The organism is Streptomyces anthophorae (genome assembly GCF_049310305.1).
In the GTDB taxonomy this organism is placed as follows: Bacteria; Actinomycetota; Actinomycetes; order Streptomycetales; family Streptomycetaceae; genus Streptomyces.
The window spans coordinates 8,003,125-8,058,096 of the sequence record NZ_JBLWQQ010000001.1 but is presented as its reverse complement, the minus strand read 5'-3'; the positions used below and the strand labels follow the sequence as shown (position 1 = coordinate 8,058,096).

At 72.3% G+C, this 54,972-nt stretch carries 56 protein-coding genes (2 of these 56 cut by a window edge); 25 read left to right on the top strand and 31 right to left on the bottom strand.

The window, feature by feature from the left end; genetic code table 11:
• Both ACNYS0_RS36600 and ACNYS0_RS36595 read right to left on the bottom strand, forming a co-directional pair.
• Positions 1-545 carry the 5' portion of a hypothetical protein gene (locus tag ACNYS0_RS36600; protein ID WP_422480087.1) on the bottom strand. It extends 19 nt beyond the left edge of the window, so 545 of the gene's 564 nt are visible here — the first part of the coding sequence; the start codon lies at positions 543-545; its stop codon lies off the left edge, out of view.
• Between the two features lie 79 nt (positions 546-624).
• Positions 625-1,410: a glutamate racemase gene (locus ACNYS0_RS36595; protein WP_422480085.1), complete on the bottom strand. Its 786-nt coding sequence runs from the start codon at positions 1,408-1,410 to the stop codon at positions 625-627.
• Between the two features lie 69 nt (positions 1,411-1,479).
• Between ACNYS0_RS36595 and ACNYS0_RS36590 the strand changes: the two genes are divergently transcribed.
• Complete coding sequence (locus tag ACNYS0_RS36590) at positions 1,480-2,643, top strand: glycosyltransferase (RefSeq protein ID WP_422480083.1); 1,164 nt, start codon at positions 1,480-1,482, stop codon at positions 2,641-2,643.
• An 18-nt stretch (positions 2,644-2,661) separates the two neighbouring features.
• On the opposite strand, the gene ACNYS0_RS36585 is transcribed toward ACNYS0_RS36590, so the two are convergent.
• A complete protein-coding gene (locus tag ACNYS0_RS36585) occupies positions 2,662-3,828 on the bottom strand; it encodes a TerD family protein (protein ID WP_422480081.1) in 1,167 nt (388 codons plus the stop codon).
• A gap of 266 nt (positions 3,829-4,094) precedes the next feature.
• On the opposite strand from ACNYS0_RS36585, the gene ACNYS0_RS36580 reads away from it, so the two are divergent.
• The 4 genes from ACNYS0_RS36580 to ACNYS0_RS36565 all read left to right on the top strand — a co-directional run bounded on the left by ACNYS0_RS36580 (position 4,095) and on the right by ACNYS0_RS36565 (position 8,783).
• Complete coding sequence (locus ACNYS0_RS36580) at positions 4,095-4,535, top strand: DUF6643 family protein (protein WP_422480079.1); 441 nt, start codon at positions 4,095-4,097, stop codon at positions 4,533-4,535.
• 76 nt (positions 4,536-4,611) lie between these two features.
• Entirely contained in the window at positions 4,612-5,436 is an 825-nt protein-coding gene (locus ACNYS0_RS36575) for an MOSC domain-containing protein (protein ID WP_422480077.1), read from the top strand.
• Between the two features lie 176 nt (positions 5,437-5,612).
• The gene (locus tag ACNYS0_RS36570) at positions 5,613-6,218 is read left to right on the top strand and encodes an Rv1733c family protein (protein WP_422480075.1); all 606 of its coding nucleotides are present in this window, start codon (positions 5,613-5,615) and stop codon (positions 6,216-6,218) included.
• Positions 6,219-6,377: 159 nt separating this feature from the next.
• Positions 6,378-8,783: a right-handed parallel beta-helix repeat-containing protein gene (locus ACNYS0_RS36565; protein ID WP_422480073.1), complete on the top strand. Its 2,406-nt coding sequence runs from the start codon at positions 6,378-6,380 to the stop codon at positions 8,781-8,783.
• Here the strand turns inward: ACNYS0_RS36565 and ACNYS0_RS36560 are convergent.
• A complete protein-coding gene (locus ACNYS0_RS36560; RefSeq protein WP_422480071.1) occupies positions 8,753-11,176 on the bottom strand; it encodes a hypothetical protein in 2,424 nt (807 codons plus the stop codon). The two genes, ACNYS0_RS36565 and ACNYS0_RS36560, sit on opposite strands and share 31 nt — an antisense overlap.
• A 237-nt stretch (positions 11,177-11,413) precedes the next feature.
• Between ACNYS0_RS36560 and ACNYS0_RS36555 the strand changes: the two genes are divergently transcribed.
• Both ACNYS0_RS36555 and ACNYS0_RS36550 read left to right on the top strand, forming a co-directional pair.
• Entirely contained in the window at positions 11,414-12,241 is an 828-nt protein-coding gene (locus ACNYS0_RS36555) for a DeoR/GlpR family DNA-binding transcription regulator (RefSeq protein WP_422480069.1), read from the top strand.
• Positions 12,242-12,371: 130 nt separating this feature from the next.
• The gene (locus tag ACNYS0_RS36550) at positions 12,372-12,854 is read left to right on the top strand and encodes an SRPBCC family protein (RefSeq protein ID WP_422480067.1); all 483 of its coding nucleotides are present in this window, start codon (positions 12,372-12,374) and stop codon (positions 12,852-12,854) included.
• Between the two features lie 139 nt (positions 12,855-12,993).
• Here the strand turns inward: ACNYS0_RS36550 and cds1 are convergent, their stop codons facing one another.
• Positions 12,994-14,163, bottom strand: coding sequence for an L-cysteine desulfhydrase Cds1 (gene cds1 / locus ACNYS0_RS36545; RefSeq protein ID WP_422480065.1), 1,170 nt, complete (start codon positions 14,161-14,163; stop codon positions 12,994-12,996).
• 322 nt (positions 14,164-14,485) lie between these two features.
• Between cds1 and ACNYS0_RS36540 the strand changes: the two genes are divergently transcribed.
• Both ACNYS0_RS36540 and ACNYS0_RS36535 read left to right on the top strand, forming a co-directional pair.
• Positions 14,486-14,800 (top strand): transcriptional repressor LexA, encoded by a 315-nt coding sequence (locus ACNYS0_RS36540; RefSeq protein WP_422480063.1) that lies wholly within the window; start codon positions 14,486-14,488, stop codon positions 14,798-14,800.
• Positions 14,801-15,006: 206 nt separating this feature from the next.
• Positions 15,007-15,519: an ATP-binding protein gene (locus ACNYS0_RS36535; protein ID WP_422480061.1), complete on the top strand. Its 513-nt coding sequence runs from the start codon at positions 15,007-15,009 to the stop codon at positions 15,517-15,519.
• A 29-nt stretch (positions 15,520-15,548) separates the two neighbouring features.
• On the opposite strand, the gene ACNYS0_RS36530 is transcribed toward ACNYS0_RS36535, so the two are convergent.
• Genes ACNYS0_RS36530 through ACNYS0_RS36520 form a run of 3 tightly spaced genes read right to left on the bottom strand, consistent with a single transcriptional unit; the run spans position 15,549 to position 19,221 of the window.
• The gene (locus ACNYS0_RS36530) at positions 15,549-18,119 is read right to left on the bottom strand and encodes an ABC transporter permease (protein ID WP_422480059.1); all 2,571 of its coding nucleotides are present in this window, start codon (positions 18,117-18,119) and stop codon (positions 15,549-15,551) included.
• Positions 18,116-18,898, bottom strand: a complete 783-nt coding sequence (locus ACNYS0_RS36525) for an ABC transporter ATP-binding protein (protein WP_422480057.1) — start codon at positions 18,896-18,898, stop codon at positions 18,116-18,118. The genes ACNYS0_RS36530 and ACNYS0_RS36525 overlap by 4 nt, the downstream gene beginning before the upstream one ends.
• Positions 18,895-19,221 carry an SHOCT domain-containing protein gene (locus ACNYS0_RS36520; protein ID WP_422480055.1) on the bottom strand — a complete coding sequence of 109 codons (327 nt, stop codon included), beginning with the start codon at positions 19,219-19,221 and terminating at the stop codon, positions 18,895-18,897. Before ACNYS0_RS36520 ends, ACNYS0_RS36525 begins: the two co-directional genes overlap by 4 nt.
• A 279-nt stretch (positions 19,222-19,500) precedes the next feature.
• Between ACNYS0_RS36520 and ACNYS0_RS36515 the strand changes: the two genes are divergently transcribed.
• Genes ACNYS0_RS36515 through ACNYS0_RS36500 form a run of 4 tightly spaced genes read left to right on the top strand, consistent with a single transcriptional unit; the run spans position 19,501 to position 22,281 of the window.
• The gene (locus ACNYS0_RS36515; protein ID WP_422480053.1) at positions 19,501-20,172 is read left to right on the top strand and encodes a DUF998 domain-containing protein; all 672 of its coding nucleotides are present in this window, start codon (positions 19,501-19,503) and stop codon (positions 20,170-20,172) included.
• A gap of 8 nt (positions 20,173-20,180) precedes the next feature.
• Positions 20,181-20,777 (top strand): TetR family transcriptional regulator, encoded by a 597-nt coding sequence (locus tag ACNYS0_RS36510; protein WP_422480051.1) that lies wholly within the window; start codon positions 20,181-20,183, stop codon positions 20,775-20,777.
• Between the two features lie 11 nt (positions 20,778-20,788).
• On the top strand, positions 20,789-21,373 hold the full coding sequence (locus ACNYS0_RS36505) for a DUF4865 family protein (RefSeq protein WP_422480049.1): 585 nt from the start codon (positions 20,789-20,791) through the stop codon (positions 21,371-21,373).
• Complete coding sequence (locus ACNYS0_RS36500) at positions 21,367-22,281, top strand: phosphotriesterase family protein (protein ID WP_422480047.1); 915 nt, start codon at positions 21,367-21,369, stop codon at positions 22,279-22,281. Before ACNYS0_RS36505 ends, ACNYS0_RS36500 begins: the two co-directional genes overlap by 7 nt.
• Positions 22,282-22,341: 60 nt before the next feature.
• Here ACNYS0_RS36500 and ACNYS0_RS36495 read toward each other — a convergent pair whose 3' ends face one another.
• From ACNYS0_RS36495 to ACNYS0_RS36480, 4 genes are all read right to left on the bottom strand, one after another.
• Positions 22,342-23,601, bottom strand: a complete 1,260-nt coding sequence (locus ACNYS0_RS36495) for an ROK family protein (protein ID WP_422480045.1) — start codon at positions 23,599-23,601, stop codon at positions 22,342-22,344.
• Between the two features lie 77 nt (positions 23,602-23,678).
• The gene (locus ACNYS0_RS36490; RefSeq protein WP_422480043.1) at positions 23,679-24,323 is read right to left on the bottom strand and encodes an alpha-ketoglutarate-dependent dioxygenase AlkB family protein; all 645 of its coding nucleotides are present in this window, start codon (positions 24,321-24,323) and stop codon (positions 23,679-23,681) included.
• 49 nt (positions 24,324-24,372) lie between these two features.
• Entirely contained in the window at positions 24,373-25,248 is an 876-nt protein-coding gene (locus tag ACNYS0_RS36485) for a polysaccharide deacetylase family protein (RefSeq protein ID WP_422480041.1), read from the bottom strand.
• Between the two features lie 173 nt (positions 25,249-25,421).
• The gene (locus ACNYS0_RS36480) at positions 25,422-25,547 is read right to left on the bottom strand and encodes a hypothetical protein (protein ID WP_422480039.1); all 126 of its coding nucleotides are present in this window, start codon (positions 25,545-25,547) and stop codon (positions 25,422-25,424) included.
• A 30-nt stretch (positions 25,548-25,577) separates the two neighbouring features.
• On the opposite strand from ACNYS0_RS36480, the gene ACNYS0_RS36475 reads away from it, so the two are divergent.
• The gene (locus ACNYS0_RS36475; protein WP_422480037.1) at positions 25,578-27,248 is read left to right on the top strand and encodes a putative glycoside hydrolase; all 1,671 of its coding nucleotides are present in this window, start codon (positions 25,578-25,580) and stop codon (positions 27,246-27,248) included.
• Positions 27,249-27,278: 30 nt separating this feature from the next.
• On the opposite strand, the gene ACNYS0_RS36470 is transcribed toward ACNYS0_RS36475, so the two are convergent.
• A complete protein-coding gene (locus ACNYS0_RS36470; RefSeq protein WP_422480035.1) occupies positions 27,279-28,130 on the bottom strand; it encodes a class II fructose-bisphosphate aldolase in 852 nt (283 codons plus the stop codon).
• Positions 28,131-28,164: 34 nt separating this feature from the next.
• Positions 28,165-29,067 carry an SIS domain-containing protein gene (locus ACNYS0_RS36465; RefSeq protein ID WP_422480033.1) on the bottom strand — a complete coding sequence of 301 codons (903 nt, stop codon included), beginning with the start codon at positions 29,065-29,067 and terminating at the stop codon, positions 28,165-28,167.
• Positions 29,068-29,224: 157 nt separating this feature from the next.
• Between ACNYS0_RS36465 and ACNYS0_RS36460 the strand changes: the two genes are divergently transcribed.
• The 3 genes from ACNYS0_RS36460 to ACNYS0_RS36450 all read left to right on the top strand — a co-directional run bounded on the left by ACNYS0_RS36460 (position 29,225) and on the right by ACNYS0_RS36450 (position 32,110).
• A complete protein-coding gene (locus ACNYS0_RS36460) occupies positions 29,225-30,004 on the top strand; it encodes a DeoR/GlpR family DNA-binding transcription regulator (RefSeq protein ID WP_422480031.1) in 780 nt (259 codons plus the stop codon).
• Between the two features lie 61 nt (positions 30,005-30,065).
• A complete protein-coding gene (locus tag ACNYS0_RS36455; RefSeq protein ID WP_422480029.1) occupies positions 30,066-31,301 on the top strand; it encodes an MFS transporter in 1,236 nt (411 codons plus the stop codon).
• A gap of 62 nt (positions 31,302-31,363) precedes the next feature.
• Positions 31,364-32,110, top strand: coding sequence for a maleylpyruvate isomerase family mycothiol-dependent enzyme (locus tag ACNYS0_RS36450; RefSeq protein WP_422480027.1), 747 nt, complete (start codon positions 31,364-31,366; stop codon positions 32,108-32,110).
• 2 nt (positions 32,111-32,112) lie between these two features.
• Here the strand turns inward: ACNYS0_RS36450 and ACNYS0_RS36445 are convergent, their stop codons facing one another.
• Positions 32,113-32,463 (bottom strand): DUF6223 family protein, encoded by a 351-nt coding sequence (locus ACNYS0_RS36445; RefSeq protein ID WP_422480025.1) that lies wholly within the window; start codon positions 32,461-32,463, stop codon positions 32,113-32,115.
• 245 nt (positions 32,464-32,708) lie between these two features.
• On the opposite strand from ACNYS0_RS36445, the gene ACNYS0_RS36440 reads away from it, so the two are divergent.
• Positions 32,709-33,839 (top strand): sensor histidine kinase, encoded by a 1,131-nt coding sequence (locus tag ACNYS0_RS36440; protein WP_422480023.1) that lies wholly within the window; start codon positions 32,709-32,711, stop codon positions 33,837-33,839.
• 49 nt (positions 33,840-33,888) lie between these two features.
• Entirely contained in the window at positions 33,889-34,572 is a 684-nt protein-coding gene (locus ACNYS0_RS36435) for a response regulator (RefSeq protein WP_422480021.1), read from the top strand.
• A gap of 10 nt (positions 34,573-34,582) precedes the next feature.
• Here the strand turns inward: ACNYS0_RS36435 and ACNYS0_RS36430 are convergent, their stop codons facing one another.
• The 3 genes from ACNYS0_RS36430 to ACNYS0_RS36420 form a co-directional block, all read right to left on the bottom strand.
• On the bottom strand, positions 34,583-35,248 hold the full coding sequence (locus ACNYS0_RS36430) for a response regulator transcription factor (protein WP_422429597.1): 666 nt from the start codon (positions 35,246-35,248) through the stop codon (positions 34,583-34,585).
• Positions 35,245-36,492: a sensor histidine kinase gene (locus ACNYS0_RS36425; RefSeq protein ID WP_422480019.1), complete on the bottom strand. Its 1,248-nt coding sequence runs from the start codon at positions 36,490-36,492 to the stop codon at positions 35,245-35,247. Before ACNYS0_RS36425 ends, ACNYS0_RS36430 begins: the two co-directional genes overlap by 4 nt.
• Before the next feature lie 95 nt (positions 36,493-36,587).
• On the bottom strand, positions 36,588-37,313 hold the full coding sequence (locus ACNYS0_RS36420; protein ID WP_422480017.1) for a TetR/AcrR family transcriptional regulator: 726 nt from the start codon (positions 37,311-37,313) through the stop codon (positions 36,588-36,590).
• A 149-nt stretch (positions 37,314-37,462) separates the two neighbouring features.
• Here ACNYS0_RS36420 and ACNYS0_RS36415 point away from each other — a divergent pair, with 149 nt between their 5' ends.
• Complete coding sequence (locus tag ACNYS0_RS36415; RefSeq protein ID WP_422480015.1) at positions 37,463-37,921, top strand: nitroreductase family deazaflavin-dependent oxidoreductase; 459 nt, start codon at positions 37,463-37,465, stop codon at positions 37,919-37,921.
• Positions 37,922-37,924: 3 nt separating this feature from the next.
• On the opposite strand, the gene ACNYS0_RS36410 is transcribed toward ACNYS0_RS36415, so the two are convergent.
• A complete protein-coding gene (locus ACNYS0_RS36410) occupies positions 37,925-39,163 on the bottom strand; it encodes a geranylgeranyl reductase family protein (RefSeq protein WP_422480013.1) in 1,239 nt (412 codons plus the stop codon).
• Positions 39,164-39,306: 143 nt separating this feature from the next.
• Here ACNYS0_RS36410 and ACNYS0_RS36405 point away from each other — a divergent pair, with 143 nt between their 5' ends.
• Complete coding sequence (locus tag ACNYS0_RS36405; RefSeq protein ID WP_422480011.1) at positions 39,307-40,668, top strand: dipeptidase; 1,362 nt, start codon at positions 39,307-39,309, stop codon at positions 40,666-40,668.
• 74 nt (positions 40,669-40,742) lie between these two features.
• On the top strand, positions 40,743-41,498 hold the full coding sequence (locus ACNYS0_RS36400) for an MBL fold metallo-hydrolase (protein WP_422480009.1): 756 nt from the start codon (positions 40,743-40,745) through the stop codon (positions 41,496-41,498).
• On the opposite strand, the gene ACNYS0_RS36395 is transcribed toward ACNYS0_RS36400, so the two are convergent.
• On the bottom strand, positions 41,468-42,463 hold the full coding sequence (locus tag ACNYS0_RS36395) for an NUDIX domain-containing protein (RefSeq protein ID WP_422480007.1): 996 nt from the start codon (positions 42,461-42,463) through the stop codon (positions 41,468-41,470). The two genes, ACNYS0_RS36400 and ACNYS0_RS36395, sit on opposite strands and share 31 nt — an antisense overlap.
• Positions 42,464-43,093: 630 nt before the next feature.
• On the opposite strand from ACNYS0_RS36395, the gene ACNYS0_RS36390 reads away from it, so the two are divergent.
• Positions 43,094-43,522, top strand: coding sequence for an STAS domain-containing protein (locus ACNYS0_RS36390; RefSeq protein ID WP_422480005.1), 429 nt, complete (start codon positions 43,094-43,096; stop codon positions 43,520-43,522).
• Between the two features lie 19 nt (positions 43,523-43,541).
• On the opposite strand, the gene ACNYS0_RS36385 is transcribed toward ACNYS0_RS36390, so the two are convergent.
• On the bottom strand, positions 43,542-44,504 hold the full coding sequence (locus ACNYS0_RS36385; protein ID WP_422480003.1) for an ROK family protein: 963 nt from the start codon (positions 44,502-44,504) through the stop codon (positions 43,542-43,544).
• Positions 44,505-44,654: 150 nt separating this feature from the next.
• Here ACNYS0_RS36385 and ACNYS0_RS36380 point away from each other — a divergent pair, with 150 nt between their 5' ends.
• Positions 44,655-45,692 carry a LacI family DNA-binding transcriptional regulator gene (locus ACNYS0_RS36380; protein ID WP_422480001.1) on the top strand — a complete coding sequence of 346 codons (1,038 nt, stop codon included), beginning with the start codon at positions 44,655-44,657 and terminating at the stop codon, positions 45,690-45,692.
• 37 nt (positions 45,693-45,729) lie between these two features.
• Here ACNYS0_RS36380 and ACNYS0_RS36375 read toward each other — a convergent pair whose 3' ends face one another.
• From ACNYS0_RS36375 to ACNYS0_RS36350, 6 genes are all read right to left on the bottom strand, one after another.
• A complete protein-coding gene (locus tag ACNYS0_RS36375) occupies positions 45,730-46,209 on the bottom strand; it encodes a hypothetical protein (protein WP_422479999.1) in 480 nt (159 codons plus the stop codon).
• A gap of 122 nt (positions 46,210-46,331) precedes the next feature.
• Positions 46,332-47,630 carry a DUF6986 family protein gene (locus tag ACNYS0_RS36370; RefSeq protein ID WP_422479997.1) on the bottom strand — a complete coding sequence of 433 codons (1,299 nt, stop codon included), beginning with the start codon at positions 47,628-47,630 and terminating at the stop codon, positions 46,332-46,334.
• A gap of 169 nt (positions 47,631-47,799) precedes the next feature.
• Positions 47,800-48,762: an electron transfer flavoprotein subunit alpha/FixB family protein gene (locus ACNYS0_RS36365; RefSeq protein WP_422479995.1), complete on the bottom strand. Its 963-nt coding sequence runs from the start codon at positions 48,760-48,762 to the stop codon at positions 47,800-47,802.
• Between the two features lie 60 nt (positions 48,763-48,822).
• The gene (locus ACNYS0_RS36360; protein ID WP_422479993.1) at positions 48,823-49,611 is read right to left on the bottom strand and encodes an electron transfer flavoprotein subunit beta/FixA family protein; all 789 of its coding nucleotides are present in this window, start codon (positions 49,609-49,611) and stop codon (positions 48,823-48,825) included.
• 260 nt (positions 49,612-49,871) lie between these two features.
• Positions 49,872-50,378: a flavin reductase family protein gene (locus ACNYS0_RS36355; protein ID WP_422479991.1), complete on the bottom strand. Its 507-nt coding sequence runs from the start codon at positions 50,376-50,378 to the stop codon at positions 49,872-49,874.
• Positions 50,379-50,630: 252 nt separating this feature from the next.
• A complete protein-coding gene (locus ACNYS0_RS36350; protein ID WP_422479989.1) occupies positions 50,631-50,951 on the bottom strand; it encodes a TlpA family protein disulfide reductase in 321 nt (106 codons plus the stop codon).
• 186 nt (positions 50,952-51,137) lie between these two features.
• Here ACNYS0_RS36350 and ACNYS0_RS36345 point away from each other — a divergent pair, with 186 nt between their 5' ends.
• Positions 51,138-51,866 carry a lysophospholipid acyltransferase family protein gene (locus ACNYS0_RS36345; protein WP_422479987.1) on the top strand — a complete coding sequence of 243 codons (729 nt, stop codon included), beginning with the start codon at positions 51,138-51,140 and terminating at the stop codon, positions 51,864-51,866.
• A 2-nt stretch (positions 51,867-51,868) separates the two neighbouring features.
• Here ACNYS0_RS36345 and ACNYS0_RS36340 read toward each other — a convergent pair whose 3' ends face one another.
• The 4 genes from ACNYS0_RS36340 to ACNYS0_RS36325 form a co-directional block, all read right to left on the bottom strand.
• Entirely contained in the window at positions 51,869-52,468 is a 600-nt protein-coding gene (locus ACNYS0_RS36340) for a transglutaminase domain-containing protein (protein WP_422479985.1), read from the bottom strand.
• A 78-nt stretch (positions 52,469-52,546) separates the two neighbouring features.
• The gene (locus ACNYS0_RS36335; protein WP_422479983.1) at positions 52,547-53,617 is read right to left on the bottom strand and encodes a threonine aldolase family protein; all 1,071 of its coding nucleotides are present in this window, start codon (positions 53,615-53,617) and stop codon (positions 52,547-52,549) included.
• Positions 53,614-54,375 carry an SDR family NAD(P)-dependent oxidoreductase gene (locus ACNYS0_RS36330; RefSeq protein ID WP_422482869.1) on the bottom strand — a complete coding sequence of 254 codons (762 nt, stop codon included), beginning with the start codon at positions 54,373-54,375 and terminating at the stop codon, positions 53,614-53,616. The genes ACNYS0_RS36335 and ACNYS0_RS36330 overlap by 4 nt, the downstream gene beginning before the upstream one ends.
• A 32-nt stretch (positions 54,376-54,407) precedes the next feature.
• Positions 54,408-54,972: the 3' portion of a DUF6421 family protein gene (locus ACNYS0_RS36325; protein WP_422479981.1), read on the bottom strand. 845 nt of this gene lie beyond the right edge of the window; 565 of the gene's 1,410 nt are visible here — the last part of the coding sequence; its start codon lies beyond the right edge, outside the window; the stop codon is at positions 54,408-54,410.

Sequence of the window (54,972 nt, the reverse complement as noted above, 5' to 3'; positions counted from 1 at the left end):
GCGGTGGGCTTCAGGCGGTCGCGGATGTGCCGCACCGCGCTCTCCGCGTCGTCCACGGTCACCGTGAACCTGCGGCCGTCGCCGAGGCGGAGCACCACGCCCTCGCCGCGCCGCACCACGACGGCCGTGCCGATCTCCGGGCGCCAGCGGTAGCCCCAGCCGCCCCACTGCCGGGGCGTGACGCGGGGCGCGAAGTCGGCCTCGACCACATGGGCGAGCGGGATGCGGCGGCGCGGCAGACCGACGTGGCCGCAGCGCACTTCGAGGTGGTCCTTGTCGACCTTCACCGCGACGTGCAGGAAGGCGAGGGTGCCGAACAGGATGAGCAGGCCCACGGCGATCAGGCCGACCACGGACATGGCCAGGGCGAGTATGCCGGTGGCCCAGGAGTTGTCCACGGCCAGCTCGATGCCCAGGGCCAGGCAGGCGAGCCCGCCACAGGCAAGGAACCACTGCACGCGGTTGTGCGCGCGGCCGGTCCAGATGTCGGTCGCGGGGGCGGAAGAGCGTCGCCCTGAGTGCTCGTCGGGGGCGTGTTCCCTCATGGAATCGAGCCTACTCATGTTCCGCGGGTCCGGCACCGCCTTGCGCGGCCCCGTGGGCCGGGACGGGCCGATAGAGGGCTCAGCCCGCGTGGCTCAGCGCCTCCAGGTCGCGGCCCTCCGCGTAGGCCAGCGCCTCCTTGGGCAGCGCGTCCTCCCGGCCGCCCAGCAGCACCGTGAGCCGCCCGCGCGCATCGGACGCGGCCTGCGGGCCCTCGCCGATCCGGCGCAGCGCCTGTGCGGCGACGGCGCCCGCGCTGCTGTGCAGGACCAGCCCGTCGGCGTCCGGCTGCTGCACCGCGGCACGGATACGCTCCGCGACCAGCTCGTAATGGGTGCAGCCCAAGACGACGGCCCTTACATCACGCGGAGTGAGGGCGGCCGCGGCCTCGATGGCCCGGTCGATGCCCTCCTCATCGGCCCACTGCACCGCGTCGGCGAGGCCGGGGCAGGGCACCTCGGTGACCCGGGCGCCGCCGCCGAAGTCCCGGATCAGCGTCTGCTGGTAGGGGCTTCCGGTGGTCGCCGGAGTGGCCCAGATGGCGACGGGACCGCCGCCCGCGGCGGCCGGCTTGATCGCGGGGACGGTGCCGATGACGGGGATCTGCGGTTCCAGCCGCGCGCGCACCGCGGGCAGTGCGTGCACGGAGGCGGTGTTGCAGGCGATGATCAGCGCGTCCGGGCCCTGCGCGGCGGCGGCCTCGGCGACGGCGAGCGCCCGCTCGGTGACGTCCTCGGGGGTGCGTGGCCCCCACGGCATGGTCTCCGGGGCTGAGGAGAGCACGAGGTCCGCGTCGGGGCGCAGGCGCCGTACCGCGGCGGCGGCCGCGAGCAGTCCGATTCCGGAGTCCATCAGCGCGATCTTCACCCGGAAACCATAGACGATCGGTCCGACAATGCCCCTGCCGGTGGGGTCCGGTGGGGCAGACTGCGGCGGATGGACGTCGTTGTGTGGATCACCGCGGCTTCGCTCGCCGCATGGCTGTGGCTGCTGCTGTGCCTGGGCTTCTTCTGGCGTACGGACCTGCGTCTGCCGCCGCGTACCGAGCCCGGTGACTGGCCGGACGTGTGCGTGGTGGTGCCGGCCCGCGACGAGGCGGAGGTGCTGCCGGACAGCCTGCCGTCCCTGCTGGCCCAGGACTATCCGGGCCGGGCGGAGATCTTCCTGGTGGACGACGGCAGTTCGGACGGCACGGGCGAGGTCGCACGGACGCTGTCGGAGCGGCTGGGCGGGCTTCCCCTCACCGTCGACTCGCCCGGTGAGCCGCCCGCGGGCTGGACCGGGAAGCTGTGGGCGGTGCGGCACGGCATCGGCCTGGCACGCGCGCGTGACCCCGAGTTCCTGCTGTTGACCGACGCCGACATCGCGCACGAGCCGGACAGTCTGCGGGAGTTGGTGGCGGCGGCGCGCACGGGCGGCTTCGACCTGGTGTCGCAGATGGCGCGGCTGCGGGTGCAGAGCGTGTGGGAGCGGCTGGTCGTGCCCGCGTTCGTGTACTTCTTCGCGCAGCTCTACCCGTTCCGCCGGATCGCCCGGCAGGGCGCGCGCACGGCCGCGGCGGCGGGCGGCTGCGTACTGCTGCGCACCGAGGCGGCGGAGCGGGCGCGGATCCCGGACGCGATCCGGCAGGCGGTGATCGACGACGTGTCGCTCGCACGGGCCGTGAAGCGGTCGGGCGGGCGCATCTGGCTGGGCCTGGCCGAGCGTGTCGACAGCGTGCGGCCGTATCCGCGTCTGGCCGATCTGTGGCGCATGGTGTCGCGCAGCGCCTACGCACAGCTGCGGCACAGCCCTCTGGTGCTGCTCGCCACCGTCCTGGGACTCGCCCTGGTCTACCTGGTGCCGCCGGTGGCGCTGGTCGTCGGCCCGGCCCTGGGCAGCGCGCCGACCGCGTGGCTCGGCGCGCTCGCCTGGGCGGTGATGGCGGGAACGTACATTCCGATGCTGCGCTACTACCGACAGACGCTGTGGCTGGCGCCGACGCTCCCGTTCACCGCGCTGCTGTACCTGCTGATGACGGTGGATTCCGCCGTGCAGCACTACAGGGGGCGGGGCGCGGCCTGGAAGGGGCGCACGTACGCGGCGCCCGATCGGGGGTGAACGGCTCGCCGCGGCACGCTACTTGCGGCCCCGTGTCCAGTTCATGTTCCAGCCGTAGGCGCGGTCCACGGTGCGCTGCGGGCTGACGCCCCGGTCCGGGACGAGATAGCGGGCCTCGCGCCGCACGGTGAGGTCCCCGCCGCCGTCGTTCGTGAGCAGGGCGAGCGCGCACACCGTGGAGGGCACCGTGCACTCGTCCAGGGAGAAGTCGATCGGCGCGCCGTGCGCCGGTCGCAGTGTGACCGTCGCATGGAGGTCCGCGAAGCTGCGGGCGCCTTCGTAGATGGTCACGAAGACGAGGATGCGGCGGAACGCGTCGGTGCGGTCGAGGTTGACGGTGAGGTTCTCACCGGCGGCGAGGCTTCCGCTGCGGTCGTCGCCGTCGAGGTGGATGTACGGGGCCCGGTCCAGCGCCCCGAAGGCATTGCCGAGCGCCTGCACCACTCCCTTGCTGCCGTCGGCCAGTTCGTACAGGGCGCACAGGTCGAGGTCGAGGTCCCGGGCGCGCCTGCTCCCCCGGCCGCCGAACTGTTTGCGCACCTGCCAGTTGAGATTCACGCGCAGGGCACCGGACGTGCCGCCCTGCTTCGCGAGGGAGACGGTGGGAGAGGCCTTCGTCAGCGTGACCTTGGACGGCCGCACCGGCGGAGCCGACGGCGCCGGCCGCGGTTCGTCCACGGTGATGCCGTAGTCCCTCGCGAGGCCCGCAAGGCCGCTGTCGTAGCCCTGGCCAACGGCCCGGAACTTCCAGGCTCCCTGACGGCGGTACAGTTCTCCCAGGACGAAGGCTGTCTCCACCGTCGCGTCCGCGCTTTCGTAGCGGGCGAGTTCGGACCCGTCCGCCGCGTCGACGATGCGGACGTACAGGCCCGGCACCTGCCCGAACGCCCCGCCGTCCGCGGACGCCGCGAGGACCACCCGCTCGATGGCGGGCTCCACGCGCGCGAGGTCGACGAAGAGGGTGTCCGTGACGGTGCCCCCGCCGGTGGACCTGCCCTCGTGCCGCACGGCTCCGGACGCGTGCGTCGGCTGGTTGTAGAACACGAAGTCCGCGTCGGAGCGGACCTTTCCGGAAGCGAGCAGCAGGGCCGAGGCGTCGACGTCGGGCACACCGGGACCTGAACGCCGGCCCAATTCGACGCGTACGGCCGAAGCCGGTACGCCGACATTCGCTCCTTTAGCCATTGTCATGTCCGCCCCAAACGCCCGCCCTCGGCTTACCGGCCAACATATTCCCTGGAGCCTTCCGGCTCCCAGAGGCCCGTTCGAAGATCACTGGCCAACCGCCGGTAACCCCCCGAAATCTTGGGCCCTACAGGAAAACTGCCCCGGGCGACGACCGTTTTCCCCAAGTTCGCTCGCATTGAGGAAGCGCGGTCACACACGACACGCAAAAGAACCCTCTTATCGGTCTACCCCAACGACCACATCGTGGGCTTAACTTATGTGTCATGACCTCCCCCCGCTCCACATATGGCGGCGGTTACTACTCCGCGCCGTCCTTCCCGGACACTCCGATCTACGACTCACTCGTCGCGGAACGGGGTACGCCGCAGATCGCCCCGATCCGGGTTCCCTCCGCGTACGACAGCAACAGCCACCTGCCGGCGCTGCCGGCCGCGCTGCCCGCCCTGCCGTCGGCGCACTCCGCGCCCGCGCCGCAGTACGGCTATCCGCACCCGCAGAGCGCCCCGATGCAGGCGGCCCCGGCCCCGTACATCCCGCAGCAGGCGAACGCCCAGCGCGGCTACCCGGGCCAGCAGGCCCAGCAGCCGCAGCGGCCCGCGCCCGGCCCCGCGACCGGCTACGAGGCGATGCGCCCGGCCACGCCGCGGCCCGCCCCCGCGCCGTACGAGGATCCGTACAACCGCCAGCAGTACCGCGGTTACTGACCCAGCACGGCCGGAACGCTCCGGCCCACCGCAGCAGCCACGGACGATGTCCGTGGCTGCTGGCACAATCACCGGCATGTCGCAGCCTGCACTCAGTTCGATCCATGTCCATCCGCTCAAGGCGGTCCGGGGGCACGCCCCGCGCGAGTCCGTCGTGGAGCCGTGGGGCCTGGCCGGAGACCGGCGCTGGGTGCTGGTGGGCGCGGACGACAAGATCGTCACCCAACGGCCGCATCCGCGCCTGGCGTTGGCCGCCGCCGAACAGCTGCCCGGCGGCGGCGTTCGCGTGTCGGCCCCCGGGATGGACCCGCTGACCGTCGCGGTGCCCGAGCCGCAGCAGACGACCACGATCGAGGTCTGGTCGGACAAGGTCGAGGCGGTCCCCGCCGATCGCGCGGTCCACGCGTGGTGGAGCGCGTACCTCGGCACAGGGATACGCCTGATGCACCTGGACGACCCGGCGACCAGACGCCCCATCGACCCGGAGTACGCGCGCCCGGGCGAGACGGTGAGTTTCGCCGACGGTTACCCGCTGCTCCTGACGACGCTCTCGTCGCTCGACGCCCTCAACTCCTTGATCGCCCAGGGTGACCACGCCGACGAGGGCCCGCTGCCCATGAACCGGTTCCGGCCGAATGTCGTCGTCTCCGGCACGCCCCCATGGACGGAGGACGACTGGTCGCGCATCGCCATCGGCGAGGTCACCTTCCGTGTCGCCAAGAAGAGCGGCCGCTGCGTGGTCACGACGACGAATCAGCAGACCGCGGAGCGTGGCAAGGAGCCCCTGCGCACGCTGGCCCGGCACCGCCGCTTCGGCGACCAGCTGTGCTTCGGCACGAACCTGGTACCCGAATCGACGGGCACCATGCGTATCGGCGATCCCTTGAACATCCTCGAATAACCGTCACCCGGTCGGGGAACCCGGCGCCGCGGCATGCTCGTTGAGAGACAATGGCAGTGTCGGAAGCGCCGGTGGGCAGGGGCGAGCAAGCCAGGTGACGTCGCTCTCTCTTCTCTTCTCCGGCATGCGGGCGCTGCCGTTCGGGGTTATGACAGACCCGGAAGGGGGTGCAGACCGTGCGAGCGTTGATCGGGCTCTGGCGCTGGCGCCACAATCCCGTGTGCCGCGGAACGGACCTGGCGGAGGCCTGGGTCGCCCTGGTCGCACTGTTCCTGATCGTCGTCGCGGCGCCGGTGACCGGTGTCGTCGCGGGATCCATGGCGCGTGACGCCCTGTACCGCTCCGTGGAGGAGCAGCGCAGTATGCGTCACGAGGTGACGGCGACCGTGGTGCACAAGGTGGCCCAGCCACCGCTGGACCCGGACCCGGAGACCTCCACGGCGCGTGACGCACACACCCGCGTGGTGGCGACCTGGAAGGCGCCGGACGGTTCCCCGCGGCAGGATCGCGTCGTCGCCGCGCTCAGCACGCCGCACCGCGGCGACAAGTTCCCCGTGTGGACCGACGACCAGGGCCGCGCCGTCGGCCGACCCCTCGACCGACCCACCGCCGCCACCCACGCGGCGCTCGCCGGATTCGGTGCGGCCGTCGCCGTGACCGGCCTGGTGGACGGCACCCGGCGCCTGATCCTGTGGCGCATGATGCGCCGCCGGTACGCGCGCTGGGACAGCGCCTGGGACATCGCGGGACCCGACTGGGGCCGGACCGGCACGGGCAGCTGACGCCCTCCACAGGCTCGCGGCTCTGGTCAACTGCCGTGCTCCGCGCACGCTACGGTGGAGCCACCTTTTGGCAGGCAGAGCGCAGCGGGAAGCCAGGAGCGGCGCCGCACGAGGCGCGCGGACTTCCCGCGTACGACGAGGTGGGGGCAGATCAGCACCATGGCACAGGGCTCGGTCCAGGTGACGCACGCCGGTACTTCGCGGTGGCGGCGCCGCACGGGGGAGTACGCGTCGCTTGCGGCCGCCGTGGAGGCGGCGACCGACGGGGACGTGCTGACCGTGGCCCCCGGTACGTACCGGGAGAACCTGGTGCTGCGCCGCGCGATCACGCTGCGTGGCCCCGAGGGCTCCCCCGGCTCCGTGCGGATCGCCCCGACGGACGGTGTCCCCCTGACCGTACGGGCCTCCGCGACCGTCCGTGACCTGCACGTCGAGGGGCAGGACGCGGCGGCGCCCGCGCTGCTCGTCGAGGAGGGCGCCCCGGAGATCGTCGGCGTCCGCGTGGTGACGCGGTCCGCGACCGGCGTCGAGGTGCGCGGCGGCGCCCGGCCCACGGTGCGCCAGTGCACCGTCGACAACCCCGGCGGCATCGGCATCGCCGTGCTCGACGGCGGGGGCGGCGTGTTCGAGGAGTGCGAGGTCGTCGCCGCCGGACAGGCGGGCGTCGCGGTGCGCGGTGGCGCGCACCCGCGGCTCGAGCGCTGCCGCGTGCACCACACGTCGGGCGCGGGCCTGTCCGCGACCGGTGAGCACTCCGGCCTGGAGGCCGTGGGCTGCGAGGTGTACGAGGTCAAGGGTTCCGGTGTGCAGATCACCGGGCGGGCCGCCGCACACCTGACCGACTGCGATGTGCACCGCACGACGGGGGACGGCGTCACGCTCGACACGGACGCCGTGCTCACCCTCGCCGACTGCCGCGTCCACGACGTCCCGGAGAACGCGATCGACCTGCGCTCCCGGTCCGTGCTCACGCTGACCCGTTCCACCGTGCGCCAGTTCGGGCGCAACGGCCTTTCGGTGTGGGATCCCGGCACGCGCGTGGACGCCAACCAGTGCGAGATCCACGACAGTACGGGCGACTATCCGGCCGTCTGGGTCAGCGACGGCGCGACGGCCGTACTCGAGTCCTGCCGGGTGCACGACGTCCCGGACGCGCTGTTCGTGCTCGACCGCGGCTCGCGCGTGGACGTCGTCGACAGCGACCTCTCCCAAGTACGCAACACGGCCGTGTCGGTGAGCGACGGGGCCACCGCCCAGCTCGACGACTGCCGCATCCGCGAGGCCGCGACGGGCGCCTGGTTCCGCGACCACGGCAGCGGCGGGACGCTCGCCAACTGCACCGTGGACGCCACGCAGACCGGCGTGATCGTCACGAAGGGCGCGGACCCCACCATCGAGCGCTGCACGGTCACCTCGCCCGCCGAGGCCGGTTTCTACGTCTCCGCGGGCGGCCGGGGCAGCTTCCACGGCTGCCGGGTCGCGGACAGCGGCGGCTTCGGCTTCCACGTCATCGACGGCTGCCGCACGAGCCTCAAGAAGTGCCGGACGGAGCGGTGTTCGCGCGGCGGCTACGAGTTCGCCGAGGACGGACCCCTGATCGACGACTGCACCAGCGACGAGAGCGGCGGCGTGCGCGCGGGCGCGACGGCGGCCCCGCAGGCGGCGGTGCAGACCGCGACACAGACCGCCGGCCTGCTCAGCGCGGTGCCCGACCAGCGGCCCGTGGCGGCCCCTCAGGCGCCCGAGAAGGAATCCCGCACCTCCAAGCTCGTACTCGGCGAACTCGACGCTCTGGTGGGCCTGGAGAGCGTCAAGCGCGAGGTGCGCGCGCTCACCGACATGATCGAGGTGGGCCGCAGGCGCCAGGAGGCGGGCCTCAAGGCGGCCTCCGTGCGGCGGCACTTGGTGTTCACGGGTTCTCCGGGCACCGGCAAGACGACGGTGGCGCGGCTGTACGGCGAGATCCTCGCGACGCTCGGCGTCCTCGGCCAGGGACACCTCGTGGAGGTGTCCCGTGTGGACCTGGTCGGCGAGCACATCGGCTCCACGGCGATCCGCACCCAGGAGGCCTTCCAGCGGGCCCACGGGGGCGTCCTGTTCATCGACGAGGCCTACGCCCTGTCCCCCGAGGACTCCGGGCGCGACTTCGGCCGCGAGGCGATCGATACGCTCGTGAAGCTGATGGAGGACCATCGCGACGAGGTCGTCGTGATCGTCGCGGGCTACACGGCGGAGATGGAGCGCTTCCTGTCCACCAACCCTGGTGTGGCCTCCCGCTTCTCACGGACCATCACGTTCTCCGACTACGTGCCCGAGGAACTGCTGCGCATCGTGGAGCAGCAGGCCGACGAGCACGAGTACCGGCTCGCCGACGGGACGCCGGAAGCACTGCTCAAGTACTTCACGGCGCTCCCGAAGGGACCCGCGTTCGGCAACGGCCGCACCGCACGCCAGACGTTCGAGTCGATGGTGGAGCAGCACGCCGGCCGGGTCGCCCAGCTCGACGCCCTGGACACCGACGCGCTCACGCTCCTCTACCCGGAGGACCTGCCGGAGCTGCCCTGAACCTCGGCCCGCCCGGCGTCCGCCTCGGGTCGCTGCTGCGGGACGCCCTGCTTGAGGCGGGCGAGCAGCCGGGCGCGCTCCTCGGCGAAGACCGGATCGGCCTGGTAGTCGCTGTGGCCCAGGATCGGTGCGGGCAGCGGGTGTTCGGCGGTGCGTCCGTACGCGAGCGGGTCCAGGAGGGCCGGGTGGTCGACCTGAGGGCCGCACTCGCCGGACAGGTTGATGGGCCCGCCGATGGGGTCGGTCTCGCGGTGCAGATTGCGCCAGCAGTCGACCTGGCGGTGCAGCGAGGCCAGTGCCTCGGGGCCGAACTGGGCCGGGAACCAGCGCCCGTACAGCCGCTCCAGCGGTGATCCGTAGGTGAGCAGTCCGACGCGCTTCCTTACGGAGGGGTGCAGTTGCCAGGCGGCAGCGGCCGCCAGGACGCTGCCCTGGGAGTGCCCGGACAGGATGAGCCGGCCTCCGGTGGCCTGCGTCCAGGTGGCCATCCGCCAGGTCAGGTCGGGGACGGCGCGCTCGGCGTAGCAGGGGGGCGCGAAGGGGTGCGCGGCGCGCGGCCAGAAGGTGCCCACGTCCCACAGGATGCCGATGGTGCGGCGGGCGGAGGCGTCCTTGTAGGCGCGGCGTCCCCAGGTGACGAAGAGTATGAAGCCCAGGCCGATGAGCCAGGAGCCCAGCGCCTGCGCGGTCTGCGCCGCTCCCTCCACGATCGCGTACGAGCCCCGGAACGCCGTCGCCGGCACCTTTCCCGTGGTCCAGGCGCCGACCACGGCGAGGGCGCCGAGCAGCAGCGTCACCGAGGAGACGACGCCGATCATCACCGGCGCCTTGTCGGTCAGGGCGGCACGCGCGCGGGTGCCCGCGATGCGTGCCGTGCGGTGCGCGTCCGGGGGTTCGGCGGTGTCGCCCGGCTTGGTGTCGAGGTCGTAGTCGGCCGCCACTTGGGCCGTCTCGCGCTTCTTCATACGGGCCGTGCGCAGGGCCAGGGCGCCGCCCAGGACGGCGAGCACGATCAGCAGCGGCGGGATGACGGAGGCCTGCCAGGACAGCAGCACCGGCGGGCCCTTGATCAGTCCGCTGGTGCCGTCCAGCCAGTCGGCCACCCGCTGCGCCACACCACCGGTCATCACGCCGCCCAGCGCGCACGCGAGCATCGCGGTCGCCGGACCCCCGAGGCCCCGCAGCGCGGTGCGCGGGTCGCGGGCCGTGCGGTAGATGGCGTGCGCGACGCAGGCCAGGACGAGCACGAGCGCGCCCTGCACGAGGGCGATGCCGCCGAAGCTCATGTCTCCGGGCAGCCGTCCCACGGACCGCCAGCCGGGGCGCGACCAGGCCGCGTACACCATGGTCACGAGGAGCAGGACGAGCGCCGCGTAGGGCAGGACGCGCACCACCGTGCGATCCAGGGTGTCGTCGACCCGGCTCTCGCTGCGGCCGCGGTGCACGACGACACCGATGACGGCGAGCGTGCCCAGGATCAGCGCGCCGACGATCACCCAGCCAAGGACCGCGAGCAGGGCGGGCCCGCCGGACGCCCGGTCGAAGCGGGCCGCGGAGGTGCCGACGGCCGCCGCGACCGTGAGCAGCGCGGCCGCCGTGTGTGCCGCGCGCAGCCGGGCCACCAGGCGGCGTCCGTACCAAAAGCCGGGCCTGCCGAGCGCGTTGTCGATCTCACCGTCGGTGGGCTCGGGCATGTGCGGCAGCGGGCGCTGCGTCTCGTACGCGCTCCAGGTGCGGTGCGAGAGGTACCAGAGCAGGCCCGCGAGGGCGCTCGGGACGAGCGAGGCGAGCGCGAGGCGGCGGCCGGGCTGGCTCCACCAGCCGTCGGCGAGGAACTCCAGCCAGGAGTGGCGGGAGACGCAGGCCGACGTGCCCGCGCACTGCCAGGCCGTCAGGTCAAGGGCCACCTCGCACGCGGCACCGACCAGCAGCACCGTCAGGGTGAGCGAGAGGAGACGGACGAGCAGTCCGTACAGGCGTACGGTGCGCGTCCAGCGGCGGGCGTTGGGGCGCATCCAGTGCGACAGGTTCACCACCATGAAGGGCAGCAGCAACAGCCACAGCGCCCGCGAGCCGTTGCCCGACGTGAGGTTGCACCACACGTACGCCTCGGGGACGGGCTTGCCCCGGTAGTCGTCCGGACGTTCCTCCGCGTCGGCGTCCTCGCCGCGCCTAAAGACCGCCGCCGTGTCGTCGCCCGACACCCGCACCGGTTTCGGATCGTCGAGCATCTCCTGCGGAGTGGTGCCGCCGACTCCGTGGACGAGGAGTTCCAGGGCGGTCTCGTCCGTGACCGCGGACGGTGTCGCGGACGGCCGCGATGCCGGCTCCGCCGCGGTGCCGTTCTGTTGGTCGTGCCCGTGCGCCTGTTCGTGCCCGTGCGTCGTGCTCATGTGTCCCCCGTTTCTGAAACACGACCAGGATCCCGGCCCGGCACCCCCTCGGGCACCCCTCGTCACGGAATCTCCCCGAGGTGACCCGCCCCATTCACCCCGTCTCGCGCCGTCGCGGCGCAGGTCGGCAGCGCGGGCGGTGGTCCCGGTGTCGGTGGCGCGTGCGAGGATGACGAGAAAGCGCTGGCCGGTACGGCGGTGGTGGCAGTCGGGACGAGCCGAAGGGATTCGACGGACGTGAGCGAGAATCAGAACCTCCTCGCGGAGCAGCGCCGCGCCCTGATCATCGACGAGGTCCGTCGACGCGGCGGCGTCCGGGTCAACGAGCTGACCAGGAAGCTCGGTGTCTCCGACATGACGGTCCGGCGCGACCTGGACGCGCTCGCCCGGCAGGGCGTCGTCGAGAAGGTGCACGGCGGCGCGGTCCCGGTGGTCGAGGCCAGCACGCATGAGCCCGGCTTCGAGGCCAAGTCGGGCCTGGAGCTGACCGCCAAGGAGGACATCGCGCGCGCCGCGGCCCCACTGGCGGCGCCCGGCACGGCGATCGCGCTCTCCGGTGGTACGACGACGTTCGCGCTGGCCCAGCAGTTGCTCGACGTACCGGACCTCACCGTGGTGACCAACTCGGTGCGGGTGGCCGATGTCTTCCACGCCTCGCAGCGCGGTGCGGCGTCCCGGCAGGGCGCGGCCACGGTGGTGCTGACCGGCGGGGTGCGCACGCCATCGGACTCGCTGGTGGGACCCGTCGCCGACCAGGCGATCGCGGCGCTCCACTTCGACGTGCTGTTCCTCGGGGTCCACGGCATAAGCCCGGAGGCCGGCCTGTCCACGCCGAACCTGGCGGAGGCGGAGACCAACCGGCGGCTCGTGCAGTCCGCGCGGCGGGTCGTCGTGGTGGCCGACCACACCAAGTGGGGGACGGTGGGCCTGAGTTCGTTCGCCTCGCTCGACCAGGTGGACACCTTGGTGACGGACGGCGGGCTGCCGGTCGAGGCGCGGGCTGAGGTCGCCGAGCACATGCGGCTCGTGGTGGCCGGGGAGCCCGAGGACGGTGCAGACATCTGACGGTGCGCCAGTTATGGTGGCCGGGACCGGCCGACTGGAGCACGGATCACGTCAACTCACCTACGAGCGCAGCCCGTTGACCCGACACGGGCATCGCGCGCGTCGATTCAACCTTGGGGGCTGAACCTGCATGGCACGCCGACTTCTCCCCGTCGAGCTCGACTTCGTCGACAGCGCACCGTTGCGGCTCGTGTTCGCCCGTGAGGTGTCGGCCTCCCCCGACGCCGTGTACCGGGCACTCGCCGAGGACGTCGTCGGGTGGCCCCAGTGGTTCTCCGCGGTGACGCTGGCACGGCCGCTGGACGGCGGGGCGCGGCGGGAGGTTCGGCTCAAGGGCGGGACGCGGTTCCTGGAGACGATCATCGCCGCGGAGCCGGGTGAGGTGTACGCGTACCGGGTCGACGAGACGAATGTGCCGGGGCTCCGGGCGATGGTCGAGGAGTGGCGGGTCGAAGGGGTTCCCGGTGGGGGATCCCGGGTGCGGTGGACGTTCGCCGTGGACGCGCCCGCCGGGGTTCGGACCGGGATGAAGCTCGGGCGGGCCGGGATGGGGCGGGCGTTTCGGGGGGCCGTGGAAGCGCTTGACCGTCGACTGGCCGCTGCGCGGGCTTGAGCCGTTCGTGATCGTTGCGCCGCGGCGTGGTTGACGCCTCGGGGCTCCGCCCCGGACCCCGCTGCTCAATCGCCGCAGGGGCTTTACTGCGGCCATTCCTCCTCAACCGCCGCAGGGGCTTGAGCGTGGCCATTCCTCCTCAATCGTCGGAGGGCCTTGAGCGTGGCCACTCCCCCGTCTCCAGCAGGCGCGCGATGGTTCGCGCATACGGGGTGATGTCCAGCCCCTGGTCCGCCAGCCATTCGTCCGAGTAGTACTTGTCCAGGTAGCGGTCGCCCGGGTCGCACAGGAGTGTCACCACGCTGCCCGTGCGGCCCTCCGCCACCATTTCCGCGACGATCTTGAGGGCGCTCCACAGGCCCGTACCCGTCGAGCCTCCGGCTCTGCGGCCGATGGCCGACTCCAGGGCGCGTACCGCCGCGACGCTCGCCGCGTCGGGGACCTTCATCATGCGGTCGATGGCACCCGGCACGAAGCTCGGCTCCATGCGGGGGCGGCCGATGCCCTCGATGCGGGAGCCGCAGTCGCTCGTCGCGTCGGGGTTGTCGGTCGTCCAGCCCTCGAAGAAGCAGGAGTTCTCGGGGTCCGCGACGCAGATGCGGGTGTCGTGCTGCATGTAGTGGACGTAGCGCGCGAGGGTCGCCGAGGTGCCGCCGGTCCCGGCCGTCGCGACGATCCAGGCGGGCTCCGGGTAGCGCTCCAGGGCGAGTTGGCGATAGATCGACTCGGCGATGTTGTTGTTCCCGCGCCAGTCCGTGGCCCGCTCGGCGTACGTGAACTGGTCCATGTAGTGGCCGCCGGTGCGGGACGCGAGGGCGGCGGACTCCGCGTACATGGTGCGGGGGTCGTCGACGAAGTGGCACCGACCGCCGTGGAATTCGATCAGTCGGCACTTCTCGGCGCTGGTCGTACGCGGCATCACCGCGATGAAGGGGACGCCGATCAGCTTCGCGAAGTAGGCCTCGGACACCGCCGTCGAACCGCTCGACGCCTCGATGACGGGCCGGTCGGGCCGGATCCAGCCATTGCACAGGCCGTAGAGGAAGAGCGAACGGGCCAGGCGGTGCTTGAGGCTGCCCGTGGGGTGGGTCGACTCGTCCTTGAGGTAGAGGTCGATGCCCCACCGCTCGGGGAGCGGGAAGAGCAGCAGGTGCGTGTCGGCCGAGCGGTTGTTGTCCGCCTGCACCTTGCGGACCGCCTCTTTGAGCCACTCACGGTAGCCGGGGTCCGTGTGGTCGACGTCCAGCGTCGGCAGGGGGCCGGACGCCGCACCCTCGCCCGTGGGTCGGCCTTGTTCCGTGGTGCTCACCGATTGGCTCCTTCGCGTCGTGTCCGGGCGTCGTTCCGCGCACCGGATCCGGGGCGCCGACGACGGCAGGACACCTCGATCATAAGCACCTTACGCACGCTTCTCACCTGCATAAACGCATCTTTGAGCACCTCAAAGACACACCTGGACAGGAGGGGGAACGCGCGTCCTAGACGCCGCGGCGGCCCAGGAACAGGCGTACGAGGGGGCGCACATTCCCATTGCATCGAATACTTCACAGAGCGTCCATATGCGCACTGGTGCTCCTGTCCTGGTGCGTGCAGACTGCACCGCAGACACGCACTCGAGGGGGCGAGACGGCATGGCGGAGCCGGAGTTCACGGCGACGGGCGTGCGCATCGGCCGGCGCCTGCGATCCCTGACCCGGGCAGGTCAGGTCCGGATCACGGGCGGCAGGCTGGAGTTGCTCACGAGCTACGGGAGCGAGATCGACAGCGCCCCGTTGGGTGAAGTGCGCGCGGGCAGGCCGTGGTTCGGCGCCGAGGACCGGGCGATGGCAGAGGTGGACGGGCGGCGCTATCTGCTGCGCCTCGGGGGCCGGAGCGGCGACGCGGAACCACCCATGGCGCGGCGGTTCATCGAGGCCGTGCGCGCCGCCACCGCGCGGACCGGATAGCACCCCACCCCGCGGCGGACAGCCGGCGAAGTTGCACGCCCACGCCCCCTGAGTCACGCTGGTCACACATCACTACTCAGGGTTTACCGGCGATAACGCTGCGAACCAGCCCGCCGGACACGGAGCGGGCAGTCCTGTCGCAGCGCGGTCGCACCGCTCGATCCGTTTTCGTCTTCTTCCGGACTCACTTTCGGGGAGTCGTAGCCGTGATCAGCCAGCCGAACAGGCATTGCACGGTGGAGCTCCAAGCCCTGCCGTCGCGGATAGGTCAGGTCCGCAGAATCGTATCGGCGCAGTTGCGCTACTGGCATCTCGATCCGTTGATCGAGATGGCCGCGCTCGGTGTCACCGAGCTTCTGACGAACGTCCACCGGCATGCCGGGCCGGACAAACTCTGCACCGTGGACATCGAGCTGCTCGGCGGCATGCTCACGGTCTCGGTGCACGACCACGACCCGAGGCTCCCCGAGGTACGGGACGCCGACTCCCTCGCCACCTGCGGCCGCGGCCTCGCGATGATCGCCGCGCTCAGCGAGAACTGGGGCGTGCGGCCGCACGGGGAAGACGGCAAGGTCGTCTGGTTCGCCCTGCCGGCCCCCGCCCCCGCGATGGCCATCGCTCCGTACCCGGTGTACGCGACGCATCCCGCGCACCGCACGGACCCGCGTGAACGCGCGGTGTCCCCACATGCTCCCGCCCGGTCGGCCGTCGCAGGCTGACCGGGCGGTGATCACCGTAGGCACGTCGCTCACTCGGTGGCGACGGCCCGCAGTACGTCAAGACGTGCCGCCCTGCGCGCCGGGCGCAGCCCCGCGAGGGCGCCGGCGGCGAGCCCGACGAGGGCGACGATCGCCAGCCGGCCCGGCGGCAGCGCGAACGCGAAGGCGCTGTCGCTCGCCCCGTCGGACGCCTTCACCAGGACCCAGCCGAGGAAACCGCCGAGCACGAGCCCGCCGGCCGTGCCGAACGCGGCGACGAGCACCGACTCCCAGCGGACCATCGCCCGCAGCTGGCCGCGGGTCTGGCCGACGGCGCGCAGCAGACCCAGTTCACGGGTCCGTTCGTGCACGGCGAGGGTGAGGGTGTTGGCGATGCCGAGCAGCGCGATGACGACGGCCAGGGCCAGCAGCGCATAGACGAGCGTGAGCATCATGTCGATCCCGGACGCCGAGGACTGTGCGTAGGCGTCGCGGGTCTGCACCTCCGGGTCGCCGTACGCCGCCGCGACCTTCTCGACCGCCTTCGTGCCGTCGGCCGTGGAGACCCCGTCCTTGAAGGTGACGGAGACCAGCCGGTCGGCGTCCTGCGTACGGTGCGGCGCCCAGGCCTCGCGCGAGATCACGTAGTCCCCGGCGAGCTCGGACTGTCCGTAGACGGCGCGGACCGTGAAGGGTTCCTTCCTGCCGTCGGTGAACGTGAGCCGTGCCGTGTCGCCGACCGTGAGGTGCCGCTTGTCGGCCTCGGCGCGGGTGATCGCGATGCCGTTCCTCCCGAGGCCGTCCATCGAGCCGCTGACCGTGCCGAGGTCGAACGACTTCGCGAGGGTGGCCGGGTCGGTGACGGTGAGGGCGCGCCCCTTGCCGTCGACGTCGGCGACACCGCTGCCGAGGCCGACCGCCGTGGCCACCTCGGGCCGCTCGGCGATCGCCGGTGCGAGCTTCGGGCTGAGGCCGCTGCCGCCCGCGCCGAACGAGGGGGTGGAGACGGCGACGTCGCCCGCGAAGGAGCGGTTCACGGTCTGGTCCATGGTCGCCTTCAGCGAGGCCCCGAAGACGGTGAACAGGGAGACGACCGCGACACCGATCATCAGGGCGCTCGCCGTGGCGGCGGTGCGCTTCGGGCTGCGCAGGGCGTTGCGCCGCGCGAGCCCGCCCGTGACGCCGCGCAGCCGGTCGAGCGGCGCGCCCAGGGCGCGTACGGCGGACGTGGACGCGACCGGGCCGAGCACGACGAACGACGCGAGGACCAGCACCGCGCCGATGCCCGCCAGCGTGATCGACGGAGACACCGGGCCGCCGAACACACCGACGAGGGTCGCCGCGACGGCCGCCGCGCCCAGCACACCGCCGATGACGGCGCGGCGCCGCGAGGCACCCGAGTCGTCGACGGCGCTCTCGCGCAGCGCGGCCAGCGGCGCGGTGCGTCCGGCGCGCAGCGCGGGCAGCAGGGCCGAGCCGACGCACACCACGATACCGACGGCCAACGGCAGCAGCATGGACAGCGGGCCGATCACCAAGTCCCCTTCGGGGAAAGGGAATCCGATGGCGGGGAACAGCGCCTGGAGCCCGGCCGCGATGCCGATGCCGCCCGCGAGTCCGGCGGCCGATGCCACCACGGCGACGGCGGTCGCCTCGACGAGGGTCGCCCCCGCGATCTGCCGGCGGGCCGCCCCGAGCGCCCTCAACAGGGCGTTCTCGCGCGAGCGTTGGGCCACCACGATGGCGAAGGTGTTGTGGATGGAGAAGGTCGCGACGAGCAGTGCGACACCGGAGAACACGAGGAGGAACGTCGTGAACAGGGTGAGGAACTGGCCGGAGATCATGTCGGTGTTCTCCTGCGCCGACTCCTGACCGGTGATCGCCTCGACTCCCTTGGGAAGACTGCCGCTCAGGGAGTCGACGAGCTCCTGCTGGCCGACGCCGGGGCCCGCCCGCACCTGGATGGTGGAGGCCTCCCCCGGCTTCGGGGTGAGGTACTTCTCGGCGTCGGCGCGGGTCATGCCGGTGAAGGTGGTCTGCGCCATGCCGTCCTCGCCGCCGAAGGTGGCCAGGCCCACGATGGTGACCCGTACGGGGTCGGGCGTGCGCAGCGTCGTCGTGTCACCCACCTTCAGGTCGCCGGTCCTCGCCGCGCCGCGGTTGACGACGACCTCGCCGCTCCTGCTCGGGGTGCGCCCCTCGGCGAGCTGGTACGGGTTGAGCTTCGGGTCGTCGATCCAGTTCCCGGCGAGCGTGGGTGGACCCTGGCCACCGATGGGCTTGCCGTGGGCGTCGACGAGCTGGCCCGCGCCCTGGATGTTCGGCGCCGCCGCGGCGACGCCCGGGGCCTTCGCCAGCTCGTCGGCGAGCGAGGCGGCCACCGGGCGGCGGGTGCCCTGCCTCTCGCCGGGGGTGGTGATGACACTGGCGGAGCGCACGACGGCGTCGGTGCCGCTGCTGGCACCCGCGAACATCGAGTCGAAGCTCGCGCGCAGGGTGTCACCCATGACGAGGGTGCCCGCGAGGAACGCGACGCCGAGCAGGACGGCGCCGAACGTTCCGGCGAAGCGCCGCTTGTGGGCGCGCAGCGAAGTGAGGCTGAGGCGGACGGCGGCGTTCATGACGAGTCGCCTCCCTCCACAGGAGCGGATCCGTCGAACGCCTTCATCCGGTCGAGGACCCGGTCCGCGGTCGGCCGTTCCATCCGGTCGACGAGGCGGCCGTCGGCGAGGAAGACGACCTCGTCGGCGTGGGCGGCGGCGACCGGGTCGTGGGTGACCATGACGACGGTGCGCGCGGACCGGCGGGCCGCGTCGCCGAGGAGGCGGAGCACCTCGCCGCCGGAGCGGGAGTCGAGGTTGCCGGTGGGTTCGTCGGCGAACACGACGTCGGGCCGGCCGGCGAACGCCCGTGCCACGGCGACGCGTTGCTGCTGCCCGCCGGAGAGTTCGGCCGGTCGGTGGTGCAGCCGGTCGCGCAGCCCGACGACGTCGACGAGCGCGTCGAGCCACTCGGGGTCGGGGCGCTCGCCCGCCAGGTCGATCGGCAGCGTGATGTTCTCGGCGACGTTCAGCGTCGGGACGAGGTTGAACGCCTGGAACACGAATCCGACGCGGTCGCGCCGCAGCAGGGTCAGCCGACGGTCGTCGAGCGAGCCGAGCTCGGTGTCACCGATGTACGCGGCGCCCTCGGTGAGGGTGTCGAGGCCCGCCGCGCAGTGCATCAGGGTCGACTTCCCGGAGCCGGACGGGCCCATGATCGCGGTGAACCGTCCGGCATGGAAGCCGACGCTCACGCCGTCGAGGGCACGCACAGCGGTGTCACCGGAGCCGTACACCTTGACGGCGTTGTCCACGCGCGCCGCGAGGGCGGTGGGGGTGAGCGTCGTGGCGGTGCTCATGACGCGCCGCCCTTCGCCTTGCCGTCGACGCCGTACTGGCCGTAGCTGCCGTAGTGCCCGAACTCCTCGTTCAGCACGGTCAGTCGGCGCCAGTACTCGTCCTCGTCGATCTCACCGGCGGCGAAGCGGCGGCCGAGCACGGCGATCGGCGAGTTCTCGTCGAGGCGGGGGCCGCCGGGGCGCCACGGTCCGCGCCGGCCGCGCCAGACGGTGCGGCGCAGCAGGGCGATGACGCCGACGACCACGGCGGCCCAGATCAGCGGGAAGAACAGGATCCAGGGACCGGGGCCGTTGCCGGGTCCGAACTCCGCGAGGGTCTGCATCCGACTCATCTCCTCTTGCTCCGGTGGCGCCCTGGCGGTGTGCCGGGGTGTCCACGTGTGGTGATGACTCGAGCGTCCCGCCGGGAGGGGGTCCGGGTCGTCGTACGGCCAGCGGCACTGGGCGTACCTCCCTGGGAGTACGTGGGAGGGGTCGGGCCTGCTCCCGGCGCCCGGCCACCCCTGACACGGGTCAGGGTCGGATCAGGGGCGCGTCCGGGGCGGTCCCGATGGTGGGTGGGGGCGGCTTGGCCGGAGGATCGATCCGTGACAGATCGATCCGTGACCACTCAAAGACGAGACACCTTCAGGCGGTCCGGCCCGCGTGGCCGACTGCTCGCCCCCGCGGTGTGGGCCGCCGTGGTCGTGGCCATGATGGCGGCGCTGTTGGCGCCCCGGGACACCGATCCGGGTCTCAGCCAACTCTCCCTCACCGTCAGCGACTTCGCGGCCCTGGATCGCGGCGGGCCCATCGAGACCGCCATGGCCACGCTCGGCCTCGTCTCGCTGCTGCTCCTCGCGGTGGCGAGGAAGCGGCTCCCGGCGATGCGCGGGCTGCCGTCGACACTGCTGGCGATATGGGGCGCGGGCCTGGTCCTGGCGGCCGTGGTCCCGACGGATCCGCTCACCACACACTTGACCGGTTCGGCGTATGTGCACCGCTACGCGTCCGTCGCGGCGTTCGCGGCACTGCCGGCGGCCTGCCTCGTCCTGGCGGGGCGGCTCGGCTCCGCGGCGGGGCGCACCGTGTGGTGGCTGCGCGTGCTGTCCCTGCTCGCGGTGGCCGGGGCCGGGGTGATGGCGTACTCGGCGGGGCCGGGTGGGCGGGAGCTGATCGGGCTGGTGGAGCGGGTGATGCTCGGGTGCGAGGTGATCATGATCGGCGTGCTCGGCCGGTACGTGCAGCGCATGGCCCCCGGAGGCGGATCCCGAGGCGAGGCATTGAATCTGTAACTACTGGTATGTACGGTGACACCATGGCCACCACTCAGGAGCGACTGATCGAGACGACCCGCGACCTCCTGTGGGAGCGCGGATACGTGGGGACCAGTCCCAAGGCGATCCTGCAACGCGCGGGGGTCGGCCAGGGCAGCATGTACCACCACTTCACCGGCAAGCAGGACCTGGCCCTCGCCGCGATCCGGCGGACGGGGGACGAGATGCGGACCCTGGTCGACCGGGTGCTCGGCGGCGGCGGTTCGGCGTACGAGCGGATAGCGGCGTATCTGCTCCGCGAACGCGATGTGCTGCGCGGCTGCCCCGTCGGGCGGCTGACGATGGACCCGGATGTGATCAGCAGCGACGAACTGCGGGCGCCGGTCGACGAGACGATCACGTATGTCGAGGGCCGGATCGCCGATGTCGTCCAAGAGGGCGTGGACAGCGGCGAGTTGGCGGCCCACCTGGTGCCGCGGGAGATCGCGGCGGCGGTCGTGGCGACCGTACAGGGCGGTTACGTCCTGGCGCGGGCGTCGGGCGACACGGCGGCGTTCGACGCGGGCGTACGCGGCCTGCTCGCGCTCCTCTCCCCCACCCCGCCCGCCACCGCCGACCACTGAGGACGCGCTTCATGCACGCGATGCAGTACGAGATCACGTTGCCCGCCGACTACGACATGAACATCATCCGCGGCCGCGTGGAGACCAGGGGCCACGCGCTCGACGACTTCCCCGGCCTCGGCGCCAAGGCGTATCTGATGCGGGTGCGCGGCGTGGACGGTTCGCCGGTGAACCAGTACGCCCCGTTCTACCTGTGGAACGCGCCGACCGGCATGAACGCCTTCCTCTGGGGCCCCGGATTCCAGGGCATCGTCGCCGACTTCGGGCGCCCCGTCGTACAGCACTGGACGGGTGTCGCCTACGAGGAGGGGGTCGCGGCCACGGCGCCGGCGCGGACGGCCGTGCGCCTGCGCACACGGATCGAGCCGAGCGCCGACCTCCCGAAGCTGACTGCCGAGGCAGTAGAGGGAACAGTACAACTCGCCCAAGAAAACGGTGTGTTGTTCGCGGCATCGGCCATCGACCCCCGCACCTGGGAGCTGCTGACCTTCTCGGTGTGGGAGCACGACACACCCAAGGCCCCCGGCGACCGGTACCAGGTGCTGCACCTCTCGCAGCCCGAGCGCGCGAGCCTGCCGCACGGGCGGCAGTGGTGAGCGGGGCCGTCCGCAGCGTCCAAGGTGACCTCGAACCGGGCCTGTTGGGCGTGGTCGACGCGCACGACCACCTCTTCTTCCGCAGCCCCGTGCTGCCGGGGCAGGAGCTGGACGACGCCGGACCCGCCCGCCAGGAGCTGGAGGCGTACGCGGCCGTGGGCGGCGGCACCGTGGTGCAGTGGACGCCGCACGGACTCGGCCGGCACGCGGCGGAGCTGCCCGCGCTCGCCGCAGCGACCGGGGTGCACATCGTGGCCGCGACCGGCCTTCACCAAGCGGCCCACTACGCCGAGGAGTTGCTGTCCGCACACCGCGCCGACCTGGCCGAGGTCTTCGTACGCGAACTCACGGAGGGCATCGCCGACACCGGCGTGCGGGCCGGCCTGATCAAGGTCGCCGGCGGCTTCCACACCCTGGACGCGCACGCCCGCTGGACGATGGCGGCGGCCGCCGAGGCCCACCACGCGACCGGCGCGCCGATCGCCGTCCACCTGGAGCTGGGCACGGGCGCCCTCGACGTGCTCGACCTGCTGTGCGAGGAGTTGGAGGTACCCGCGCACCGTGTCGTCCTCGGCCACCTCAACCGCTCCCCCGACTTCGTGACTCATCGGGAGGCCGCGGACTCGGGAGCGTACCTGGCCTTCGACGGCCCTTCGCGCACGAACCACGCCACGGACTGGCGGATGCCGGACGCCCTCGCGGCACTGTCCGACGCCGGCCACCTGGACCGCCTCCTGCTCGGCGGCGACACCACGACCGCCGGCGCCCGCTCGGTGACCGGCGGCCCCGGCATGCCGTACCTGCTGCGCCGAATCCGCCCGCGCCTCGAAGCGGTGCTGGGCGAGGGGTCGGTGGAGCGGATCCTGGTCGACAATCCGGCGCAGGCGTTCTCGGTCGAGTGGCGGTGACGGCATCCGAAGCCCGCGGGCCGCAGCGGCCGCGTCCCGAGGCCGGCCGTCCCGCCGGCCTCACCCCCCGCTGAGCGCCCCCAGCGGATCGTCGAGGACCGGTTGCCAGGCCAGTTCCGCCGCGCCGACCAGGCTGTTGTGGTCCAGCGTCGAGGCCAGGATCGGGACGCTGCCGCTGCGGCCCCACAGGCTGCGGTCCGCCACGACGGCCCGCAGGCGCTCGGGGTCCGCGTCGAGGAGGGTGCGGTGCAGGCCGCCGAGGACGATGCGGTCCGGGTTGAGGATGTTGACCAGGCCGGCGAGGCCGAGGCCGAGGCGGTCGATGAGGAGCGCGGTCGCCGCGCGGACGTCCGGGTCGTCCTTCGCCATGGCCAGCACGCCACGAGCCTGGGAGAGGAGCGAGCCGCCGGGGTCGGGGGCGCGGCCCGCCGCGGTGAGGAAGGCCAGCGGGTCGGCCTCGACGTCCAGGCAGCCGCGGCTCCCGCAGTGGCAGGGGCGGCCCTCGGGGTTCACCGTGAGGTGGCCGACCTCCAGGGCGAGGCCCGAACTGCCGGTGTGCAGATGGCCGTCGAGGACCAGGGCGCCACCCACTCCGCGGTGGCCGGTAGCCACGAGGAGGAGGTCTCGGGCGCCTCGGCCCGCGCCGTGCCGATGCTCGGCGAGCGCGCCCAGGTTGACGTCGTTGGCCGCGAACGCCGGGATGTCCAGGCCCGCTTCCCGTACGCAGTCGGTGAAGATCTGCCGCACCGGCGCGCCCACCGGCCAGGCCAGGTGGAGCGGGTTGAGGGCCGTGCCGTCGGGTTCGGCGACCGCGGAGGGGACGGCGAGGCCCGCGCCCACGCAGCGTCGGCCCGTGGTTTCGAGGAGCCGGACGCCCGCCTCCACCACCGAACGCAGGACGTCCGCCGGGTCCGGATCGATGATCTCACAGCCGGGCGTGGTGGCGACGATGCCGCCGCCGAGGCCGACGAGTGCCGCCCGGTAGCCGTCGGAGTGCACCTGTGCCGCCAGCGCGACAGGACCTTCGTCCGCGACGGACAGGCGGTGCGAGGGGCGGCCCTGCGAGCCGGATGCCGCACTGGGCTTCGCGTCGATGCGGATGAGGCCGAGCGCCTCCAGCTCCGCGGCGACGGCGCCCGCGGTCGCGCGGGTCACACCGAGCTCGGCGGTCAGCACGGCGCGGGTGGGCGCCCGCCCGGTGTGGACGAGTTCGAGCGCGGGACCGAGCGCACTGCGCCCCCGCTCCAGACGCGGCGGCCGCCCGGCCGTGTCGCCCGCCCTGTGGCCCCCGGTCCCGGAGGCCGTCCTGCCGCCGCCCATCAGCAACTCCTCGCCCTGATCACGCTCAGGAATGGTAGCCGCTGAACGCCCCGCGACCGATCCGTGCGCCCACCTTCCTACAGGCCGCTGACCCGCAACGTGATGTTGAGCCGCCCGCCCAGGCCGAGCCCCGGCGGCGCCGTCCCGGGCTCGGTCCTCGGCACCCCGTGGTACGCGAACCGCGAGTCGCCGCCGAACACGAACAGGTCCCCGCTGCGCAGCTCGACGTCCGTGTACGGCTTCGTACGGGTCTCGGTGTTGCCGAACCGGAAGACGCAGGTGTCACCGAGGCTGAGGGACACCACCGGCGCCGCCGACTTCTCGTCGCGGTCCTTGTGCATGCCCATGTGAGCGTCAGTGTCGTAGTAGTTGATCAGGGCGATGTCGTACGGCTCCGTGGTGTGTCCGGCGCCGTAGGCCGCCGCGACGGCGCGTCGGCCGAGCGCCGCCAGCTCCCGCGGCATGGGCTTCACCGCCTCCCCGTCACCGTCGACTGCGGTGCGCGCGTACCCGTACGGGAACCAGTGCCAGCCGAGTCCGAACTGCCGCACGCTCATCCGGCCCCCGCCCGGCAGCCGCACGTCGCGCAGGCCGGCGGGCGGGCGCGCCCATGTCCGGCACAGCTCGACCAGGTGCCGCTGTTCGCCCGCGTCGAGCCAGTCGGGGACGTGGACGGCGCCGGGGGCGATCTCCGTGCGGTCGCGGGCGAACAGTTCGTTCATGGCATCCAGTGTTCCCGATGGCACTGGGGGCCGGGGCCCCGCAGTCACCTCAGTACGGCCGGAGCCGGTCCTTCTTCGCCGTCTTCCCCGGCCGCGCGGCCGTGTCCTTCGGATACGAGATGTGGTCCGGGTCGCCGTCGGAGGTGTAGCGGGCGAGCTTCCCGGCGGCCAGCTGGTCGAGCCAGTGCTCGGAGCTGTAGTTCGCGTCCTTGCCCTTGGCGGGGGCCGAGCGGACGCGGGGGATCGCGGCCGGGTCGAAGGAGTCCGCGTACGGGGAGGGGGCGGGGTTCGCGCCGACGAGGTAGACGCCCCGGTTCTTGTACGCCGTGCCGGACGCGCTGCCGGTCAGGGCGAGGTCGGCGGGCTCCGGCTGGATGCCGTACGGGAGGGCGAGGGAGCGGACCTGCGTGCCGGGGACGTCGCGCTCGATGGAACGCTGGCCCTCGGCGATCTGGGCGCGCGCCTCGGCGGGGCCGCTCTGCGCGAGGTTCGCGTGGTCGAGGGTGTGGTTGCCGATCTCGAAGCCGTTCTTCTTCAGCCAGGTCAGGGCCTTCTTCTGGCCGGTGGCGGCGAAGGCGTCGCCGTTCACGAAGAGGGTGGCGCGGGCCTTGAAGCGGGAGTGTTCGCGGGCGACGGCGCGCAGGACGCCGACGGCCGAGTTCTTGGTGGGTTCGCCGCCGGCGCCGAGGCGGAACTGGCTGTCGGTGGAGTCGTCGAAGGTGAGGACGACCGGATGGGCGCCGGCCGGGATGTCGATCCTTCCGGTTTCGAAGTCGCCCGCGGTCACGGGCACGTACCCCTCGCGGGCGAGGCGTTCCAGTTCGGCGCGGAGGTCCTTGGGGGTCCGGTCGTACGCGCTCTTCGGGTGGTCGAGGACCTGGTGGTACATGAGCACCGGGACGGCGCCCAGCTCGTTGGCGCGCACCTTGTCCGGCGCCGGAGGTTTGGCCGGTTTCGCTGCCCCGGAAGAGTGTCCGGAGGTCGGGGAACGGGAAGCCTGCCGGTCACCGGCGGACTCAGGGGACGTGTCCCCGTCATGGGGCGCACCGCTCCCGGTACCGCCGCAGGAGACCGCGGCCATCGCAAGGACCAGAGCAGCTACGGCAGTTGTGCCGGGCCGTCGAACCCGACGGAGCCGGCGAACTCGACCGGGACGATGAACCCGACGAAGACGATGAGCTCGACGAAGACGGTGAGCACGAAGAAGGCGCAGTAGACGACCACGACGCACGAGACCTCCTGGAGGATCTGCTGATGCGGCTCGACTGGAAGAACTGGCTCCGCTCCCCCACCTCCCGCACATCCGGTTCCGTTTCCGACCCTGCGGCCAGCTCTTCCCCGGCGGGCTTCCCGCGCAGACGGCCGGTCATCCTCGCCTGCGTACTGCTCGCACTGGTTCTCGCCATAGGCGGCACACTCTCGCTACGCGCCGCACACGGGACCGCCCTGAACCTCGTCGGTCTGCCGAACGACGGCAGGCTGGGCGCGCGACTCCTGCGCACGGGCGAATTCGAGGTGACCGGCGCCGAGGGCGACGAACTCAAGGGCACCAAGGTCACCCTCGACGGCAAGCCCCTGCGGACGCGGGCCGCGCACGGCGGCGCCGGCACCCTCGCCGTCGGCCTGGGTGACATCAAGGACGGCACACACGAACTGCGTGTCACCCAGCCCGGTTCCTGGCCCACGGGTGACACCGAGGTCGTCCGAAAACTGACGGTGGACACCGAGGCACCCCGCCTCAAGGTGGCCGACACCAAGGCGGACGGCTTCCGTGAGCCCGTCACGGTCAAGGGCACGGCGGCCGGCGCGCGGAGGATAACCGTCGCGGGCCGCACGGCGAAGCCCGCGAAGGACGGCGCCTTCGCCGTCCGGCTCCCGCGCCCACCGGGGCGTACGACGGTCACCGCGACGGACGCCGCGGGCAACACCGCCCGCCGGGAGGCCGAACTCACCGTGCACCGGCCGCTGTTGAAGGCCGTGCACGTCAGCGCCCAGGGCTGGGCCTCCGACGCGCTGCGGGGTCCGGTCATGAAGATGCTGAAGCAGAAGAAGATCAACGCGGTGCAGCTCGACATCAAGGACGAGCTGGGCGAGATCGGTTACGCCTCGAAGGTGCCGCTGGCGAAGAGCGTCGGCGCCGCCAAGGGGTACTACGACGCGAAGAAGGCCATCAAGGAGATCCATGCCGCGGGCGGCACGGTCGTCGGCCGCATCGTCGCGTTCCGCGATCCGATCCTCGCCACCAAGTCGTGGAAATCCGGCCACCGCGACCGCGTCGTGCGAACCCCGGGCGGAGGTGCCTACAACGGCGGCAGCTACGGCCAGTTGTCGTTCACCAACTTCGCGAACAAGGAGGTCAGGAAGTACAACATCGACCTGGCCGCGGAGGCCGCGAAGCTGGGCTTCGACGACATCCTCTACGACTACATCCGCCGCCCCGACGGCCCGATGAGCAAGATGTCCTTCCCGGGCCTCGGTGACACCACACCGGAGCGGTCCGTCGCCGATGTCGTCGGCGAGACCCGGGCCGCCGTCCGTAAGCACAACGCGTTCCTCGGTGTCTCGGTGTTCGGCATCGCCGTCGACCGGCCGAAGGAGATCGCCCAGGACGTCGGCCTGCTCGCGCAGGAGGCCGACTACATCGCGCCGATGATCTACCCCTCGCACTGGGCGCAGGGCGAGTACGGCGTCTCCGACCCCAACTCCCACCCCTACCCGATCACCAAGCGCTCCCTCGCCGCCTTCGCCAAGAAGACCCGGCACACCGACGCGCAGATCGTCCCCTGGATCCAGGACTTCTCCCTCGGCGTTTCCTACGGCGACAAGGAGGTCCGCGCCCAACTCGACGCGGCCCGCTCCGACGGCATCAAGGGCTTCCTGCTGTGGAACCCGGGGGTTCAGTACCACGCGGGGGCGTTGGGCTGAGGCAGCCGACCGCCCCCGAGCCGGAGGCCCTCAGCCGCGTACCACCCCGATCAGTTCGGTCACGGTGCGCGCCATCGCCTCGCGTGCCACCCCGAGGTACTTGCGCGAGTCGACCGCTTCCGGGTGTGCGGTGAGGAACTCGCGGATGGCGGAGGTCATCGCGATGTTCAGGGCCGTGCCCACGTTGACCTTGGCGATGCCGCCGCGGACGGCCGCCGTCAGCTCGTCGTCGGGCACGCCGGACGAGCCGTGCAGCACCAGCGGCACGTCGAGGCCTTCGGAGAGCCTTTTGAGCAGGTCGTGGTCGAGCGTGGCGGTGCGGGTGGTCATCGCGTGCGAGGAGCCGACGGCGACGGCGAGCGCGTCCACGCCCGTGTCGGAGACGTAGGCGCGGGCCTCACCGGGGTCGGTGCGGGCGCCCGGCGCGTGCGCGTCCAGGGGCGCCGCCCCGTCCTTGCCGCCGACCTGGCCCAGCTCGGCCTCCACCCACAGGCCGTTGGCGTGGCCCCAGTCGGCGGCGGCGCGGGTCGCGGCGAGGTTCTCGTCGTAGGGCAGCCGCGCGGCGTCGTACATGACCGAGCCGAACCCGGCGTCGGCGGCCTGCCGCAGCAGGTCGTCGCTCTGTACGTGGTCCAGGTGCAGGCCTACGTCGACGCGCGCCCCCTCGGCGGCGGCGACCGCCGAGCGGGCCAGCGGCAGGAGGCGGCCGTAGCGGTAGCGCACGGCGTTCTCGCTGATCTGGAGGATGACGGGGGCGTCCGCCGCCTCGGCGCCGGCGATCACCGCCTCGATGTGTTCGAGGGTGATCACGTTGAACGCGGCCACGGCGCCGCGCCGGGCCGCCGCCGCGCCCACGAGGGTTCCTGTTGCTGCGAGGGGCACGGCCCCTCCCTTCTCAAGAGCCTTGGAGGACGGGTCAGTTGGCGTCGAGGATCACCGAGCGGGTGAGGTGGCGCGGGCGGTCCGGGTCGAGTTCGCGACGGGCGGCCACGGCGACCGCGAGGCGCTGGGCGCGGACGAGCTCGGCCAGCGGGTCGAGGCGGCCCTCGATCCAGAGAGCGCCGGTCGCGGCGACCTGATCGGCCAGGCCTTCGGGGGCCTCGCCGAGCATCCACGTGGCGGTGCCGGAGGTGGTGACGCTGATGGGGCCGTGCCGGTACTCCATCGCCGGGTACGCCTCGGTCCAGGACAGGGACGCCTCGCGCATCTTCAGCGCCGCCTCGTTCGCGAGGCCTACCGTCCAGCCGCGGCCCAGGAAGGTGAACTGCCCGCAGTCCACGAGGCATTCGGGCAGCGGCTCGGAGAGGGCCGTGCGCGCGTCGGCGACCGCCTGCTCGGAGTGCAGGCCCAGGTGCGCGCGGAGCAGCGTCAGGGCGGTCGTGGCGAAGCGGGTCTGGACGACGGACTGCTCGTCGGCGAAGTCGAGGACGACCAGGTCGTCCGCGGCGTCCGCGATCGGGGTCGCCGGGTCTCCGGTGATCGCCGTGGTGCGGGACCTGCCCCGGTGGGCGGCGAGGAGGTCGAGGACCTCGGTGGTGGTGCCGGACCGGGTCAGCGCGATCACGTGGTCGTAGGACCGGCCGGAGGGGAACTCCGAGGCGGCGAACGCGTCGGTCTCGCCCTGGCCCGCCTGCTCGCGCAGCGCGGCGGCGGCCTGCGCCATGAACCACGAGGTGCCGCAGCCGACGATCGCGACCCGCTCCCCCGCGGCGGGCAGCGCCGCCTTGTGCCGGGTCGCGAGGGACGCGGCCCGCGTCCAGCACTCCGGCTGGCTCTTCAGTTCGTGTCCGACGTGGCTTTCCTTCTGGATGCTGCTCATGCCGTGCCCCCACTCCGCGGTTGGTCACGCCTCTGGGGGCGCGCTCACTGAATGCGTGTTCCTGCAAGATATAGCCAGCTTTCGCGCACAATCAAGCATTAGTGCGCATGGCAGTTAAGGTCGTGCCACCGAACCGAACGACGAGTTGGAGCCGCCGATGTCCCGCGACGCCCGCTGGAAGTCCCTCCTGGAACTGCTCGTCGAGCGCGGGCGCCTGGACGTGGAGGACGCGGCGAGCGAGCTCGGCGTCTCCGCCGCGACCATCCGCCGCGACTTCGACGGGCTCGCGGAGCAGCAGATGCTGGTGCGCACGCGCGGCGGCGCGGTCGTGCACGGCGTCAGCTACGAACTCCCGCTGCGCTACAAGTCCGCGCTCGGCGCCGCCGAGAAGCAGCGCATCGCCAAGGCCGTCGCCGAACTGCTCACGCCGGGCGAGGCGGTCGGCCTCACCGGCGGCACGACCACGACGGAGGTGGCACGGGCACTCGCCGTCCGGCCCGACCTCTCCTCCGGAACGCCCGCGCTGACGATCGTCACGAACGCGCTCAACATCGCCAACGAGCTCGCGGTGCGGCCCCAGTTCAAGATCGTGCTCACGGGGGGCGTCGCACGCCCGCAGTCGTACGAGTTGATCGGTCCGCTCGCCGACGGGGTGCTCGGCCAGGTCACGCTCGACACGGCGGTGCTCGGCGTCGTCGGCCTCGACGTCACGCACGGCGCGTCCGCGCACGACGAGGCGGAGGCGGCGATCAACCGGATGCTGTGCGAGCGGGCGGAGCGCGTGGTGGTCGCGGCCGACTCCAGCAAGCTGGGCCACCGGGCGTTCGCCCGGATCTGCGACGTGGCACAGGTGGACGTCCTCGTCACGGACACGGCGGCGGACAAGGCGACGCTGGCGCGGTTCGAGGAGGCAGGGGTGCGGGTGCTCACCGTGTGACGTACACACACGTGCGGGCCACCTCTTGTTCGGCCGCGGAGTTCCGCCCTAATCTGACTTTGTGCCGCTACTAAACAAACTCGGGTCCGTCAGCGCCGACGACCCGCATGCCGCGTCCCTGGTCCGGCTGCGCCTGGCCATCACCGCGTTCTTCGCGCTCGACGGCTTCGTCTTCGCCGGGTGGGTGGTGCGCATCCCCGCCGTCAAGGAGCAGACCGGGGCCTCCGCGAGCGCCCTCGGCCTCGCGCTCCTCGGCGTCTCGGCCGGCGCCGTCATCACGATGATGCTGACCGGGCGCCTTTGCCGGCGCTTCGGCTCGCACGCGGTGACCGTCGCGTGCGGCGTGCTGCTGCCTCTCACCGTGATCCTGCCGCCGCTCACGCACTCGCCCCTCGCGCTCGGCCTCGTGCTGCTGGCGTTCGGAGCGGCGTACGGCGGTATCAACGTGGCGATGAACAGCGCCGCCGTCGACCTGGTCGGCGCCCTTCGCAGGCCGATCATGCCCAGCTTCCACGCCGCGTTCAGCCTCGGCGGCATGGTCGGTTCGGGCCTCGGCGGCCTCGTCGCCGCGCACCTGTCCCCCACCAAGCACCTCATGGCCATCGCCGTGCTCGGCCTCGTCGTCACCGCGTGCGCCGCCCCGACCCTGCTGCGCCACCCGGCACCGGGCCCCGTGGACCGTACGCCCGCGAACGAGAACCGGCACGCGAACCAGAACGCACACGAGCGCACGCGCCCCCGCATCGACGGCCGCACCCGCCTGCTCGTCCTCGTCTTCGGCCTCATCGCGCTGTGCACGGCGTACGGCGAGGGGGCGCTGGCCGACTGGAGCGCGCTGCACATGGAGCAGGACCTGCACGCCCACCCCGGCGTCGCGGCAGCCAGCTACTCGTGCTTCGCGTTCGCCATGACGATCGGCCGGCTCACCGGCACCTCCCTGCTCGAACGGCTCGGCAGGACACGCACGCTGGTGGCCGGCGGCCTGACCGGCGCGTTCGGCATGCTGCTCGGCTCGCTCGCGCCCACGGTGTGGCTCGCACTGCTCGGTTTCGCGATCACCGGGATCGGCCTCGCGAACCTCTTCCCCGTCGCGATCGAACGGGCCGGGGCGCTCGCGGGGCCCACGGGCGTCGCCGCCGCGTCCACGCTCGGCTACGGCGGCATGCTGCTCGGCCCGCCCGCGATCGGCTTCATGGCGGACTGGTTCTCGCTGTCAGCGGCGCTCACGAGCGTGGCGCTGCTCGCCGCCGTGGCGGCCACGATCGGCTTCGCGACGCGGCGGGTGGCGATCACGTGATCCCTTGATCTCGTGATCAATCGACTTGCGCACAGGCGCACTTCGGGCGGCAGACTCTGCCTATGCAGATTGCCGAACATATTCGAATCGTGGACGAAGAGGGCCAGTTGTTGGCCGCGGCCGCCGAGGAGGCGGGCGTCGACGCCAAGGTGGCGACGTGCCCCGGCTGGCAGGTGCGCGATCTTCTGCGGCACCAGGGTGCGGTGCACCGCTGGGCGACCTCGTACGTGGCGGAGGGGCTCCAGAAGCCGCACGGCATGGAGGACCGCTCCGACCTGGACGGTGCCGAGCTGCTCGCCTGGTACCGCGAAGGCCACGGCCGACTTGTCGACACCCTCACCAACGCACGGCCCGACGTGGACTGCTGGGCCTTCCTCCCGGCCCCCTCGCCGCTGGCCTTCTGGGCCCGCCGCCAGGCCCATGAGACGGCGGTGCACCGTGTGGACGCGCAGTCGGCCCTGAACCGGGCCACTCACGACGAACCCGGCTCGCTCACACCGGAGTTCGCGGTCGACGGCATCGACGAGCTACTGATGGGCTTCCACGCCCGAACGCGCAGCCGGGTCCGCTCGGACGTGCCCCGGACCCTGCGCGTGCGCGCCACCGACGCCGGCCCGGACGCCGTGTGGACGGTGCGCATCACGCAGGACCCGCCGGCCGCCGAGCGCGGCGCCCCGGACGAGGCGGAGTGCGAACTGGCCGGCCCCGCGGCGCGCTTGTACCTGGCGCTGTGGAACCGGCTGCCGTTCCCCGAGGTGAGCGGGGACCGCGCACTGGCCGCGTTCTGGCGGGAGAACTCCGGGGTCTGAGGTCACCGGACCGGCTGGTGCCGCGCCACCCCGTCCCGGCCGGCGCGGCGCCGCGCCAGCCGTCCGACGGCCGCGGCGGCCACCCCGAGCACGAGGGCGACTGCGCCCCCGACGACGCCGTTTCCGGTGCCGGGCCCGCCGTCCGCGAGGGCCAGATTCAGCACGCCGATCACCACGGCGACAAGTCCGGCCGCCTGCGCGCCGACGGCGTACCTGCGGTCGGCGCGGACCAGCGCGAGGCCCGCGACGACCAGGCCGACGAGTCCGAGCAGCGCGGCGGACGTGGCCCACACGCGGTCGGCGGTGAGGGTGGTGGAGTCGACCTCGGCCGCCATCGACAGCAGACCTGACATGGAATTCTCCTTCGCCTTCTGTACGTACCGAGTTGACGTTTCGGGACGCCTCGAATGGACGCTTCGAGCATGTCGCCGGGGCGCGACGCCGTCGTCCGGCGAGCGTGGACTCTTCTGGCTGCGGCCGCCGCCGCAGGGGGCTACCGCGGACGCGGTATGTCCGCCGTCGCTGCCGCGGCGGCGGTAGCCGACGGATCATCCGCGCTCAGGGCCCGCGCCGTGCGTCCTGCGGCTAGATTGCGCGCATGGGCACCCAACGGCTCGCTGTACGCGCGGGCGTCAGGGACGCGGTGATCGCCGTCTGCGTCGCGGCCATGCTCCTCGCGGCCGCGCTCTCCGGTGACCGGCCCGACACGAAGCTCGAACTCCTTGGCTACGCACTCCTGTTGACCGGCGGCCTCGCGCTGTGTGCGCGCCGCCGGGCCCCGGTCGCCGTGCTCGCGGTGACCGGCCTGTGCGCGGTCGGCCACCAGGCGGCCGGCGTCGACGTACCGGTCGTGGCCTATCTGTTCGCGGTGTACGCCGCGGTGCGCGAGGGCCACCGCACGAGCACGGCGGTGGCGTCCGTGGCCGTCCTCGCCACGCTCCCCTTCGCGTATCTGGTGTCGCCGCACGGCACATCGGCGGGGGACGCGTTCTCGCACTCGCGGGGCGCCCTCGAACTGGGCTGGCTGGTCGCGGCCGCCGCCGCGGGGGAAGCGCTGCGGCAGGCCGAGCGGCGGGCGGACGAGGCGGAACGCACGCGGGAGGAGACCGGGCGGCGGCGCGCCGACGAGGAACGGCTGCGTATCGCACGGGAGTTGCACGATTCGCTGACCCACCAGATCTCGATCGTGAAGCTTCAGGCCGAGGTCGCCGTCCATGTGGCGCTCAAGCGCGGCGAGCGGGTGCCGGAGCCCCTCCTGGCGATCCAGGAGGCGGGCCGCGAGGCGAGCCGGGAGCTGCGGGCGACCCTGGAGGCGCTGCGGGACGACGACACGCGCCCGCCGCACACCCTCGACGACCTGCCGGAGCTGGTGAAGCGGGCCGGCAGCGGCGATCTGGAGACGGAACTGACGGTGGAGGGCAGCCCGCACGATGTCCCGGCCGCCGTCCAGCGCACCGCCTACCGCATCGTCCAGGAGGCGCTGACGAACGTCGCCCGGCACGCCGCCGCCCGCAGCGCACGGGTCGTCGTCGACCACCGCCCGGACGCCCTCGTCCTGCGCGTCGACGACGACGGCCGGGCGTCCCCTGATGCCGCCCCGCTTCCCGGCATCGGCCTGCTCGGCATGCGCGAGCGCGTCACCGCACTCGGTGGCACCCTGCGGGCGGAGCCCCGCGCCGAGGGCGGATTCCGGGTCCTGGCCGAGCTCCCCGTGGAGCAGACACCATGAGGAGAACCCACACCGTGAACGGGGCGCACACCAGGGGCGGCGGCACATCATGAGCGAGCCACCGGGCACGATCCGTGTCCTCCTCGTCGACGACCAGCCGCTCATCCGCAGCGGGTTCCGCGCGCTCCTCGACCTGGAGGACGACATCGAGGTGGTGGCCGAGGCCGCCGACGGCGAGGAGGGTCTGGCGCTCGCCCGGCGGCATCTGCCCGACATCGTGCTCATCGACATCCGGATGCCGGTCGTCGACGGCATCGAGGCGACCCGCCGCATCGCCGCGGACCCGACGCTCGACCGGGTGCACGTCGTCGTCCTGACCAACTACGGCCTGGACGAGTACGTCTTCGACGCGCTGCGGGCCGGCGCCGCCGGCTTCCTGGTGAAGGACATCGTGCCGCAGGACCTCCTGCACGCGGTGCGCGTCGCGGCGCGCGGCGACGCGCTGCTCGCGCCGTCGATCACCCGCAAGCTGATCGACAGGTACGTCACCCAGCCCCCGCATCCGGGCCTGGCGAAGGGCCTGGAGGAGCTGACGAACCGTGAGCGCGAGGCGGTCGTGCTGGTCGCCCACGGGCTCTCCAACGACCAGGTCGCCGAGCGCATGGTGATCACACCGCTGACCGCGAAGACGCACATCAACCGGGCCATGTCCAAGCTCCGCGCCCGCGACCGCGCCCACCTCGTGGTGCTCGCCTACGAATCCGGTCTGGTGGCCCCGCGAACCCCCTCGTGACCTGCCGGTCTCAGCCCAGCCACCCCGGCCGTACGAGGCCCGACTCGTAGGCGAGGACGACCAGTTGGGCCCGGTCACGGGCGCCCAGTTTGACCATCGCGCGGCTCACGTGGGTCTTCGCGGTGAGCGGGCTGACGACGAGGCGGCGGGCGATCTCGTCGTTGGACAGGCCGATGCCGACGAGCGCCATCACCTCCCGCTCCCGCTCGGTCAGCTCGGCGAGCGGCGCCGCGGCCGCCGGTTCCTTGGAGCGCGCCGCGAACTCGGCGATCAGACGCCGGGTGACGCCGGGCGAGAGCAGCGCGTCGCCGTGCACCACGGCCCGGACGGCGCGCAGCAGTTCGTCCGGCTCGGTGTCCTTGACGAGGAACCCCGAGGCCCCGGAGCGGATGGCCTCGAAGACGTACTCGTCGAGCTCGAAGGTGGTGAGCATGACCACCTTCACGGCCTCCAGGTCCGCGTCCTCGCCGATCCGGCGGGTCGCCGCGAGGCCGTCCAGCAGCGGCATGCGGATGTCCATGAGCACGACGTCGGGCCGCAGTTCGCGCACCAGGCGCACCGCCTCCTCGCCGTCCGCCGCCTCGCCCGCGACCTCGATGTCGCGCTGCGCGTCGAGCAGCGCCCTGAATCCGGCGCGGACGAGCGACTGATCGTCGGCGAGCAGTACGCGGATCACTTCGGGGCCTCCCGGTCCGTGGCGGTGAAGGGCAGCCGAGCGACGACCCGGAAGCCTCCGTCGGGGCGCGGGCCCGCCTCGATCGTGCCACCGAGGGCCGCGGCGCGCTCGCGCATTCCGGCGAGCCCGTTGCCGCTGCCGCCCGCGTCGGCGTGGGTCGCGGGTCCGTCGTCGTCGACGGTGAGCGTCATCGAGTCCTCCCCGTGGGCCAGTCGTACGCGCGCGTGGCGTGAGCCCGAGTGCCGGACGACGTTGGTGAGCGCCTCCTGCACGATGCGGAACGCGGCGAGGTCGGCGCCCGGCGGCAGCGCCGTCCTCCGCCCCTGTGTGGTGACGTCGACGGTGAGGCCCGCGCCCGCCGCCTGGTCGACGAGTTCCGGGAGGCGGTCGAGGCCGGGCGCGGGGGCGCGGGGCGCCTCGCCCGGTGCCCGGAGGGTGTCGAGGACCTGGCGCACCTCTCCCAGCGCCTCCTTGCTCGCGCTCTTGATGGTGGTGAGCGCGGTGCGCGCCTGCTCCGGGTCGGTGTCGAGCAGGGCGAGGCCGACGCCCGCCTGCACGTTGATCACGGAGATCGAGTGGGCGAGCACGTCGTGCAGTTCGCGGGCGATGCGCAGGCGTTCCTCGTCGGCCCGCCGCTTGGCCGCCTTCTCCCGCTCCACGCGCGCGTGCTCCCACTGTTCGCGCCGCACCCGCGCCAGTTCGGCGACCGCCATGACCGCGAGCACCCAGGCCGCGACGATGCCCTCCTGCGCCCACGGGGCGGGCCCGTCACCCGAGGGCGGCAGGTACGCGTACAGCCAGTGCCCGATGAGCAGATGCCCCGCCCAGAGCATCGCGGCGGCCGCCCACGCGGCCCATCTGCGCCCCGCAACGATCGCGGAGAAGCACGCGAGGGCCACGAGCAGGAACACCGGTCCGTAGGGATACCCGGCCCCCAGGTACACGGTCACGCACGCCGTCGTGCCAAACGCGACGAGGACGGGGTGGCGCTGCCGCCACAGGAGCAGGGCGCCCCCGGCGAGCATCAGCAGCCGCGCGAACACGTCCAGGTCGGCGCGCTCGCCCGCCTGCCCGTGCGCGGCGAAGTTCGTCCCCGCGAGCACGAACGCGGTGACGAGCACCGTGGACCGCCAGGGCCACCGTCGCTCGCCCCCTGCGGGCCCGCGGCCCCACCGCTCGCGCAGCCACGGCGGCCCGCCCCACTGCCGGGGCGGGCCACCGTCGCGTACGCGCTGCTCGTCCATGCCGCCACGCTAAGCGCCGGGGGCGTTCCCGGGCGTCCGCCGTGCGAGGTGATCACACGTACTTCCGCGGGAGTAGACCCCCTTGGGGAGTACGGCTATGCGGAGAGCCCGACGTCCCGGGCGAGCCGCGACACGGAGTGGGCGAAGAAGGCCGAGCGGTCCTCGACGACACGGTTGAACTGGCCGAACAGCTCGAAGCCGACGAGCCCGAACAGCTGCGCCCACGCGGCGACCAGTGCGGCCACCACCTCCGGCGGCAGGTCGGGCGCGAGGTCCGCGGCCATCCGCTCGGCCTCGGCCCGCACCTCCTCGGCGAGCGGGGGCGGTGCCACGCCGCCGCCCTGGTGCGCGTCGCGGACGATCCCGATGAGCAGCTGTCCGACGCGCGCGGCGGCCTCGACCGTGCTGTCCGGAGCCGTGTAGCCGGGCACGGGCGACCCGTAGATGAGCGCGTACTCGTGCGGATAGGCCAGGGCCCAGTCCCGTACCGCCCCGCACACCGCGCTCCAGCGCTCGGTGGCCGACGACGTCCGGACGAAGCCGACGTCGGCACGCTCGGCGGCCGCGCCCAGGGCGTCGTACGCGTCGATGATGAGCGCGGTCAGGAGGTCGTCGCGGCTGGGGAAATAGCGGTACAGAGCAGAGGAGACCATGCCGAGTTCGCGGGCCACGGCGCGCAGCGAGAGCTTGGCCGCGCCGCTCTCGGCGAGTTGTCTGCGCGCCTCGTCCTTGATCGCGGCGGTGACCTCCTGCCGGGCGCGGGCGCGGGCTCCTTGGGCGGCACTTGTGGTTCGTGGGGGTGTGCTGCGGCTCGTACTCATGGTTCGAGTGTTCCATGGATGCGGAGCGGTGCACACATTGCGGTGCACCGCTCAAAAAAGAGAGCACTGCTCTTGCTTTGGATCGCCGGGCCGGTGCACACTGATCTCAAGCGAGAGCACCGCTCTCCAAAACTGTTCCGGGGGTCACCATGTCCGCACAGCCCGAGCCGTACTACCTGAAGGCCAACCCGACCGCCGTCCGCATGAACAAGGTCGTCGGCTGGCTGGCCCGCCGCGGGTTCAGCCTCGCGGGCTCCGCGGAGCTCTCCGTGCGCGGCCGCAAGAGCGGCCAGATGCAGCGCATCCCGGTCAACCCGCACACGTACGAGGGCGAGCAGTACCTGGTCTCGGCCCGTGGCCACTCGCAGTGGGTGAAGAACATGCTGGCCGCGGGTGGCGGCGAGCTGCGGGTGGGCCGCAAGGTCCGCACGTTCGAGGCCGTCGAGCTGTCCGACGACGACCTCAAGCGCGAGGTGCTGCGTACCTACCTGGAGCGGTGGGGCTGGCAGGTCAACGACTACTTCAAGGGCGTCACGGCGAAGTCGACGGACGCCGAGCTCGCCGTCGCCTCGCCGGACCACCCGGTCTTCCGCATCACGGTCAAGTGACCGTCAGCGGTCGAGCCGGGACAGCGCCCGTCCCGCCACCGGATGCGTCCGCACCAGCTCGCCCAGGGAGGACGAGCCCCGCGTGATCCTCGCGAACGCGTTCCACGCGGGGCGCAGCGTGGTGAGCGCGGCGTGCAGCAGCCCCGGCTTGCGCTCGAAGACGGCCAGCATGCTCTTGCCGACGGACATCTCGACGCCGAGACCGGCCTTGACGGCGAACGCGTAGTTCAGCGCCTGGCGCCGCGCGTCCACCGCGTCGTGCGCCTCGGCGACGCGCACCGCCCACTCCCCCGCGAGCCGCCCCGAACGCAGCGCGAAGGAGATGCCCTCCCGGGTCCACGGCTCCAGGAGCCCCGCCGCGTCGCCGCACACCAGGACCCGGCCGCGCGAGAGCGGCGAGTCGTCGGCGCGGCAGCGCGTCAGATGCCCGGACGAGATCGACGGCTCGAAGCCCGCGAGCCCGAGCCGGGCGATGAAGTCCTCCAAGTACCGCTTGGTGGCGGCCCCTTCGCCCTTCGCCGAGATCACGCCGACGGTGAGGGTGTCGCCCTTCGGGAACACCCAGCCGTAACTGCCGGGAATCGGCCCCCAGTCGATGAGGACCCGCCCCTGCCAGTCCTCGGCGACGCTCTGCGGGACCGGGATCTCCGCCTCCAGGCCGAGGTCCACCTGGTCCATCTCCACGCCGACGTGCGCGCCGATCCGGCTCGCGCTGCCGTCGGCGCCGACCACGGCCCGCGCCAGGACCGTCTCGCCGCCCTGGAGTCCGACCGCGACGGTGCGCCGGTCGGGCACGGCGCTGCCGTGCTGCTCGACGCTCGTCACCGTGACGCCGGTGCGCAGCTCGGCGCCCGCCTTCTGCGCGTGCTCGACGAGCTGGGCGTCGAACTCGGGCCGGTTGATGAGCCCGAACAGCATCTTCTTGGAGCGCCGGGTGCGGGTGTACCGCCCGTTCAGGGAGAACGTCACCGCGTTGATCCGGTCCTTGAACGGCAGCACGAAGCCGGGCGGCAGCGCGTCCCGCGAAGGACCGATGATGCCGCCGCCGCAGGTCTTGTAGCGCGGCAGTTCGGCCTTCTCCAGGAGCAGCACCCGACGCCCCGCGCTCGCGGCCGCGTACGCGGCGGAGGCGCCGGCCGGGCCCGCGCCCACGACGACGACGTCCCACACGCTCCCGGAGGGCCCGCCGTCGCCCGTCTCGTTGCCGTCCGTGTCGTCCGTCGCCGGATTCTCGCTGCTCACGATGGTCTGCTGCTCCCGTTTCGGCCATCTTGGAATGCCTGCCGCACCTGTCCCAGGCATCCTACGGCGGGCCGTGCGCGAGCCCCCTGTGGGAGGATCTTCCGCACACCCTGCACAACGTCGCACCCACGAGGAGCGTGCCCATGTCGCCGCATCCGATTGCCGAGACCGTCGCCTCGCTCATGCCGAGGGCCAAGGCGGAGCTGACCGAACTGGTCGCCTTCAAGTCGGTGGCGGACTTCGAACAGTACCCGAGGAGCGAGAGCGAGGGCGCCGCCAACTGGGTCGCCGACGCGCTGCGCACCGAGGGCTTCCAGGATGTCGCGCTGCTCGACACCCCCGACGGCACGCAGTCGGTGTACGGATTCTTGCCGGGCCCCGCGGGCGCGCCGACGGTGCTGCTGTACGCGCACTACGACGTGCAGCCGACGCTGGACGAGGCGGCGTGGGTGACGCCCCCGTTCGAGCTCACCGAGCGGGAGGACGGCCGCTGGTACGGGCGCGGCTCGGCCGACTGCAAGGGCGGCGTGCTCCTGCACCTCCTGGCGATCCGCGCGCTGAAGGCGAACGGCGGCGTCCCCGTCAACGTCAAGGTGATCGCGGAGGGTTCCGAGGAGCAGGGCACCGGCGGCCTGGAACGCTACGCCGAGCAGCACCCGGAGCTGCTGACCGCCGACACGATCGTGATCGGCGACGCCGGCAACTTCCGCGTCGGCCTGCCCACGGCGACCGCGACGCTGCGCGGCATGACGCTGGTCCGCGTCGAGATGGCCACCCTCGAAGGCAATCTGCACTCCGGCCAGTTCGGCGGCGCAGCCCCGGACGCGCTCGGCGCCCTGATCCGTGTCCTGGACTCGCTGCGCGCCGAGGACGGCTCGACGACCGTCGACGGCCTGGAGCCGACCGAGCCCTGGGACGGGCTCCAGTACGACGAGGACGCGTTCCGCGGCGACGCGAAGGTGCTCGACGGTGTGGACCTGATCGGCTCCGGCACGATCGCGGACCGCATCTGGGCGCGCCCCGCCGTCACCGTCCTCGGCATCGACTGCCCGCCCGTCGTCGGCGCCACGCCGTCCGTGCAGGCGGGCGCCCGCGCGCTGATCAGCCTGCGCGTCCCGCCGGGCGCCGACGCCTCGGAGGCCACGAAGCTCCTCATGGCGCACATCGAGGCGCACACCCCCTGGGGCGCCCGGGTGAAGGTCGAACAGGTCGGCCAGGGCCAGCCGTTCCGCGCGAACACCGCGAGCCCGGCGTACGCGGCGATGGCCGACGCCATGAAGCAGGCGTACGACGGCCAGGAGATGAGCTACGCGGGCCAGGGCGGCTCCATCCCGCTGTGCAACACCCTCGCCTCGCTCTACCCGGAGGCGGAGATCCTCCTCATCGGCCTGAGCGAGCCGGAGGCCCAGATCCACGCGGTCAACGAGTCGGTGTCCCCCGAGGAGCTGGAGCGCCTCTCGGTGGCGGAGGCCCTCTTCCTCCAGAAGTACGCGACCGCCGGCTGACGCCGCTCCAGGGCGAATCTGCCCTGGGCCAAGTCGTACGACGCCGTGCCCGCGACCCTCGTACGGTCGCGGGCATGACGACCTACGCACCCACCGACGTCATCGACCTCACGCCCCGGCTGCGCATGCTGCGCTTCCCCGTGGGCCAGGCCTATCTCTGGCGCGACGGCGACGAGCTGACCCTCGTCGACGCGGGCGCCCCCGGCGCGGCGGAGCCGATCGCGGACGCCGTACGGGACTGGGGGCACGCCCCCGGTGACGTACGGCGGATCGTGCTCACGCACTTCCACGAGGACCATGCGGGCGGCGCCGGGGAGTTCGCGCGGCTGAGCGGGGCGGAGGTGTCCGCGCACCGCCTGGACGCGCCCTTCGTACGGGGCGAGCGGACCGGGCCAGGACCGGTGTACGAGGACTGGGAACGCCCGCTCCACGCTCAGGCGCTCGCGCTGCTCCCACCCCCTCCCGCCGAACCCGTGCTCCCTTACTACGTAAGGGAGTTGAACGACGGTGACACGCTCGGCTTCGGCGACGGGGCGCGCGTGATCGGGGCGCCGGGCCACACCGACGGCTCGATCGGGATCCATCTCCCGGCGCACGGCGTGCTGTTCACGGGCGACGCGATCGCGGTGTCACCGCTCGACGGGCAGGTGATGCTCGGCGTGTTCAATCTGGACAAGGAGCGGGCCGTCGCGTCGTACCGGCGGCTCGCCGCGCTCGACAGCGAGATGGCGTGCTTCGGGCACGGCGACCCGGTGGTGGGCGGGGCGGGCGCGGCGCTGCGGGCCGCGGTGGCGCGCGCTCACCCCATCGGGACCCCGGCCTCCAGGTAGTGGGCGGCGCCGCGCTCGCGCGCCCTGAGGGCCCAGCGCAGCCGCTCGAAGCGCACGGGCGGCAGCAGCACGGCCGCCTCGCTCTCCGTCACGAAGCGCCAGGCGCGCAACTCGGGCCCCGGCAGCAGCACTTCGCGGGCCCGCGCGCCCGCGAGCCGGCCACCGTCGAAGAGGAGGCGCAGGCCGCCGTAGGCGGGCGGTACGGGCGACTCCCAGTCGACGACCAGGAGCCGCGGCACGTCGTCGAGGTGGATGCCCGTCTCCTCCGCCACTTCGCGCACGCCCGCGCGCGCGGGCGCCTCGCCCGCCTCGACGACGCCGCCGGGAAACTCCCAGCCCGGCTTGTACGTGGGGTCGACGAGCAGCACCCGGTCCTCGTCGTCGAAGAGCAGCACGCCCGCGGCGACCGTCTCGGCGGTCGGCTCGGGTGTCTGCACGATGTCGCAGGAGGCCGCGTCCCCGGTGCGCAGGGCGGCGGCTATCCGAAGCGCCGTCTCGTACGGGGACAGGGCGCCACTGTCGACCGGGTAGGCGTCGGCGGCGAGCCAGCCGGCGAGCGCGGCCCGGTACGGCTCGATGTCGGCGGGGGCCTCTCCGGCGGGGTCACGGGCGCGCAGGATCGTTTCCCCAGGAGCAAGGAGCACATGGCACACAGGAATCCGCCGGGCCGCGAGGCCACCGAAGATCTCGTCGCGGTACTCCTCGCGGAGCAGCCCCATCGGCACCACGAGCACGCCGCCAAGCTCGGCGAGGAGCGCCGCGGCCGTGTCGACGACGAGACGCCGCCAGATCGGCAGATCCTGATGGGCGCTCACCTCGGCAAGACGCTTCGCGGGCAGCAGCCGCTCCAGTTCGCCGTCGATCATCTCGGGGTCGAAGAGCGTGCTGTCGGGGATCAGGTCGATCAACTCCCGCGCCGCGGTGGTCTTGCCCGCGCGGGACGCCCCGTTGATCCAGACGATCACGGTTCCCCCTCATCCATCGGCCCCCTGTGGCTTGCCCGCAACACCCTGCCACGGAAACCAGCCGCTGATGAGGGGATCGATGTATACGCCAGCGGCATCCCGGAACACCGCGGGCCGCACGCACGACGCCCGCCCACCGCCCAGGGAAGTCGCGGCAGGCGGGCCCTTCGTACCAGGCGGTCGCACGCCATGACACCGCCCGTACGACTCCGGGTATCGGGGGGAGCCCCGGAGCCACGCGCGGGAGACCCTCCGGCCGGATGACGCCCACCGCTGCCCGACGGCCGGCGGCCGACCCTGATCATGGCCTCCCGCACTTTCTTCGAGCCAGTCAAGCGCGACACGACGCAGGGCGACACCGTGTGTGCACGTCCTGTGACGGTGCGGAGTTCACACGGGGTGTGGACCGAACACACGGGCAACGCCCGAATCCGAACACCCCTGGACGTCAAGCGATTTCGGGGATATTCACCCCTTCAAGTGATGTAAGCCGCTCGGGAATCGTTACGCCACCACAACGTGGGAATCCTGCGGCTAGCGTGATCGCCCAGGCACCCCGGACCCCGGTGTCCTCGTTCCGCCCGCCCGGTCGTCCTCGGACCCGGCCGGGCTCGTGACCCGGGGGGCCAAATGCTACAGAGCGGACAACAGGACTGTACTTTCGGCGTTTTCGGTGCCATCGACATCACATCCGCACCCGAGGGCGACGTCCCCGCACCCAGACTGCGCACCGTCGGCGACTGCGTCGTGATCGAACTCGTCGGCGAGATCGACATCCTGACGTTCCACCGGATCTCACCGCTCCTCAACTCGGTGGCCGCGCGGCCCTACCGCGTGGTGGTCGTGGACCTGACCGGCACCACGTTCTTCGACTGCTCCGGCCTCAGACTCCTGGAGCACGCCGCGAAGCGGGCCGCCGAGCACGACGGCCGCCTCACCGTGGTCTGCCGCCACCGCCTCACACTCCGCCTCATCTCGCTGGGCGGCCTGACCGGACTCCTCGCACCGGCCTGGACGGTGGGCGAGGCGGTCCGCAGGGACCGGCAACTGCCCGGCTAGCGGCCGAGGCGCCGACGCCTCACACCGCCTGCCGGCGCACCCCGTTCACGCCCGGACCCACGCGCAGCGCGGCCGCCGCCGCGCCCACGAGACCGGCGTCCGTGCCCATCGACGCCGGGACCACCGTGAGGCCCTGCACGAAGGAGAGCGTGGCGTAGTCGCGCAGTGCGCGGCGCAGCGGCGTGAACAGGAGGTCGCCGGACTTCGCCACGCCGCCGCCGATCACCGCGATGTCGATCTCCACGAGGGTCGCCGTCGCCGCGATGCCCGCCGCGAGGGCCTGCGCCGCACGCTCGAAGGAGGCGATCGCCACCGGGTCACCGGCGCGGGCCGCACGGGCCACGGCGGCGGCCGTGGCGTCGCCGTCGGACCCCGGCCGCCAGCCCTCCGCGAGCGCGCGGCGGGCGATGTTGGGGCCGCTGGCGATGCGCTCGACGCAGCCGCGCGCGCCGCACGGGCAGGGATCGCCGTCGAGGTCGACGCTGATGTGGCCGATGTGCCCCGCGTTGCCGGTGGGGCCGGGGTGCAGCTCGCCGCCCAGGATCAGTCCGCCGCCGACACCGGTCGACACGACCATGCCCAGCGCGTTGTCGTGCCCCTGGGCCGCGCCCTGCCAGTGCTCGGCGGCCGTGATCGCCACACCGTCGCCGATCAGTTCGACGGGCAGCTCGCCGGTCACCGCGCGCACCCGGTCGACCAGCGGGAAGCCGCGCCAGCCCGGCACGTTGACCGGGCTGACCGTCCCCCGCGAGCGGTCCACGGGGCCGGCGCTGCCGATGCCCACGGCGCGCACCCGGGGCCACGCGGCGTCGGCCGTCAGCTCGCGGAGGACCTCCTCCACCGCGCCCATCACCGTGTCGCCGTCCTCCCGCGCGGGGGTCGGCCGCTGCGCTCGGACGACGAGGTGGCCCCGGTCGTCCACAAGGGCACCGGCGATCTTGGTGCCGCCGATGTCGAGCGCGGCGACGAGGTCCATGTGCATCAGTGTCAGTTCCCCCGGAACGGCAGGTCGGATGGGCGGTTGCGAGTCGGCAACCGATCAGTGGTGGACAGTCTCTCCCGCATCTGACAACGTTGTCCAGGCCCTATGCTCGACGCCACACGCCGGGACGACAGGACAGGACAGCGCACAGTGGACCGTACCGCCCGCCGCACCGAGAACCGCTACGGCAACCGACCGACGATGAAGGACGTCGCCGCGCGGGCCGGGGTCGGCCTGAAGACGGTCTCCCGCGTCGTCAACGCGGAGCCGGGTGTCACCGAGGACACCGAGCGCCGCGTACAGGAGGCGATCGCCGCGCTCGGCTTCCGGCGCAATGACAGCGCGCGCGTCCTGCGCAAGGGACGTACGGCCAGCATCGGACTGGTCCTGGAGGATCTGGCCGACCCGTTCTACGGACCGCTCAGCCGCGCAGTCGAGGAGGTCGCCCGGGCGCACGGGGCGCTGCTGATCAACGGGTCGAGCGCAGAGGACCCGGAGCGGGAGCAGGAGCTGGTGCTCGCGCTGTGCGCGCGGCGCGTGGACGGGCTCGTCGTGATCCCCGCGGGCTCCGACCACCAGTACCTGGCGCCGGAGATCGCGGCCGGTGTCGCGACCGTCTTCGTGGACCGGCCCGCCGGGAAGATCGACGCGGACGTGGTGCTGTCCGACAACTTCGGCGGCGCGCGCGACGGCGTCGCCCACCTCATCGCCCGGGGCCACCGCCGGATCGGGTTCATCGGCGACCAGCCCCGCATCCACACGGCGGTGGAGCGGGTGCGCGGGTACCGGGCGGCCATGGAGGAGGCCGGGCTCGCCGTCGACGACCGGTGGGTGTCCCTCGGTGTCACCGAACCCGAGCGGGTGCGGCGCGCGGCCGAGGAAATGCTCTCCGGCCCCGACCCGGTCACGGCGATCTTCTCGGGCAACAACCGGGTGACGGTCACGGCCGTCCGGGTCCTGTCCGAACTCGAGCGCCCCGTGGCCCTGGTCGGCTTCGACGACATCGAACTGGGCGACCTGCTGAAGCCGGGCGTGACGGTGGTGTCCCAAGACGCGGCACAACTGGGCCGCACGGCGGCGGACCGCCTCTTCCTGCAACTGGACGGCGCGGCGCTGCCGCCGGAGCGGATCGAGCTGCCGACGCGACTGATTCAGCGGGGCTCGGGGGAACTGCCGCCGGCGGACTGACCGTTCGCCGCCGCGCGCCCCGTGCTCCGGCGCCCGCTCAGTCGCCGGAGCACCCGAATATTCCGAGGTGGGTCGGCCTGCCATCGGTGAACAGCTCGACGTACAGGCCGGTCCACCGCATCCGGCACTCGTCGATCAGCGTGTCCGGCCGGTTCCCGAACACGCTCATGGCCTCGTACGCCGCGGCGAGTCCCGCCTCGAACTGCTCGGGGCTCGGCCGGTCGGTGCCGAAGTGGTGGAGGATGCGATCCCGGGCCAGCGGTCGCAACGTCCCGTAGTCGTCCACGTTCCGCGGGGACGGGTCCGCGGCCTTCGTCACGACCTGCTGGATGTCGAGGATGGAGTGGGTGCCCGCTTCCCCCATGAACTCCTCGTCCGCCCAGAGCTCGCGGATGCTGCCGTACTCTTCCCCGTCGCCGTACTGGTGCGCGAACTCCCGCTCGTGCAGCCGCGACAGCGCCGCCTCGACACTCCCGCCGTCGTACTCGGTGACGTACTCCCAGCCGCTGGCTCCCATGGCGCCCCTCCCCGGATCCGTTCCAAACGATGGGGCCACCCTAGAAGCGACCACTGACAACGCCCGCGGCCACGAGCGGCGCGGCCACGGGCGGTGCGGGTGCGACGGGTTCCGCCGGGGCCCTACTCCCCCGTCGCCGTCAGGTCGCCGCGGCGCGGGGCCGAGTAGCCCTCCAGGTCGGCGCGGGTGAGGCCGGAGCGGCGGGCGACCTCGGCGACGTCGAGGGCGCCGCAGTCGAGGCCGCGCAGGAGGTACCCGGCGAGGGCCTTGGCGGTGGCGGGCTCGTCGGCGATGTCGCCCTCGGCCTGGTTGGCGTAGGCGGACAGGCGCGCGGCGGCGGCCTCGAAGCCCTCGCGGTAGAACGCGAAGACGGCGGCGTAGCGCGTCGGGATGTGGCCCGGGTGCATGTCCCAGCCCTGGTAGTAGGCGCGGGCGAGGGCGCGCCGGGTGAGGCCGAAGTGCAGGCGCCAGGCGTCGTGGACCTTGGCGGTGGATCCGACGGGCAGGACGTTCGTCGAGCCGTCCGATACGCGCACGCCGGTGCCCGCGGCGGCGACCTGCATGACGGCCTTCGCGTAGTCGGCGGCCGGGTGGTCGCTGGCCTGGTAGGCGGCGGAGACGCCGAGGCAGGCGCTGTAGTCGAAGGTGCCGTAGTGCAGGCCGGTGGCGCGGCCCTCGGCGGCCTCGATCATGCGGGCGACCGTGGCGGTGCCGTCGCCGCCGAGGATGGACTGGCTGGTCTCGATCTGGATCTCGAAGCCGATCCGGCCCGGCTCCAGGCCGTGCTGCTTCTCGAAGGCCTCCAGGATCCGCACCATCGCGGTGACCTGCTCCGGGTAGGTGACCTTGGGAAGGGTCAGGACGAGGCCGTCGGGCAGGCCGCCGTGCTCCATGAGGCCGGTGAGGAAGATGTCGAGCGTGCGGATGGCGCGGTCGCGGACCGCCTCCTCCATGCACTTCATGCGGATGCCCATGTACGGGGCGGCCGTGCCGTTCGCGTACGCCTCGGCGATGACGCGGGCGGCGCGGGCGGCGGTCTCGTCCTCGTCGGCGTCGGAGGCGGGCCGGTAGCCGTCCTCGAAGTCGACGCGCAGGTCCTCCACGGGCTCGCGCTCCAGCTTCGCGCGTACGCGGCTGTAGACCGGCTCGGCGAGCTCCTCGCTCAGCCCGAGGACGGCGGCGAAGGAGGCGGCGTCCGGGGCGTGCTCGTCGAGCTGCGCGAGCGCCTTGTCGCCCCAGGTGCGGATGGTCTCGGCGTCGAAGGCGTCACCGGGGACGTAGACCGTGTGGACGGGCTGACGGGTGCCGGGGTCTCCCGGGTAGCGGCGGGCGAGCTCCGCGTCGACCGGGGCGAGTGAGGCGCTGATGCTCTCGCTGACCGCGCCCGCGAGGCTCGTCGACACCTTCTCCTGCTGACCCATTCGTGCACTCTCCGTATGCTCGATGTTTCCACTTCACGGAATCAACAATCCGTATAGCGAAGTTAACCGTCGGCGTGATCGGCGTCAATGGGTCATTTTCGTCGCCCCGTCACGCGGACGGGGCCGCGCGGTGCGAACACCGCGCGGCCCCGTCGACCTCGGAACTGTCTCAGCCCTTGCGGGTCTTGACCTCTTCGGTCAGGGCGGGGACGACGTCGAAGAGGTCGCCGACGACGCCGTAGTCGACGAGGTCGAAGATCGGCGCCTCCGCGTCCTTGTTGATCGCGACGATCGTCTTCGAGGTCTGCATGCCCGCGCGGTGCTGGATCGCCCCGGAGATGCCGGAGGCGATGTACAGCTGCGGCGAGACGGACTTGCCGGTCTGGCCGACCTGGTTGGAGTGCGGGTACCAGCCCGCGTCCACCGCGGCGCGCGAGGCACCCACGGCCGCCCCCAGCGAGTCGGCGAGCGCCTCGATGACGGAGAAGTTCTCGGCACCGTTGACGCCGCGGCCGCCGGAGACCACGATCGCGGCCTCGGTCAGGTCCGGACGCCCGGTCGACTCGCGCGGGGTGCGCGCGGTGACCTTCGTGCCGGTCGCGCCGTCCGAGAAGGTGACGGCCAGGGCCTCGACGGCGCCGGCGGCCGGGGCCGCCTCGACCGGCGCGGAGTTGGGCTTGACGGTGATCACCGGCGTGCCGGTGGTGACCGTCGACTTGGTGGTGTAGGAGGCGGCGAACACCGACTGGGTGGCCACCGGGGCGCCGTCACCGGCCTCCAGGTCCACCGCGTCGGTGATGATGCCCGACTTGATGCGCAGCGCGAGACGGGCGGCGATCTCCTTGCCCTCCGCGGACGAGGGCACCAGCACGGCGGCCGGGGAGACCTGCTCGTAGGCGGCCTGCAGCGCGTCCACCTTCGGCACGACCAGGTAGTCGGCGTACTCGGCGGCCTCGTGCGTGAGGACCTTGACGGCGCCGTGCTCGGCCAGCGCGGCCGCCGTGTCACCGGCACCGTTGCCGAGCGCGACGGCGACCGGGTCGCCGATGCGGCGGGCCAGGGTCAGCAGCTCCAGGGTGGGCTTGCGGACGGCACCGTCCACGTGGTCGACAAAGACCAGAACTTCAGCCATGGGACTTCAATCTCCTGCAATCACAAAGAACTTGGGCGACGGAATGGGTGAGCGGGAAGCTCAGATGAACTTCTGGCCCGCGAGGAACTCGGCGAGCTGCTTGCCGCCCTCGCCCTCGTCCTTGACGATCGTGCCCGCGGTGCGCGCCGGACGCTCGTCCGCGGAGGCGACCTTCGTCCAGGCACCCTCCAGGCCCACCAGGTCGGCCTCGATGTCCAGGTCCTCCAGGTCCCACGCCTCGACCGGCTTCTTCTTCGCCGCCATGATCCCCTTGAACGAGGGGTAGCGGGCCTCGCCCGACTGGTCCGTCACCGACACCACGGCCGGAAGAGCGGCCTCGAGCTGCTCGGAGGCGGTGTCCCCGTCCCGGCGCCCGGTCACCTTGCCGTCGGCCACGGCGACCTCGGACAGCAGCGTCACCTGCGGCACGCCCAGGCGCTCGGCGACCAGCGCCGGCACGATGCCCGCGGTGCCGTCCGTGGAGGCCATACCGGAGACCACCAGGTCGAACCCGGCCTTCTCGATCGCCTTCGCCAGCACCAGCGAGGTGCCGATCGCGTCCGTGCCGTGCAGGTCGTCGTCCTCCACGTGGATCGCCTTGTCCGCACCCATCGACAGCGCCTTGCGCAGCGCGTCCTTGGCGTCCTCCGGGCCCACGGTCAGGACCGTGACCTCCACGTCGTCGTCCGAGTTCTCCGAGATCTGCAGCGCCTGCTCCACCGCGTACTCGTCCAGCTCCGACAGCAGACCGTCGACATCGTCACGGTCCAACGTCAGGTCATCGGCGAAACCCCGGTCGCCCGTGGCGTCCGGCACGTACTTCACGGTGACAACGATCCTCAAGCTCACGCCGGCTCTCCTACTGCAATCGTCTTTATCTGGGCGGCTGTCTTGCTGCCAGCCGTACTGGCCACACGCCTAGCTGTACTGCTACGGCTGAAAACGCCTTCTCGCAGGCAGCATATGCGCCTTGTGCGGACTCTTCCGGTCGGGGCGGCCCGCGCTCCGAACAAAAGGTTACTCGCCAGTACACCCAGGTTATGCCCACTAAGCAAGCGCTTTGAACTGTGACCTTGCCAACGGTGCGTAACCGCGTGGTGCAGGAACTTTCAGTCGCGCAGACCGTTGAAGCGGCCCTGGTGGTACAGCAGCGGGCGGCCGGCGCCCGCCGGGTCGCCGGAGACCGCCTCCGCGAGCACGATCTGGTGGTCCCCCGCGGGCACCCGCGCGATGACCCGGCAGACGAGCCAGGCGAGCACGCCGTCGAGGATCGGCACCCCTTCGGGGCCCTCGAACCAGCGGGTGGGCGCGCCGAAACGGTCGGCGCCGCTCTTCGCGAACGTCGCCGCGAGATCGGCCTGGTGCTCGCCGAGTATGTGCACGCCGACATGCTCGGCCTCGGCGACGGTCGGCCAGCACGACGAGCCGAGACCGATGCCGAACGAGACGACCGGGGGCGTCGCGGAGACGGAGGCGAGGGAGGTCGCGGTGAAGCCGACGGGGGCGGCGCCGGGCGCGGTGACCACCGCGACACCGGCCGCGTGCTGCCGGAAGACGGAGCGGAACAGGTCGGGGGTCACTGCCTGGGCGGTGCGCAGGTCGGGCGTGGCCGTCATGGAGTTGTCCTTCTGGCAGGAGGGTTCGAGCAAGGGCCGTGGCTGCGTCAGACGCGCGGACAGCGGGCGCTCGAACAGCGAGCCAGGTCCACGTGGACCCGCTCGACGAGAAGGAGTTCCGAAGGCATAAGGTCACTCTGACGATACGTGGCGCATGCAGTCAAGTGCGTTCCGTCATCTGGGAGATGCGTCACGCGTCACACCTGCGCCTGCGCGCCCGCGCATCCCACCCGCACGCGCTGGCCCCGCATTTCAGACCGCTTCGCCCAGCGCCGCGATGACGTCCGCCTTGCGCGGCTGCCCCGCCGCCCGGCGCACCTCGCGGCCGCGCGCGTCCAGGACGAGCACCGTCGGCGTCTTGAGCACGCCCGCGTCCCGTACGAGATCGAGGCGGGCCTCGGCGTCGATCTCCACATGGGACACGCCGGGAACCATCGCGGCGACCTCGTCGAGGACCCGGCGGGTGGCCCGGCAGGGCGCGCAGAACGCGCTGGAGAACTGCACGAGCGTCGCCCGCTCCCCCAGCTCCTCGCCCAACTGCGCGGCGTCCCACGCCTGTTCGCCGACCGCCACCCTGCTCCTCCTTCGTTCCGCTGCTTCCAGTGCAGCGATTTCCGACCGTTCGCGTATTCCCGGCACGTGACAAGGATCTCTTACGGTGCTGGAACCAGGACTGGCCACCCGGCCGTTGATGGGGCACGATCTGCGCAAGCCGGAAAACCTACGGCCGCGTAACTTACTGAAGGGCCAACCCCCTCCATGGCAGAGCTCGTCTACCCTCCGGTCATCGGCGCCGCCCGCACGATGTTCAAGGCGCTCGACCTGAAGATCGACTGCAAGGGCTCGGAGAACATTCCGCGTACCGGCGGAGCAGTCCTGGTCAGCAACCACATCAGCTACCTGGACTTCATCTTCGACGGCCTGGCGGCCCTTCCGCAGAAGCGTCTCGTCCGCTTCATGGCCAAGGAGTCGGTCTTCCGCCACAAGATCTCCGGCCCGCTGATGCGCGGCATGAAGCACATTCCGGTGGACCGCTCCCAGGGCGAGCACGCGTACCAGCACGCGCTGCGGTCGCTGCGCTCGGGCGAGATCATCGGGGTCTTCCCGGAGGCGACGATCTCGGAGTCGTTCACGCTCAAGAGCTTCAAGACCGGCGCCGTGCGCCTGGCCCAGGAGGCCGGCGTTCCGCTGATCCCGATGGCGCTGTGGGGCACCCAGCGACTGTGGACCAAGGGCCGCCCGAAGAACTTCAAGCGGCAGCACATCCCGATCACGGTCCGCGTCGGTGAGGCCATGGAGGCGCCGAGCGACCAGTACGCGGGAGCGATCACGCGCCGGCTGCGCACGCGCATGCAGGAGCTGCTCGAGGCCGCGCAGCGCGCCTACCCGGTGCGCCCCAAGGGACCCGACGACACGTGGTGGATGCCGGCGCACCTCGGCGGCACCGCCCCGACCCCGGAAGAGGTCAAGGCCGCCGAGGCCGGCTGACGTCACACCGGGAGCGCGTCCGGAAGGTGCTCCCACAGGTACGGACGGTCCGGCGCGCCGCGCAGCGCGTCGAGCACCGCCGGGTGCGGCGCGTCGTGGAGCGCCGGGTAGTCCGCCTCCCCGGCCGCCGGATCGGGTGTCCACGCCAGCCGCTCGCCGTCCAGGGCGAATTGGGCGTCGACGCCCGGCTTGTTCCCCCGGCAGTCCTGCCGGTGCCACGCGCCCCGCAATCGGACCGCCACCAGTCCGTGCACGCACCAGCCCGTCCCCGCGTCGTGCGTCAGCCGCTGATAGCAGAGCGCCGTCGGGATGTCCTCGGCGCGCAGCAGCGCCGCCAGCGCGTGCGCCTTCGCGTGGCAGATTCCGGTGCCCTTCGCCAGGACGTCCGACGCCCTCCAGGTGACGCGCGGGTCCCCGCTGTCGGCGGAGTGCGGAATCGCGTCGCGCACGAATTCGTATGCGGCTCGGGCGTATGCATATGTGTCGGCGACATCGCGCGCGAGGCGCGCCGCCGTCTCGCGTACGAGCGGGTGGTGGTGGTCGACGGCCTCGTCGGCCGCCAAGTACGCGGACAGATCGGGGTTCTGTTGGATCAGCTCCATGCCTCAGGAGCATAGAAATGCGGCCGCCCGTAAGTCAATACATTTACGGTCGGCCGCATACCTATGCGATCCCGGCGGCTAGCGCGCCATCTCTTCCTTGAGGGCCGCCACGAAGGAGTCGACGTCCTCCTCGCGCGTGTCGAAGGAACACATCCAGCGCACGTCGCCGGCCGCCTCGTCCCAGAAGTAGAAGCGGTACTTCTTCATGAGGCGCTCGGAGACGTCGTGCGGGAGGCGGGCGAAGACTCCGTTGGCCTGCACCGGGTAGAGGATCTCGACGCCGTGGACGGCGCGGGCGCCCTCGGCGAGGCGCTGGGCCATCTCGTTGGCGTGCCGGGCGTTGCGCAGCCACAGGTCCTTGGCGAACAGCGCCTCCAACTGCACCGACAGGAAGCGCATCTTGGAGTGCAGCTGCATGGACAGCTTGCGCAGGTGCTTCATGTGGCGCACGGCGTCCTGGTTGAGGACGACGACGGCCTCGCCGAACAGCGCGCCGTTCTTGGTGCCGCCGAGCGACAGGATGTCGACGCCGACCGCGTTCGTGAACGTCCGCATGGGGACGTCAAGGGAGGCGGCGGCGTTGGATATCCGGGAGCCGTCGAGGTGTACGACCATGCCGCGCTCGTGGGCGTGCTCGCAGATCGCGCGGATCTCGTCCGGCGTGTAGAGCGTGCCGAGTTCGGTGGACTGCGTGATCGAGACGACCTGCGGCATCGCCCGGTGTTCGTCGTCCCAGCCGTACGCCTGCTGGTCGATCAGCTCGGGGGTGAGCTTGCCGTCCGGCGTCGGCACGGTGAGCAGCTTCAGTCCGCCCATCCGCTCGGGGGCACCGCCCTCGTCCACGTGGATGTGCGCGGACTCGGCGCAGATCACCGCGCCCCAGCGGTCGGTGACCGCCTGGAGCGCGACGACGTTGGCACCGGTGCCGTTGAACACCGGGAACGCCTCGGCGGTCGGACCGAAGTGGCTGCGGATGATCTGCTGGAGATGGCCCGTGTACTCGTCCCCGCCGTACGCGACCTGGTGCCCGCCGTTGGCGAGGGCGAGCGCCGCCATCACCTCGGGGTGGCCCCCCGCGTAGTTGTCGCTGGCGAAACCCCTGGTGTCGGGGTCGTGATGCCGGCGGGCGTCGGTCTTCGGAGGGTTCACGGCTTCTCGGTCAGCCACAGACGGGTCCCGTTCAGTTCGGCGGCGGGCCGGTCCCAGACGCCGGAGATGGCCTCGGCCAGCTCCTTGACGTCCGTGAAGCCCGCGAACTTCGCGTTGGGGCGTTCGGCGCGCATCGCGTCGTGCACCAGCGCCTTGACCACCAGGATCGCAGCCGCCTGCTGCGGTCCCGCCTCGCCCCCCGCCTTGCGGAAGGAGTCACCGAGCGCGAGCGTCCACGCCTCGGCCGCGGCCTTGGAGGCGGCGTACGCGGCGTTGCCCGCGGTCGGCTTGGAGGCGCCCGCGGCGCTGATCAGCAGGTAGCGGCCGCGGTCGCTGCGGGACAGTCCCTCGTAGAACGCGAGGGACGTGTGCTGCACCGTGCGGATCAGGAGCTTTTCGAGCAGGTCCCAGTCGGCGAGGTCGGTGTCGGCGAAGGTGGCGCCGCCGCGCCAGCCGCCCACCAGGTGCACGAGCCCGTCGACGCGTCCGAAGTCCTTCTCGACGCGGCCCGCCCAGTCGCGGGTGGCGTGCAGGTCGAGCAGGTCGACGTTGTCGCCGATGACGGTGGCGCCGCCGTGCGCGTAACGCGCCTCGTCGACGGCCTCCACCAGGCGCTCGGCGTCCGCGTCGGCCCCGATGACGGTGGCACCGGCCTCCGCCAGCCGCTTGAGGGTGGCCTTTCCGGCCGGTCCTGCGGCTCCGGCGACCGCGATCACCGCACCGTCCAGCGTGTCCCTGGTCCCGTTGGTGTCGGTCATGTCCGTCGCCTCCTGCTGCTGTTCGCCGTGGCTCACGCGGCCACCCGCCCGGTGCTCTCCGCGGTGATCCCCTTCGTGGAGGCGATCACCTTCTTCAGCTTCTTCGAAAGCGCCTCATAAAACATGCTGAGCGGAAACTCGTCGGGAAGCACCTCGTCCACGAGTTTGCGGGGCGGCAGCGACGTGTCCAGGGCGTCCGGGCCCTTGGCCCAGGTGGAGCCGGGGTGCGGGGACAGGTATGTCGACACCAGGTCGTACGCGGCGAACCAGTGCACCAGCTTCGGGCGGTCGATGCCGTCGCGGTACAGCTGCTCGATCTCGGCGCACAGCTGGTTGGTGACCTCGGGGGCGCGCTGCCAGTCGATGTGCAGCTTGTTGTCCGTCCAGCGCACCACGTCGTGCTTGTGCAGGTACGCGAAGAGGAGCTGGCCGCCCAGGCCGTCGTAGTTCTTGACGCGGTCGCCGGTGACCGGGAAGCGGAACATCCGGTCGAAGAGCACGGCGTACTGCACGTCGCGCGCCTGCGGGACGCCGTCCGCCTCCAGCTTCACGGCCTCCTTGAAGGCGGTGAGGTCGCAGCGCAGCTCCTCGAGGCCG

Bases quoted from the DNA above. Each gene is read 5' to 3' on its own strand.
- ACNYS0_RS36590 (WP_422480083.1), top strand. From the start codon at position 1,480: ATGGACGTCGTTGTGTGGATCACCGCGGCTTCGCTCGCCGCATGGCTG.
- ACNYS0_RS36585 (WP_422480081.1), bottom strand. From the start codon at position 3,828: ATGGCTAAAGGAGCGAATGTCGGCGTACCGGCTTCGGCCGTACGCGTC.
- ACNYS0_RS36580 (WP_422480079.1), top strand. From the start codon at position 4,095: ATGACCTCCCCCCGCTCCACATATGGCGGCGGTTACTACTCCGCGCCG.
- ACNYS0_RS36575 (WP_422480077.1), top strand. From the start codon at position 4,612: ATGTCGCAGCCTGCACTCAGTTCGATCCATGTCCATCCGCTCAAGGCG.
- ACNYS0_RS36565 (WP_422480073.1), top strand. From the start codon at position 6,378: ATGGCACAGGGCTCGGTCCAGGTGACGCACGCCGGTACTTCGCGGTGG.
- ACNYS0_RS36560 (WP_422480071.1), bottom strand. From the start codon at position 11,176: ATGAGCACGACGCACGGGCACGAACAGGCGCACGGGCACGACCAACAG.
- ACNYS0_RS36550 (WP_422480067.1), top strand. From the start codon at position 12,372: ATGGCACGCCGACTTCTCCCCGTCGAGCTCGACTTCGTCGACAGCGCA.
- ACNYS0_RS36540 (WP_422480063.1), top strand. From the start codon at position 14,486: ATGGCGGAGCCGGAGTTCACGGCGACGGGCGTGCGCATCGGCCGGCGC.
- ACNYS0_RS36530 (WP_422480059.1), bottom strand. From the start codon at position 18,119: ATGAACGCCGCCGTCCGCCTCAGCCTCACTTCGCTGCGCGCCCACAAG.
- ACNYS0_RS36525 (WP_422480057.1), bottom strand. From the start codon at position 18,898: ATGAGCACCGCCACGACGCTCACCCCCACCGCCCTCGCGGCGCGCGTG.
- ACNYS0_RS36520 (WP_422480055.1), bottom strand. From the start codon at position 19,221: ATGCAGACCCTCGCGGAGTTCGGACCCGGCAACGGCCCCGGTCCCTGG.
- ACNYS0_RS36510 (WP_422480051.1), top strand. From the start codon at position 20,181: ATGTACGGTGACACCATGGCCACCACTCAGGAGCGACTGATCGAGACG.
- ACNYS0_RS36505 (WP_422480049.1), top strand. From the start codon at position 20,789: ATGCACGCGATGCAGTACGAGATCACGTTGCCCGCCGACTACGACATG.
- ACNYS0_RS36495 (WP_422480045.1), bottom strand. From the start codon at position 23,601: ATGGGCGGCGGCAGGACGGCCTCCGGGACCGGGGGCCACAGGGCGGGC.
- ACNYS0_RS36490 (WP_422480043.1), bottom strand. From the start codon at position 24,323: ATGAACGAACTGTTCGCCCGCGACCGCACGGAGATCGCCCCCGGCGCC.
- ACNYS0_RS36475 (WP_422480037.1), top strand. From the start codon at position 25,578: ATGCGGCTCGACTGGAAGAACTGGCTCCGCTCCCCCACCTCCCGCACA.
- ACNYS0_RS36465 (WP_422480033.1), bottom strand. From the start codon at position 29,067: ATGAGCAGCATCCAGAAGGAAAGCCACGTCGGACACGAACTGAAGAGC.
- ACNYS0_RS36460 (WP_422480031.1), top strand. From the start codon at position 29,225: ATGTCCCGCGACGCCCGCTGGAAGTCCCTCCTGGAACTGCTCGTCGAG.
- ACNYS0_RS36450 (WP_422480027.1), top strand. From the start codon at position 31,364: ATGCAGATTGCCGAACATATTCGAATCGTGGACGAAGAGGGCCAGTTG.
- ACNYS0_RS36445 (WP_422480025.1), bottom strand. From the start codon at position 32,463: ATGTCAGGTCTGCTGTCGATGGCGGCCGAGGTCGACTCCACCACCCTC.
- ACNYS0_RS36440 (WP_422480023.1), top strand. From the start codon at position 32,709: ATGGGCACCCAACGGCTCGCTGTACGCGCGGGCGTCAGGGACGCGGTG.
- ACNYS0_RS36435 (WP_422480021.1), top strand. From the start codon at position 33,889: ATGAGCGAGCCACCGGGCACGATCCGTGTCCTCCTCGTCGACGACCAG.
- ACNYS0_RS36425 (WP_422480019.1), bottom strand. From the start codon at position 36,492: ATGGACGAGCAGCGCGTACGCGACGGTGGCCCGCCCCGGCAGTGGGGC.
- ACNYS0_RS36420 (WP_422480017.1), bottom strand. From the start codon at position 37,313: ATGAGTACGAGCCGCAGCACACCCCCACGAACCACAAGTGCCGCCCAA.
- ACNYS0_RS36415 (WP_422480015.1), top strand. From the start codon at position 37,463: ATGTCCGCACAGCCCGAGCCGTACTACCTGAAGGCCAACCCGACCGCC.
- ACNYS0_RS36405 (WP_422480011.1), top strand. From the start codon at position 39,307: ATGTCGCCGCATCCGATTGCCGAGACCGTCGCCTCGCTCATGCCGAGG.
- ACNYS0_RS36400 (WP_422480009.1), top strand. From the start codon at position 40,743: ATGACGACCTACGCACCCACCGACGTCATCGACCTCACGCCCCGGCTG.
- ACNYS0_RS36390 (WP_422480005.1), top strand. From the start codon at position 43,094: ATGCTACAGAGCGGACAACAGGACTGTACTTTCGGCGTTTTCGGTGCC.
- ACNYS0_RS36385 (WP_422480003.1), bottom strand. From the start codon at position 44,504: ATGCACATGGACCTCGTCGCCGCGCTCGACATCGGCGGCACCAAGATC.
- ACNYS0_RS36375 (WP_422479999.1), bottom strand. From the start codon at position 46,209: ATGGGAGCCAGCGGCTGGGAGTACGTCACCGAGTACGACGGCGGGAGT.
- ACNYS0_RS36370 (WP_422479997.1), bottom strand. From the start codon at position 47,630: ATGGGTCAGCAGGAGAAGGTGTCGACGAGCCTCGCGGGCGCGGTCAGC.
- ACNYS0_RS36365 (WP_422479995.1), bottom strand. From the start codon at position 48,762: ATGGCTGAAGTTCTGGTCTTTGTCGACCACGTGGACGGTGCCGTCCGC.
- ACNYS0_RS36355 (WP_422479991.1), bottom strand. From the start codon at position 50,378: ATGACGGCCACGCCCGACCTGCGCACCGCCCAGGCAGTGACCCCCGAC.
- ACNYS0_RS36345 (WP_422479987.1), top strand. From the start codon at position 51,138: ATGGCAGAGCTCGTCTACCCTCCGGTCATCGGCGCCGCCCGCACGATG.
- ACNYS0_RS36340 (WP_422479985.1), bottom strand. From the start codon at position 52,468: ATGGAGCTGATCCAACAGAACCCCGATCTGTCCGCGTACTTGGCGGCC.
- ACNYS0_RS36330 (WP_422482869.1), bottom strand. From the start codon at position 54,375: ATGACCGACACCAACGGGACCAGGGACACGCTGGACGGTGCGGTGATC.